The organism is Brevibacterium sp. XM4083 (genome assembly GCF_006489205.2).
Taxonomy (GTDB): Bacteria; Actinomycetota; Actinomycetes; order Actinomycetales; family Brevibacteriaceae; genus Brevibacterium.
Genome location: NZ_VFYR02000004.1, coordinates 456,132 through 513,295, shown reverse-complemented (window position 1 = coordinate 513,295; position 57,164 = coordinate 456,132). Strand labels below are relative to the sequence as shown.

General features: G+C 69.8%; 48 protein-coding genes and 1 tRNA gene (2 of these 49 cut by a window edge). 34 read left to right on the top strand and 15 right to left on the bottom strand.

Features of this window, described 5'->3' with window-relative positions; translation table 11 throughout:
• Positions 1 to 711, bottom strand: the 5' portion of a protein-coding gene (locus FJ887_RS14765) for a GTP pyrophosphokinase (protein WP_140955705.1). The gene continues 27 nt to the left of window position 1, outside the view; only the first 711 of its 738 coding nucleotides appear in the window; it begins with the start codon at positions 709 to 711; its stop codon lies beyond the left edge, outside the window.
• 151 nt (positions 712 to 862) lie between these two features.
• Between FJ887_RS14765 and FJ887_RS14760 the strand changes: the two genes are divergently transcribed.
• Positions 863 to 1,126, top strand: coding sequence for a DUF2277 domain-containing protein (locus FJ887_RS14760; RefSeq protein WP_140955706.1), 264 nt, complete (start codon positions 863 to 865; stop codon positions 1,124 to 1,126).
• Between the two features lies 1 nt (position 1,127).
• On the opposite strand, the gene FJ887_RS14755 is transcribed toward FJ887_RS14760, so the two are convergent.
• On the bottom strand, positions 1,128 to 1,901 hold the full coding sequence (locus tag FJ887_RS14755; protein WP_140955707.1) for an IclR family transcriptional regulator: 774 nt from the start codon (positions 1,899 to 1,901) through the stop codon (positions 1,128 to 1,130).
• Between the two features lie 133 nt (positions 1,902 to 2,034).
• Between FJ887_RS14755 and mdlC the strand changes: the two genes are divergently transcribed.
• Genes mdlC through FJ887_RS14735 form a run of 4 tightly spaced genes read left to right on the top strand, consistent with a single transcriptional unit; the run spans position 2,035 to position 7,541 of the window.
• Positions 2,035 to 3,615, top strand: a complete 1,581-nt coding sequence (gene mdlC, locus FJ887_RS14750; RefSeq protein WP_140955708.1) for a benzoylformate decarboxylase — start codon at positions 2,035 to 2,037, stop codon at positions 3,613 to 3,615.
• A gap of 32 nt (positions 3,616 to 3,647) precedes the next feature.
• Positions 3,648 to 5,111, top strand: coding sequence for an aldehyde dehydrogenase family protein (locus FJ887_RS14745; protein ID WP_140955709.1), 1,464 nt, complete (start codon positions 3,648 to 3,650; stop codon positions 5,109 to 5,111).
• A 31-nt stretch (positions 5,112 to 5,142) separates the two neighbouring features.
• Positions 5,143 to 6,396: an MFS transporter gene (locus FJ887_RS14740; RefSeq protein ID WP_140955710.1), complete on the top strand. Its 1,254-nt coding sequence runs from the start codon at positions 5,143 to 5,145 to the stop codon at positions 6,394 to 6,396.
• On the top strand, positions 6,393 to 7,541 hold the full coding sequence (locus FJ887_RS14735; RefSeq protein WP_140955711.1) for a PrpF domain-containing protein: 1,149 nt from the start codon (positions 6,393 to 6,395) through the stop codon (positions 7,539 to 7,541). Before FJ887_RS14740 ends, FJ887_RS14735 begins: the two co-directional genes overlap by 4 nt.
• A 15-nt stretch (positions 7,542 to 7,556) precedes the next feature.
• On the opposite strand, the gene FJ887_RS14730 is transcribed toward FJ887_RS14735, so the two are convergent.
• The 3 genes from FJ887_RS14730 to FJ887_RS14720 form a co-directional block, all read right to left on the bottom strand.
• The gene (locus FJ887_RS14730; RefSeq protein ID WP_140955712.1) at positions 7,557 to 10,394 is read right to left on the bottom strand and encodes an ExeM/NucH family extracellular endonuclease; all 2,838 of its coding nucleotides are present in this window, start codon (positions 10,392 to 10,394) and stop codon (positions 7,557 to 7,559) included.
• Between the two features lie 167 nt (positions 10,395 to 10,561).
• Entirely contained in the window at positions 10,562 to 11,230 is a 669-nt protein-coding gene (locus FJ887_RS14725; protein ID WP_140955713.1) for an HAD family hydrolase, read from the bottom strand.
• Positions 11,231 to 11,325: 95 nt separating this feature from the next.
• Positions 11,326 to 14,757, bottom strand: a complete 3,432-nt coding sequence (locus tag FJ887_RS14720) for a bifunctional proline dehydrogenase/L-glutamate gamma-semialdehyde dehydrogenase (protein WP_140955714.1) — start codon at positions 14,755 to 14,757, stop codon at positions 11,326 to 11,328.
• A 142-nt stretch (positions 14,758 to 14,899) separates the two neighbouring features.
• Between FJ887_RS14720 and FJ887_RS14715 the strand changes: the two genes are divergently transcribed.
• A complete protein-coding gene (locus FJ887_RS14715) occupies positions 14,900 to 16,480 on the top strand; it encodes a GntR family transcriptional regulator (protein WP_140955715.1) in 1,581 nt (526 codons plus the stop codon).
• 38 nt (positions 16,481 to 16,518) lie between these two features.
• Here the strand turns inward: FJ887_RS14715 and mgtE are convergent, their stop codons facing one another.
• Positions 16,519 to 17,850 (bottom strand): magnesium transporter, encoded by a 1,332-nt coding sequence (gene mgtE, locus FJ887_RS14710; RefSeq protein WP_140955716.1) that lies wholly within the window; start codon positions 17,848 to 17,850, stop codon positions 16,519 to 16,521.
• Positions 17,851 to 18,075: 225 nt separating this feature from the next.
• On the opposite strand from mgtE, the gene udk reads away from it, so the two are divergent.
• The 3 genes from udk to FJ887_RS14695 all read left to right on the top strand — a co-directional run bounded on the left by udk (position 18,076) and on the right by FJ887_RS14695 (position 20,854).
• Positions 18,076 to 18,684 carry a uridine kinase gene (gene udk, locus FJ887_RS14705; protein WP_137825150.1) on the top strand — a complete coding sequence of 203 codons (609 nt, stop codon included), beginning with the start codon at positions 18,076 to 18,078 and terminating at the stop codon, positions 18,682 to 18,684.
• Between the two features lie 74 nt (positions 18,685 to 18,758).
• Positions 18,759 to 20,228, top strand: coding sequence for an HNH endonuclease (locus FJ887_RS14700; RefSeq protein ID WP_250786257.1), 1,470 nt, complete (start codon positions 18,759 to 18,761; stop codon positions 20,226 to 20,228).
• A gap of 71 nt (positions 20,229 to 20,299) precedes the next feature.
• A complete protein-coding gene (locus tag FJ887_RS14695) occupies positions 20,300 to 20,854 on the top strand; it encodes a hypothetical protein (protein ID WP_137825149.1) in 555 nt (184 codons plus the stop codon).
• 27 nt (positions 20,855 to 20,881) lie between these two features.
• Here FJ887_RS14695 and FJ887_RS14690 read toward each other — a convergent pair whose 3' ends face one another.
• Both FJ887_RS14690 and FJ887_RS14685 read right to left on the bottom strand, forming a co-directional pair.
• On the bottom strand, positions 20,882 to 21,352 hold the full coding sequence (locus tag FJ887_RS14690; protein WP_140955717.1) for an SRPBCC family protein: 471 nt from the start codon (positions 21,350 to 21,352) through the stop codon (positions 20,882 to 20,884).
• Between the two features lie 79 nt (positions 21,353 to 21,431).
• Positions 21,432 to 23,354 carry an FAD-dependent monooxygenase gene (locus tag FJ887_RS14685; RefSeq protein WP_140955718.1) on the bottom strand — a complete coding sequence of 641 codons (1,923 nt, stop codon included), beginning with the start codon at positions 23,352 to 23,354 and terminating at the stop codon, positions 21,432 to 21,434.
• 185 nt (positions 23,355 to 23,539) lie between these two features.
• Here FJ887_RS14685 and FJ887_RS14680 point away from each other — a divergent pair, with 185 nt between their 5' ends.
• Genes FJ887_RS14680 through FJ887_RS14655 form a run of 6 tightly spaced genes read left to right on the top strand, consistent with a single transcriptional unit; the run spans position 23,540 to position 29,892 of the window.
• Positions 23,540 to 25,009, top strand: a complete 1,470-nt coding sequence (locus tag FJ887_RS14680) for a fumarylacetoacetate hydrolase family protein (RefSeq protein WP_140955719.1) — start codon at positions 23,540 to 23,542, stop codon at positions 25,007 to 25,009.
• A complete protein-coding gene (locus FJ887_RS14675; RefSeq protein ID WP_249356711.1) occupies positions 24,991 to 25,695 on the top strand; it encodes a GntR family transcriptional regulator in 705 nt (234 codons plus the stop codon). The genes FJ887_RS14680 and FJ887_RS14675 overlap by 19 nt, the downstream gene beginning before the upstream one ends.
• Positions 25,692 to 27,197 carry a 5-carboxymethyl-2-hydroxymuconate semialdehyde dehydrogenase gene (gene hpaE, locus FJ887_RS14670; RefSeq protein ID WP_137825145.1) on the top strand — a complete coding sequence of 502 codons (1,506 nt, stop codon included), beginning with the start codon at positions 25,692 to 25,694 and terminating at the stop codon, positions 27,195 to 27,197. The genes FJ887_RS14675 and hpaE overlap by 4 nt, the downstream gene beginning before the upstream one ends.
• Positions 27,198 to 27,208: 11 nt before the next feature.
• Positions 27,209 to 28,321 (top strand): 3,4-dihydroxyphenylacetate 2,3-dioxygenase, encoded by a 1,113-nt coding sequence (gene hpaD, locus FJ887_RS14665; RefSeq protein ID WP_137825144.1) that lies wholly within the window; start codon positions 27,209 to 27,211, stop codon positions 28,319 to 28,321.
• A gap of 9 nt (positions 28,322 to 28,330) precedes the next feature.
• On the top strand, positions 28,331 to 29,116 hold the full coding sequence (locus tag FJ887_RS14660) for a fumarylacetoacetate hydrolase family protein (protein WP_137825143.1): 786 nt from the start codon (positions 28,331 to 28,333) through the stop codon (positions 29,114 to 29,116).
• Positions 29,101 to 29,892: an HpcH/HpaI aldolase family protein gene (locus FJ887_RS14655; RefSeq protein ID WP_137825142.1), complete on the top strand. Its 792-nt coding sequence runs from the start codon at positions 29,101 to 29,103 to the stop codon at positions 29,890 to 29,892. Before FJ887_RS14660 ends, FJ887_RS14655 begins: the two co-directional genes overlap by 16 nt.
• 1 nt (position 29,893) lies before the next feature.
• Here the strand turns inward: FJ887_RS14655 and FJ887_RS14650 are convergent, their stop codons facing one another.
• Positions 29,894 to 30,334 (bottom strand): DUF6194 family protein, encoded by a 441-nt coding sequence (locus FJ887_RS14650; RefSeq protein WP_137825141.1) that lies wholly within the window; start codon positions 30,332 to 30,334, stop codon positions 29,894 to 29,896.
• A gap of 58 nt (positions 30,335 to 30,392) precedes the next feature.
• Here FJ887_RS14650 and FJ887_RS14645 point away from each other — a divergent pair, with 58 nt between their 5' ends.
• Entirely contained in the window at positions 30,393 to 31,082 is a 690-nt protein-coding gene (locus FJ887_RS14645) for a MerR family transcriptional regulator (RefSeq protein WP_137825140.1), read from the top strand.
• Here FJ887_RS14645 and FJ887_RS14640 read toward each other — a convergent pair.
• The gene (locus tag FJ887_RS14640; RefSeq protein WP_137825139.1) at positions 31,060 to 32,931 is read right to left on the bottom strand and encodes an LPXTG cell wall anchor domain-containing protein; all 1,872 of its coding nucleotides are present in this window, start codon (positions 32,929 to 32,931) and stop codon (positions 31,060 to 31,062) included. The genes FJ887_RS14645 and FJ887_RS14640 overlap by 23 nt on opposite strands.
• A gap of 489 nt (positions 32,932 to 33,420) precedes the next feature.
• Between FJ887_RS14640 and FJ887_RS14635 the strand changes: the two genes are divergently transcribed.
• Complete coding sequence (locus FJ887_RS14635) at positions 33,421 to 34,905, top strand: PrsW family intramembrane metalloprotease (protein WP_249356710.1); 1,485 nt, start codon at positions 33,421 to 33,423, stop codon at positions 34,903 to 34,905.
• Positions 34,902 to 36,092 carry a MarP family serine protease gene (locus FJ887_RS14630; RefSeq protein WP_171007018.1) on the top strand — a complete coding sequence of 397 codons (1,191 nt, stop codon included), beginning with the start codon at positions 34,902 to 34,904 and terminating at the stop codon, positions 36,090 to 36,092. The genes FJ887_RS14635 and FJ887_RS14630 overlap by 4 nt, the downstream gene beginning before the upstream one ends.
• A 30-nt stretch (positions 36,093 to 36,122) precedes the next feature.
• On the opposite strand, the gene FJ887_RS14625 is transcribed toward FJ887_RS14630, so the two are convergent.
• From FJ887_RS14625 to upp, 3 genes are all read right to left on the bottom strand, one after another.
• Positions 36,123 to 37,064: an endonuclease/exonuclease/phosphatase family protein gene (locus FJ887_RS14625; protein WP_140955720.1), complete on the bottom strand. Its 942-nt coding sequence runs from the start codon at positions 37,062 to 37,064 to the stop codon at positions 36,123 to 36,125.
• An 88-nt stretch (positions 37,065 to 37,152) separates the two neighbouring features.
• Positions 37,153 to 37,914, bottom strand: coding sequence for a winged helix-turn-helix domain-containing protein (locus FJ887_RS14620; RefSeq protein WP_137825137.1), 762 nt, complete (start codon positions 37,912 to 37,914; stop codon positions 37,153 to 37,155).
• Positions 37,915 to 38,149: 235 nt separating this feature from the next.
• Complete coding sequence (gene upp / locus FJ887_RS14615; RefSeq protein ID WP_137825136.1) at positions 38,150 to 38,788, bottom strand: uracil phosphoribosyltransferase; 639 nt, start codon at positions 38,786 to 38,788, stop codon at positions 38,150 to 38,152.
• A gap of 60 nt (positions 38,789 to 38,848) precedes the next feature.
• On the opposite strand from upp, the gene FJ887_RS14610 reads away from it, so the two are divergent.
• The 12 genes from FJ887_RS14610 (at position 38,849) to allB (ending at position 53,036) form a co-directional block, all read left to right on the top strand.
• The gene (locus FJ887_RS14610) at positions 38,849 to 39,406 is read left to right on the top strand and encodes a tRNA adenosine deaminase-associated protein (protein WP_137825135.1); all 558 of its coding nucleotides are present in this window, start codon (positions 38,849 to 38,851) and stop codon (positions 39,404 to 39,406) included.
• 59 nt (positions 39,407 to 39,465) lie between these two features.
• Positions 39,466 to 39,903, top strand: coding sequence for a nucleoside deaminase (locus FJ887_RS14605; RefSeq protein ID WP_137825134.1), 438 nt, complete (start codon positions 39,466 to 39,468; stop codon positions 39,901 to 39,903).
• Positions 39,904 to 39,961: 58 nt separating this feature from the next.
• Positions 39,962 to 40,052: transfer RNA gene (locus FJ887_RS14600), tRNA-Ser, on the top strand.
• Positions 40,053 to 40,302: 250 nt separating this feature from the next.
• Positions 40,303 to 41,784, top strand: a complete 1,482-nt coding sequence (locus tag FJ887_RS14595) for an NCS2 family permease (RefSeq protein ID WP_137825133.1) — start codon at positions 40,303 to 40,305, stop codon at positions 41,782 to 41,784.
• Between the two features lie 193 nt (positions 41,785 to 41,977).
• Positions 41,978 to 43,423, top strand: a complete 1,446-nt coding sequence (locus FJ887_RS14590) for a xanthine dehydrogenase small subunit (RefSeq protein ID WP_140955721.1) — start codon at positions 41,978 to 41,980, stop codon at positions 43,421 to 43,423.
• Positions 43,420 to 45,765, top strand: a complete 2,346-nt coding sequence (xdhB, locus tag FJ887_RS14585; RefSeq protein WP_140955722.1) for a xanthine dehydrogenase molybdopterin binding subunit — start codon at positions 43,420 to 43,422, stop codon at positions 45,763 to 45,765. Before FJ887_RS14590 ends, xdhB begins: the two co-directional genes overlap by 4 nt.
• Positions 45,766 to 45,770: 5 nt before the next feature.
• Positions 45,771 to 46,547, top strand: coding sequence for a xanthine dehydrogenase accessory protein XdhC (gene xdhC / locus FJ887_RS14580; RefSeq protein WP_137826670.1), 777 nt, complete (start codon positions 45,771 to 45,773; stop codon positions 46,545 to 46,547).
• Positions 46,548 to 46,581: 34 nt separating this feature from the next.
• Positions 46,582 to 47,868, top strand: a complete 1,287-nt coding sequence (gene guaD / locus FJ887_RS14575; protein ID WP_137826668.1) for a guanine deaminase — start codon at positions 46,582 to 46,584, stop codon at positions 47,866 to 47,868.
• A 113-nt stretch (positions 47,869 to 47,981) separates the two neighbouring features.
• Positions 47,982 to 48,782 (top strand): hydroxypyruvate isomerase family protein, encoded by an 801-nt coding sequence (locus FJ887_RS14570; RefSeq protein ID WP_137826667.1) that lies wholly within the window; start codon positions 47,982 to 47,984, stop codon positions 48,780 to 48,782.
• Entirely contained in the window at positions 48,767 to 49,756 is a 990-nt protein-coding gene (locus FJ887_RS14565) for a 2-hydroxy-3-oxopropionate reductase (RefSeq protein ID WP_249356888.1), read from the top strand. Before FJ887_RS14570 ends, FJ887_RS14565 begins: the two co-directional genes overlap by 16 nt.
• The gene (gene gcl / locus FJ887_RS14560; protein ID WP_137826665.1) at positions 49,756 to 51,552 is read left to right on the top strand and encodes a glyoxylate carboligase; all 1,797 of its coding nucleotides are present in this window, start codon (positions 49,756 to 49,758) and stop codon (positions 51,550 to 51,552) included. The genes FJ887_RS14565 and gcl overlap by 1 nt, the downstream gene beginning before the upstream one ends.
• 98 nt (positions 51,553 to 51,650) lie before the next feature.
• On the top strand, positions 51,651 to 53,036 hold the full coding sequence (gene allB / locus FJ887_RS14555; protein ID WP_137826664.1) for an allantoinase AllB: 1,386 nt from the start codon (positions 51,651 to 51,653) through the stop codon (positions 53,034 to 53,036).
• A gap of 84 nt (positions 53,037 to 53,120) precedes the next feature.
• On the opposite strand, the gene FJ887_RS14550 is transcribed toward allB, so the two are convergent.
• Both FJ887_RS14550 and FJ887_RS14545 read right to left on the bottom strand, forming a co-directional pair.
• The gene (locus tag FJ887_RS14550) at positions 53,121 to 53,588 is read right to left on the bottom strand and encodes a peroxiredoxin (protein WP_137826663.1); all 468 of its coding nucleotides are present in this window, start codon (positions 53,586 to 53,588) and stop codon (positions 53,121 to 53,123) included.
• 2 nt (positions 53,589 to 53,590) lie between these two features.
• A complete protein-coding gene (locus FJ887_RS14545; protein WP_137826662.1) occupies positions 53,591 to 54,730 on the bottom strand; it encodes a glycerate kinase in 1,140 nt (379 codons plus the stop codon).
• A gap of 200 nt (positions 54,731 to 54,930) precedes the next feature.
• Here FJ887_RS14545 and uraD point away from each other — a divergent pair, with 200 nt between their 5' ends.
• The 4 genes from uraD to aceE form a co-directional block, all read left to right on the top strand.
• Positions 54,931 to 55,425, top strand: coding sequence for a 2-oxo-4-hydroxy-4-carboxy-5-ureidoimidazoline decarboxylase (gene uraD / locus FJ887_RS14540; protein ID WP_249356887.1), 495 nt, complete (start codon positions 54,931 to 54,933; stop codon positions 55,423 to 55,425).
• The gene (uraH, locus tag FJ887_RS14535) at positions 55,422 to 55,745 is read left to right on the top strand and encodes a hydroxyisourate hydrolase (protein WP_137826660.1); all 324 of its coding nucleotides are present in this window, start codon (positions 55,422 to 55,424) and stop codon (positions 55,743 to 55,745) included. Before uraD ends, uraH begins: the two co-directional genes overlap by 4 nt.
• A 146-nt stretch (positions 55,746 to 55,891) precedes the next feature.
• The gene (gene pucL / locus FJ887_RS14530; RefSeq protein ID WP_137826659.1) at positions 55,892 to 56,776 is read left to right on the top strand and encodes a factor-independent urate hydroxylase; all 885 of its coding nucleotides are present in this window, start codon (positions 55,892 to 55,894) and stop codon (positions 56,774 to 56,776) included.
• A 112-nt stretch (positions 56,777 to 56,888) separates the two neighbouring features.
• On the top strand, positions 56,889 to 57,164 hold the beginning of the coding sequence (aceE, locus tag FJ887_RS14525) for a pyruvate dehydrogenase (acetyl-transferring), homodimeric type (protein WP_140955723.1). Its footprint extends 2,490 nt past the window's final position; only the first 276 of its 2,766 coding nucleotides appear in the window; its start codon is at positions 56,889 to 56,891; the stop codon falls past the right edge of the window.

Below are 57,164 nucleotides of genomic sequence, written 5' to 3'. Positions count from 1 at the left end.
CAGCAGGCGGAGGAGCTCGGCGTCGAGATCGTTGCCGTGGTCGGTGGCATCGGCGTCGCGGACCTCGTTGTGGAGCTGCTCCATCTTGAGGTCGAGCTCACCGGCGACCGCGGCGGCACGGGTGAGTTCGGCGACGAGGCGGTCGGGCACGTCGCCTGCGTACTTGTAGTGGATCTTATGCTCGAGGCTCGCCCAGAAGTCCATCGCGATCGTCCTCACCTGGACCTCGCAGATGATCGGCACCGGCCCGTCGGAGAGGAAGACGGGGATCTCCAGGATCGCGTGGAGGCTCTTGTAGCCGTTGGGTTTCGGGTGGGCGATGTAGTCCTTGATCTCGATGACCCGGATGTCGTTCTGCGAGGTGAGGGTCTCGAGCACCCGGTAGGTGTCGGCGATGAAGCTGCACGTGATGCGGATGCCGGCGATGTCGGTGATCGCCGTGCGGATGACGTCGATGTCGAGCGGCAGACCGCGCCGCGTGATCTTCTCGAGCAGGCTGCGCGGGGTCTTCACCCGTGAGCTGATGTGCTCGATCGGGTTGTAGCGGTGCAGGGTGAGGAACTCCTCGCGGAGGATCGAGACCTTCGTGAGCACCTCGTCGATCGCGAACCGGTGATGCATGAGCAGGCGCGAGAAGTCCGTGCGCAGCCGCTGGACCTTCTCCGCCTGGGCGGGGGTGAGCGGTTCGGCGGGCTCGCCGGGGACGACCATCGATTCTCCTGGGGTTCGGAACCACCTCGGCGGTGGTCAGGCTCAGTCTACGTCGGGGATTCTGCCGGCGCCGGATGTGTGGTTGACTGAGCACACCAAGCAATTGCATTCTGCAAGCACTCAAGGGGGAGTGACGGCGTACCGTTGAGCCATGTGCCGGAACATCCGAACCCTCCACAATTTCGCGCCCGCGGCCAACTCGGAGGAGGTCCACGCCGCAGCACTGCAGTACGTGCGCAAGATCGCGGGGACGACGAAGCCCTCGAAGGCCAACGCCGACGCCTTCGACGCCGCCGTCGAGGAGATCGCCCACATCACGCAGCACCTCCTCGACTCCCTCGTGACGAGCGCACCGCCGAAGAACCGCGAGGTCGAGGCCGAGAAGCGCCGCGCCCGCTACGCCGCGCGGACGTGAGCTAGTCCGTGACCGTCCGTCCCTGGCTGATGAGGTCCTGAGTGATCCCCGCCGAGGCGGCCCGCAGCGCCTGCATGATCGCCGGCATCCCGACGTTGCGCTCGGAATCGACGACGACGCCGAGGCTCGCGATCGTCAGTCCGCTGCCGTCGAAGACCGGCACCGCGACACCCGTCGTGCCGTCGTCGATGTGACCGACGAGCTCGGCGCAGTGATAGGTCCGGATCGTCTGGAGCATCCGCCGCAGCACCGTCGGATCCGTCGTCGTGCGCTCGGTGAACGCGGCGAGCGCACCCCGCAGATACGCCTCGCGCACGTGCCGGGGCGCGTGCGCGAGGAGGACGAGGCCGCACGAGGAGGCGTGCGCGGGCAGCCGGCCGGCCGTGCGCGACCGGTTGATCACGGCCATCGGCTTCGACATCCGCTCGATGAAGAGGACCTCCCGCTCCCGGAGGATCCCCAGCTGCGTGTTCTCCCCGACGAAGTCGTGGACGGCGATCATGTGCGGCCGCGCCAGGGACGCGAGCTCGACGGCGTCGGAGGCGCGGTTCGACAGCTCCCACATCCCGACCCCGATCCGCACCCGCCCGCTCGGATCCCGCTGCAGGAGGTCGTGGGACATCATGTCGTTGATGAGGCGGTACGCCGTCGACTTCGGCAGCTGGGCGCGGCCGGCGAGCTCCTCGGTGGTCAGGCTCGGGTGGTCGGGGTCGAAGGCCCCGAGGACGCGAACGAGCCGATCGATCATCGAGTCGCCCGAAGGTGAGTTCGCCATACCAGCATCGTAGCGGCGCGAACCTGTGCGTCCCAATGAATGGAATAACCGTAGCCAGGCGTGTCGCTGCTCACTAGCGTGACGAATATCGGCGGGGCGTCCCCACCGTCCGTCTCGAAGGAGAGCATCGTCCATGGCAGCAATCACGGTCCGGCAGGCAGTCCACGACCTCATGGCATTCCACGGAATGACCGTCCTCTTCGGCAACCCCGGATCGAACGAGCTGCCGTTCCTCAAAGACCTCAACGCCCGCTACATCCTCGGGCTCCAGGAGGCCGCCGTCGTCGCCATGGCCGACGGCTACTCCCAGGTCACCGACCGTCCGACGCTCGTCAACCTCCACGCCGCCTCGGGGTCGGGCAACGGACTCGGCGCCCTGACGAACGCTGCGATCTCCCGCTCCAAGCTCGTCGTCACCGCAGGTCAGCAGGTGCGCAGCATGGTCGGTCCCGAGGTCATGCTCGCCAATGTCGATGCCACGATGCTCGCGAAACCCCTCGTCCACCGCTCCCTCGAACCGCTCGCAGCCGCCGATGTGCCCCGCGCGTTCTCCGAATCCGTGCTCGCCTCCCAGCGCGGTCCCGTCTACCTCTCCGTGCCCTACGACGACTGGGACGCCGAGGTGGACGCCTCCGTCGTCGGCCAGCTCTCCCGCACCGTGAGCCCCGGTTCGGCCCCCGACCCGACCGTCATCGCCGACCTCCACGACCGGCTGGGCGCAGCCGAGTCCGCGGTCCTCGTCCTCGGCCCGGACGTCGACACCCCAGAGGCGTGGACGGCCGCGATCGCCCTCGCCGAGGCGCACGACCTGCCCGTGTGGGCCGCCCCGTCCCTGCCGCGCCTGCCCTTCCCCAACCAGCATCCGCTCTTCCGCGGGGTGCTGCCGGCGGCGATCGGCCCGATCGGGGAGATCCTCGGCGCCCACGACCTCGCCCTCGTCATCGGCGCCCCCGTCTTCCGCTACCACCAGTGGCAGCCCGGAGAGTACCTGCCGGAGACGACGCATCTCGTCCAAATCGGCGACGACCCGGACGCCGCCGAGCGCGCCCCCTTCGGCGATGCGCTCGTCACCGATCCCGTCGCCGCCCTCGTCGCACTCGCCGACGCTGCCCCCGCCCCTCGCACCCCGCAGACGTGGGAGCCTGAGATCGAGCCCGCGACCGCCTCGGCGACACCGGGCACCCTCCACCCCGAGGAGGTCTTCGCGACCCTGCGGGAGACGATGCCGGTCGACACCCGCTACGTCGTCGAATCGACATCGACGAACTCCGCCTTCTGGGCCCAGATGGATCTCCGCGAGTCCGGATCGTACTTCTTCCCCGCCTCCGGCGGCCTCGGGTGGGGTCTGCCCGCCTCGATGGGCGTCGCGCTCGCCGACGCTCACCGACCCGTCGTCGCGATCATCGGCGACGGGTCCGCCCACTACTCGATCGCCGCGCTGCGCACCGCCGTCGAGGAGGGCATCCCCGTGACCATCGTCGTCCTCCGCAACTCCACGTACGGGGCGCTCGTGTGGTTCGCGGACATGCTCGACGCGGGCACGGTGCCCGGGCTCGACCTCGGCGATGTCGACTTCGTCTCGATCGCCCGGGGCTACGGCATGACCGCTGTCCACGCCGACTCCACCGTCCATCTCGCCGAACTCCTCACCGACGCCCACGGCGCCGGTCGACCCACCCTCATCGAGATCGACACCGAGAAGACCACCCCTTGACACCCCCACCTCAACCCCAAGGAGACACCGCAATGAGCACTGAGACCTTCCTCGGCACCGACTGGCACGGCCGGATCTTCACCGGCGACTGGGTGGACGGGTCAGCCGACCCGACCCCCGTCGTCGAACCCGCCACCGGTGAGACCCTCGCCCAGATCGGCATGGCCTCGTCCGACGATGCCCTCGACGCGGCACGACGGGCGGCCGCAGCGCAGCGCGACTGGGCGAAGACCAAACCGACGGAACGGGCGGCGGTGATGCGCCGCGCCGGTGACCTGTGGGCCCAGCACGCCGCGGAGATCAACACGTGGATCATGCGCGAATCGGGTGCGATCGCCGCGAAGGCCACCTTCGAGACCGACTATGCGGCAGCCTCCTGCTACGACTCCGCAGCGCTGCCGACCCACCCGAAGGGGCAGGTCCTGCCCTCGGACGAACCCCACTGGTCGTTCTCCCGCCGCGTGCCCGCGGGCGTGGTCACCGTCATCGCCCCGTTCAACTTCCCGCTCATCCTCTCCATCCGCTCCGTCGCTCCCGCGCTCGCCCTCGGCAACGCCGTGATCCTCAAGCCGGATCCGCGCACCGCGGTGTCCGGAGGCGTCACCCTGGCGAAGATCTTCGCCGAGGCGGGGCTGCCCGAAGGCGTCCTCCAGGTCCTTCCCGGCGGCGGTGACGTCGGCGAAGCCCTCGTCGCGGCCCCCGAGGTCTCGGTCATCTCGTTCACCGGGTCGACCGCGGCGGGACGGATCGTCGGCGAGAACGCCGGTCGCCTCCTCAAGCGCTGCCACCTCGAGCTCGGCGGCAACAACGCCCTCATCGTCCTCCCCGGCGCCGATCTCGCAGCCGCCGCCTCGGCGGGCGCCTTCGGATCCTGGTTCCACCAGGGTCAGATCTGCATGACCACGGGTCGGCACCTCGTCCACGACAGCATCTACGACGACTACGTCGCGGCTCTGACCGACCACGCCGCGAAGCTGCCCGTCGGCGACCCGAGCACCGAGGAGGTCGCCCTGGGACCGATCATCGACGAGAAGCAGCAGACGCACGTGCGCGACATCATCGAGAAGGCTCAGGCCGACGGTGCCCGCCTCGTCACCGGCGGCGTCGGCGAGGGTCCGTTCGTCCCGGCGACGGTGCTCGCCGACCTCTCGCCGACGAACCCCGCCTGGACGCAGGAGATCTTCGGCCCCGTCGCCCCCGTGGGACGGTTCTCCACGCTCGAGGAGGCCGCGGACATCGTCAACGACAGCGAATACGGGCTGTCGGTGAGCATCCTCGGCGACCTCGGCACCGCGATCGACCTCGCCGATCACATCGACTCGGGCAAGATCCACATCAACGAGCAGACCATCGCCGATGAAGGGGACGTCCCCTTCGGCGGCACGAAGGACTCGGGCAACGGCTCCCGCATCGGCGGTGCCGAAGCCAACATCGAATCCTTCACCGAGGTCCAGTGGATCACGATGCGCTCCCAGATCGCCCCGTACCCCTTCTGACCACCAACACTTTCACAGACCGGAGACAGCGTTGTCCGCATCGCCTGCCGCACCATCCCGCCCCACCCCCGCCGACACCCGCTGGCCGGCTGTCCTCTGCTGGCTCGCCGTCGCCCTCGAGGGCTTCGACCTCGTCGTCCTCGGGGCGGTCATCCCGCAGCTGCTCGCCACCGGGGCCCTCGGCTTCACCCCCGAGGCGGCGACGCTCGTGGCGACGATGAGCCTCGTCGGCGTCGGCCTCGGCGCCGCGGTCGTCGGGCCGATCGTCGACCGGGTGGGCAGGCGGTCGACGATCATCGCGTGCGTGATCATCTTCTCCGTCTTCACCCTGCTCGTCGCCTTCGCTCCGAACGTCGCGTTGTTCACGGTGTTCCGGTTCATCGCCGGTCTCGCGCTCGGCGCGGTCATGCCCAGCTGTCTCGCCTACATCAGCGAGCACAACCGCTCGGGCAAGACCGGCAAGGCGACGACGCTGACGATGACCGGCTACCACGCCGGCGCCGTGGCGATCTCGCTGCTCGCGGTCTTCTACTCGCACAACTGGCATCTGCTCTTCATCGCCGGTGGCGTCGCGGGGCTGCTCATGGTGCCGCTGCTGTGGTGGAAGCTGCCGGAATCGACGGCGTTCCTCGCCGCCCGATCACGGCAGAGCACGGAGGCTGCGGCGGCGCCGAAGACGGGAATGCGCGGTCTCTTCACCGGCCGGTTCGCGCTCGTGACGATCGGCGTGTGGGCCGCGAGCTTCATGGGACTCCTCCTCGTCTACGGCCTCAACACGTGGCTGCCGCAGCTCATGGCCGATGCGGGATACGAGGTCTCCGACTCCCTCGTCATGCTCTTCGTCCTCAACCTCGGCGCCGTCGTCGGCCTCGTCGTCGCCGGGTGGCTCGCCGACCGGCACGGGACGAAACCGGTCGTGCTCCTGTGGTTCGTCCTCGCCGCGGTCTTCCTCGCGATCCTCAGCATCCCGATGTCGAGCCAGGTGCTGCTCAACCTCGCCGTCTTCATCACCGGCGTCTTCGTCTTCTCCGCCCAGGTCCTCATCTACGCGTTCGTCTCCGCGATCTACCCGGCGACCGCGCGCGGCACGGCACTCGGCATGGCCTCGGCGGTCGGCCGGATCGGCGCGATCGTCGGACCGTTCATCACCGGCACTCTCGTCGCCGCCGGCATCGCCTACCCCTGGGGCTTCTACCTCTTCGCGTTCGTCGCGGTCCTCGGCTTCCTCGCGATGGCGATCGTGCCGTCGGCGGTCGGTGCGAGGAACGCTACTCTGAGGGCATGACACGCTGGATCGACGCCGCCTTCGTCCGCGGAGGCACGAGCAAGGGCCTCTTCTTCCGCGCCGCGGATCTGCCACCGGTCGGCGACGGCGGCGAGCGGACGGCCTGGGACCGGATCTTCACCTCGGCGATGGGCTCGCCCGATGCCTTCGGTCGGCAGCTCGACGGGATGGGCGGGGGAATCTCCTCTCTGTCGAAGGTCATGGTCGTCTCCGCCTCCGACCGTGACGGCGTCGACCTCGACTACACGTTCGGGCAGGTGGAGATCGCCGAGGCGGCCGTCGACTACGCAGGCAACTGCGGCAATCTCTCCTCCGGGGTCGTGCCGTTCGCCCTGCTGGCCGGGCTCATCAGCGCCGGTGACGGGTGGCATGTCTTCCGCCTGTTCAACGTCAACACGGGCAAGCTCGTCGATGTCGGCCTCACCGTCGAGGACGGTCAGGCCGCTGTCGACGGGGACTTCGTCCTCACCGGCGTGAGCGGGAAGGCCGCCCCCATCGAACTCATCTATCCTGACCCGGCCGGCAGCCGCACGGGTGCGCTCCTGCCGACGGGCAACACCTCGGATTCCCTGGTCGCTGGCGGGTTCCTCATCGACGCCACGCTCATCGATGCGACGCTGCCGCTCGTCATCGTTCCCTGCACGGCGGTGGGACTCAACGGCACCGAGCTGCCCGCGCAGATCGACGCCGACTCACGTGCGATGGGGCTCATCGAGGAGCTGCGCCGGGCCGCCGCGGTGCGGATGGGACTGTGTGAGACCCCGGAGACCGCACCGCAGGTCGTGCCCAAGGTCGCCGTCGTCACTGCGCAGGCCGACACGCGTCTCCTCGACGGCACGCGGCTTCTCGCCGCCGACGCCGACCTTCCCGTCCGCGTCGTCTCCATGGGGCAGGCCCACAGGGCGGTGCCGGGCACTGCGGCGATGTGCCTGGCCGCGGCCGCCCTCGTCCCCGACACGATTCCCCACCGGATTCTCACCCGCAGCGCGCACCCGCGCTCCGGGCCGGAGGTGCGCCTCGGCACTCCGTCCGGGGTCGTCACCGCCTCGGCGGTGCGCGACGGAACCACCGGGGAGGTCACCGCCACCTCGCTCTATCGCACCGCACGCGTGCTCATGCGCGGCGCCGTGGCCGTCGCCGACTGAGGCGACGGCCGTTCCTCAGTGCTTGGCGCTGCCCTCGCGGCGGCGTCGGGTGATGATCACCGAGGCGGCCCCGACGAGGACGAGGCCCGCGGCGATCGAGACGGGCAGAGCGAGCTCGGAGCCGGTGCGCGGCAGGTTCCCGCCGGGTCCCGCGGTGTTCTGCGCGTTCTCGTCGCCCTGCGAGCCGCCGTTCTCATCGGCGTCGTTCTGCGACCCGGAGCCGTTCTCGTCGCCGTCGTCCTGGCTTCCGTCGGCGTCATCCTGGCCGTCGTCGGCGCCTGCGTTCCCGCCGTCGGCGCCCTTGCTCCCGCTGTCTGCGCCGCTGTCGGAATCCGCGCCGCCGTCGGCCGCTGCTGCCGCACCCGCACCCGCGTCTGCATCAGCCGATGCTTCCGCGTCCTCTCCGCCGGTGCCGCTCTCGGGGTCGAAGATCCCGACGAGGACGGGGTCGTGGTCGGAGGCGCGGTAGCGGTCGGGGGAGTAGAGGTCGGTGACGTTGTAGTTGTACCGGCTGTACTCCGAGGCGATCGGCTCGACGGAGTTGATGTCCCAGATGTCGGCTCCGGTGACGTTGTCGAACGCCGTCTCGGTGTCGCCCGCATCGAGGGCGAGCACGTGGTCGAGGCTGCCGGTGCGGCCCTGGAAAACGTACGTCGACCCGTCGGTCATCTCCGCGGCGACGTCCTTGTACCCGGCGTCGTAGAAGACCTGCATGGGGTCCTCCTGCGTGTACGAGTTGAAGTCGCCGAGGAGGTAGACGTCGTCGGTGTCGGCCGCTGTCTGCTGCTGGCCGGCGAAGTCGACGAGGGCGTTGGCCTGCTTGACGCGGTCGGCGTTCGAGAAGCCCTGACCGTCGCCGGTGTCCTCGTTGCCCGGGCCTTCGCCCGAGCCCTTCGACTTGAAGTGGTTGGACACGGTGACGAACGTCTTCTCCGTCTCGGCGGTGCCGGCGTCGTCCTTCGGCGCGAACGCCTGGGACAGGGGTTCGCGGGCATTGGAGAACGCGTTCTCATCGTCGAGGATGACCGATTCGCCCTGCGGGGCCACCTCGGCGATCTGATAGATGAGTGCGGTGCGGATGACGTCCTCTTCAGCGGGAAGGTCGGCCGGGGAGGGGACGAACGCCCACTTCTCCGCGCCTGCCGCCTCGTTGAGGCGGGTGACGAGGGTCTGCAGGGCGGAATCGCGGTCCTTGCCGAAGCGCGCCGAGTTCTCGATCTCCATGAGGGAGACGACCGAGGCGTCGAGGTCGTTGATCGCCTCGACGATCTTCGTCTCCTGCCGCTCGAGGCTCTCCGCGTTGGCGGCACCGCGGGCATCGCAGCCGCCGCGGACGGTGATCGGGTTGCCCTCGCGGTCCTCGTAGTAGGTGCACCCGGAGAGCTGGTCGCCGGTCGTCGTGAAGTAGTTGAGGACGTTGAAGCTCGCGAGGGTGACCTGGCCGCCGACCTCCTCGGGGGCGGCGCTGCGGGTGTCGGAGAACGTCGTCGGCTGGACCGCCTCGGCGTTGTCGCCGGTGAGCTGCGTCGTCGGTTGGAACCGCCACTTGTCGAACCCGAAGCCGAGGACGACCGGTGAGGTGAAGGTCGCGGCCGCGCCGACGCGCACGGGTGCGTCCTGACTGAGGTAGGGCAGGGGCACGTCCTGGTCGCTGTCGAGGTAGTTGACGCTCGCGCCGTCGTCGAGGATGACCTCGCGGGCGAGGTTCTCGGCCTCGATCGCCTTCGCCTCGTCGCTGCCGGGTCGGGCGACGTCGGTGGGCTGGCGCAGGACGCCGTCGCCGGTCGCGAGGGCGATCTCGCCGTACGTGTTCGCGTTGTAGTTGTCGGAGACGGTGAGCTCGCCGGAGGGCTGGACGAGCATGCCTTCGAGGGCCTCGCGCTCGGCGGCATCGTCGGGGAAGTCGCCTTCGACGGCCTTGACCGCTTCGGCGGGTTCGTCGAGGCGGGTCATCCCGGAGGCGGAGACGGTCAGCTGTGTCTGCCCGTAGCGCTCCGAGGCGGTGCCGGTGAGTTCGAGGAAGTCGCCGATGCTCACGTCGGCCACGGTGTCGGGGGAGTAGACGAAGATGCCGTCGGAAGCGCCCGGTGTGGCGTCGTCGGCTCCGCCGGAGCCCGCGGTCTGGACGAAGTAGCCGCCGAGTCCGCCGGTCGGATACGCGGCCGTGACGACCCCGCGGGTCCTCACTGTCTCACCCTGCATCGGGCTGTCGTCCTCGGTGCCCTGGATCTCGGCGATCGGGGTGACGTCCTCGGGAGCCGGGTCGCCGCCGTCACCGCCGCCGCCCGGCAGGGCGTCCGGGGTCGGCGGGGCCGCGCTCCAGGACCCGTCGATGAGCTGGATCGACTGACCGCCGCTGGCCGTGGCTCCCGTGGGGGTCGCCTCCTCGTCGACGACGGGGTCGGGGGTGTGGGTGTTCGCCGTGCCCGTCACGCCTCTGCCGCCGGTGACGCCGCCGATCTGGTCGAAGGAGATGAGGGTGCCCGCGTCGTCGATCGCGAACGCCGAGGCCCCGTAGCTGCCGTCGGCGGCCGATCCGGAGTTCACGGAGTTCGTGATCGGCACCTCGACGGCCAGGGCACCGGAGTCGCCGACGGTCGTGCCGTCCGGGACCGTGGTGACGTTCTCCGCCGCTTGGACGCTGCCGCCGCGGGTCACCGAGCCGACGGTCCACCCCGAGAGGTCGGTGCCGGGGTCGGCGGCGATCTCGATGAAGTCGGTGTCGAGGGTGTAGCCGATCTCGCTGATGTGGGGTGCGGTCGCAGCGCTCGCCGAGGCGGTCGGCAGGACGAGTCCGAGGCCGGCGACGAGGCCGAGAGCGGCGGCGGAGGCGAGGGAGGACGAGGCTTTCATGGAGGCCTTTCGGGATCAGTGGGCACACGCGGACGTGACGGACGGATCCCTTGCACCCTATCGGCCCACTGGTCGACGCCGACGGCAACCATGTGAACGCGATGTGAACACTCGGGCAGTCCACTGAACGCGCTGACTGTGACCGAGCCTACACTCCGGCGTGGACATCAGCCGTCCACAGAGATGCGGAGCATTCGGGTCGTCGGATCGACGTGCACGTCGCTCATCTCGGTCAGACGCACGTCGGCGACGAGTGGAATGCCGCGGTCGGCGTTGATGCCCACGACGGTGCATCCGGCCGCGGCAGCGGCCTGCGAACCGACGGGGGAGTCCTCGAAGGCGACCGCGACCCGCGGGTCGAGCCCGAGATCGTGCGCCGCCCGCAGATAGACGTCGGGAGACGGTTTCCCGTCGTCGACGTCATCGATGGTGACGATCGCGTCAAAGCAGTCGAGCAGTCCCGCTCGGTCGAGGAGGCCGCGGACATCGGCGCTGCGGCCATTGCTCGCCACCGCGATCGGCACGACACCCGCGAGCGCCCGCACCAGCTGCCGGGCTCCCGGCATCGGGGCCGACACCTCGGCGAGGGCGGCCGTGTAGGCACTGTCGATCTCCGTTGCGGTCGGCGCCGTCCCGACACCGGTGGCAACGGCGGCCAGTTGCTCGGCCGCCTCGGCGCCACTCAATCCACGAAAGGATTCGGCACGGTCATCATTGACCCCGAGACGGTCGAGATAGGCGGCCATGAGATCGAGCCAGGGTCGTTCGGAGTCGACGAGGATGCCGTCGCAGTCGAAGATCGCCCCGCCCAGTGGAATGGTCTGACGCTGAGTCACAGCGTCACTCTAGCGGCAACGCGAAGGGCGCTCAGGCACCTGGCGAGAGGTGGCTGAGCGCCCTTGGGGCATCCGCGGTGATCAGGTTCGGGCGATCACGCCTTGAGCTCGGCGGCGAGCTCGTGGAAGTCACGGCTCGGGTTGCCGAAGCGGTGCAGCGTCATCGACACGGCCTGCTCCTGGACGTAGTAGCGCAGCTCGACGCGGCCCGAGGAGGTGACGGGCTCGTCGATGACGGCGACCTCGGGGCGCTGCGCGGCGACCGCGAGCAGCTCCGGCTCGTAGTCGCCGAGGACGCGGATGCGCGCGCCCACGGTGTCGTCGTAGCGGCCGTCGGCGACCATCGACGCGAACGCCTCAGCCGATTCGACGCGCGAGGCCACGCCGGCGCGCTCGACGGCGATCTTCACGTCTGCGGAGATGTCCGTGGCCACGCTCAGCTGCACCGTCGAGCCGACGGTCTGCGCCGCCGAGAGCGAGCGCTCGAGATCGAACGCCGTCGCCGCGCCGGTGACGCGCAGTGTGACCGGGCGCGGACGGTAGCGGAAGATGTTCGCCTCCGAGCGCAGACCCGTGTGGTCCTTCGCGGCACCGAACTCGGCGTCGAACCAGCGGCGGTCATCGGCCTGGGCGCGTTCGAGGCTCTGTCCGTCGCCGACCGAACCGGGCAGGGTCGCCGGATCGTCGGTGTAGTGACCGAAGAGCATGAGGTAGTTCGGGCCGCCGGCCTTCGACCCCAGACCCACCGACGACTGCTTCCAGCCGCCGAAGGACTGGCGCTGGACGATCGCGCCGGTGATGCCGCGGTTGACGTAGGCGTTGCCCACCTCGACGCGGTCGAGCCACTGACGGACCTCATCGGGATCGAGCGAGTGGATGCCGCCGGTGAGACCGAAGTCGACGGCGTTCTGGAACTCGATGGCCTCGTCGAGGTCACGGGCGTGCATGAGGCCGAGGACCGGACCGAACACCTCGGTGAGGTGGAAGAACGAACCGGGCTTGACCCCGTCCTTGATGCCCGGGCTCCACAGGCGGCCGGTGTCGTCGAGCTGCTTGGGCTCGAGCAGCCACGACTCGCCGGGCTCGAGGGTCGTCAGCGCGCGACGCAGCTTGTCCGAGGGGTCCTCGGTCAGCGGTCCCATCGTCGCCGAGAGGTTGGCCGGCCAGTCGACGACCATCGAGGACGCGGCGTCGATGAGCTGCTTGCGGTAGCGCTCGGAATCGTACGTCGACCCGACCATGATGCCGAGCGACGCCGCCGAGCACTTCTGTCCCGCGTGGCCGAACGCGGAGTACACGAGGTCAGCGACGGCGAGGTCGCGGTCGGCGGCCGGGGTGATGACAAGGGCGTTCTTGCCCGAAGTCTCGGCGTTGACGTGGAGTTCGGGACGGAAGGACTTGAACAGCGCGGCCGTCTCCGAGGCGCCCGTGAGGATGACGCGGTCGACATCCGGGTGGGAGACGAGGTGCTGACCGAGCTCCCGCTCGATCGGAGCGCTGAGCTGGAGGACGTCGCGCGGCACGCCGGCCTCCCACAGGGCATCGACGATGAGCGCCGAGCAGTACGGGGTCGGACCCGAGGGCTTGTGGATGACCGCGGAGCCGGCGGCGAGAGCCGCGACCGTGCCGCCGGTCGGAATCGCGATCGGGAAGTTCCACGGCGGGGTGACGACGACCATCTCATCGGGCGTGAACGTCGCCCCCTCGAGCTTCTCGAGTTCGAGAGCGTGGAGCGCGTAGTAGCGGATGAAGTCGATCGCCTCGGAGATCTCGGGATCCGACTGGGACGGCATCTTCCCGACCTCGGCGGCCTCGACGGCGATGAACTCGCCGCGACGGGCGGCGAAGATCTCGGCGGCACGGTGGAGGATCTCCCCGCGCGCTGCCGCCCCGAGGGCACGCCAGTCCGCGGCGGCGGCGCGACCGCGGGCGACCATCGCATCGATCTCGTCGGTCGATTCGATCGTCGGCGCGGCCGGACGGGAGTCAAGATAGCCCGGTGCGGTCGCCTCGGCGATGATCGACCGGATCCACTTCTGGTTGGCCGGCAGCGACGGATCGGTGTCGGGTTCGTTGGCGAAGACGACCTGAGCGGGCCCGGCCATGTGGGCGGCGGAGCGGTCCTGGGTGCGGTTGGGCAGCGGTGCGGCCTCACCGTCGACGGCGAGCTCGGCCTCGAGCTGCGCGACCGAGGCGCGGAAGCGGTCGGCTTCGCGGTCGAAGATCGCATTGCCGTTGGCGAGCTCGAAGATCCCGGACATGAAGTTCTCCGTCGCGGAGTTCTCCTCGAGGCGACGCACGAGGTAGGAGATCGCGACGTCGAACTCCTTCGGGTGCACGGCGGGCACGTAGAGGAGGAGGTCCCCGACGTCCTCGGTCACGGCGGCCGCCTGCTCGGTCGCCATGCCCTGGAGCATTTCGAACTCGACGCGGTGGGTGACCTCGCGTTCGACGGAGAGGTGGTGGGCGAAGGCGATGTCGAAGAGGTTGTGGCCGGCCACGCCGATGCGCAGGCCCTCCATGCGCTCAGGGGTGAAGAGCCAGTGGAGGACGCGCTTGTAGTTCGCGTCCGTGCTCTGCTTCGAATCGCACGTCGTCGTCGGCCAGCCGGCCACCTCGGCGTGGACGGTCTCCATCGCGAGGTTCGCGCCCTTGACGAGGCGGACCTTGATGCCGGCGCCGCCGGCGGCCACCCGCTGGCTCGCGAACTCGCTGAGCCGCTGGATCGCCCCGAGGGCGTCGGGCTGGTAGGCCTGGATGACGATGCCGGCCTCGAGGTCCTTGAACTCCGGTTCGGAGAGCAGGCGGGTGAACACGGCGAGCGTGAGCTCGAGGTCCCGGTACTCTTCCATGTCGAGGTTGACGAACTTCGCACCCGTCGGGGCCTTCGCGGCCTGGGCGTAGAGCGGGCGGAGGCGGTCGACGACGTAGTCGACGGTCTCGTCGAAGGCCCACATCGACAGCTGCGAGGCGACCGAGGAGACCTTGACGGAGACGTAGTCGACGTCGTCGCGGGCGAGCAGGCGGTGCGTCTCCTCGAGGTGGTGGTCGGCTTCGGCGTCACCGAGCACGGCCTCGCCGAGGAGGTTGATGTTGAGGCGGTGGCCCTCACCGGTGAGCTTGGCGACGGTCGAGCCGAACGGCTTGTCACGGGCGTCGACGACCATGTGGCCGACCATCTGGCGCAGGCGGGTGCGGGCGGCGGGCACGACGACCTGCGGCATCACCTTCGCCAGGGCGGCACCGGCCTTGATCTGCGCGCGGTCGAGCTTCGACATCGTCTCCGGGGCGAGCTTGCCGACCTCGGCGAGTGCGTCGGCGGCGGCGTGGACGTCATCGGTGCGCACGACGCGGTCGACGAACCCGACGGTGAAGTCGAGCCCATTGGGGTCGGAGAGGACGGCCGAGAGGCGTTCGGCCGCGGGGTTCTTCGCAGCGGTCTTGTTCGTGGCCACTCGCAGCCATTTGCGGACGGTGTCGACCGAGCGCGCGGTGAGCTGTTCGAGGTCGGTGTCTGTGTGCAGCAACGTGGGTCGTCCTTACTGTCGTGACGGTGTTCCGGCGGGATTTCCCTCAGTATGCGCCGCGCCGAATGCGGGGTGAATGGCTGGCGACCGCCCGCAGAATAATTTGAGTCAGAAGTCGTGACCGCACGAGTAGAATCGAGTCATGTACACGCCCGAGTTCCGTCGCGAGACCGTCGTTCGCGCGGCAGTGACCTCGATCGCCGAGGCGGCCGCGGAGGCGGGGGTGTCCGAGTCGAGTCTGCGTCGCTGGGTCCGCCGCGCGGACCTCGGCGACCGTCCCCGCAGCGGGCGGCCGCAGATCCAGAGCACCGCCGCCCAGGTCGTCGAGGCGCTCGTGGGAACCGCGGGCGCCCGCATCTCCGGACCGGACTTCTCGACTCGGGCGCTCGCCGAGGCGACGGGCCTGAGCCAGAGCATCGTGACCCGGGCGATGCAGGACCTCACGGTGTCCTCGGCCCACCTCGCCGAGGTCCGCACGGCCGGAGGCGGGGGCGACGAGGTCGTCGCCGCGGTCGGCGGATTCCCCCTCATCGTCGTCGGCTTCCGCCGGCGGGCGGGAGCCGAGCCCGGCCCGGCGGTCCCGGCGCGGCGGATCCAGCGGCGCATCGCCGGACTCGTCGCCGCGCTGCGCTCGGCGGGCGTCGCCCGGTGGTCCCAGCGCTTCGGCAGCGAGCACCGGCAGACCGATGAGGCGGCGATGACGATCATCCGCGACGGCGTGCCGGGGGTCGCCCCGAGCGCCCTGCGGCTCGTCGTCTTCGACCCCCTCGGCGAGGCCGCCGAGGTCGTCGCCGCATCATTCGAGCACGCCCCGCACCTGAGCCACCTCTCCCTCCACCGCGACATCGACGCCTTCGTCACCGCGCTCAAGGAGGCGTTCGCGCACAGTCAGGACATTCCCGGCTCGCTCCTCGACCTCGTCTCCGGCCGTGTGCGCCACGGCTTCGAAGGGGTGAACTGGCAGGCCGGGCGGCAGACCGAGGCACCGAAAACTTCCACGAGTTCTGACTCAATGGAGATCTCCTCATGGCTGCCGAGCGCGACCCGCTCGATCACCGAGCACCTCGCGATCGCCCTGCGCGAGGAGATCATCGACTCCGGCTACGAACCCGGGGACCGGATCAGCCCGAAGCTGCTCTCCCGCCGCATGGAGGTGCCGCGGTCCTCGGTCGATGCCGCGCTGCGGCGGATGGTCGACGACGGACTGCTCGACGGCACTCGCGGCGGGGCGAGGATCCCGCTCATCACGACCGTCGACGTCCTCGACCTCTACGCGGCGCGGATGGCCGTCGGCGAGGTGCTGCTGCGGTCTCTCGCCCTGCGCCCCCAGCGGTTCCTCGTTCCCGTCCAGCTCGCCCTCCGGCAGGTCGAGGCCTCGGCGGCGACGCGCAGCGGCATCGACGTCGAGGACGCCGACCTCCACTTCCAGCAGGAGCTCGCCCGCGCCTCGGGGCTGCGGCAGAGCGCGCGGGCCTTCGAATCGCTCACCCTGCGTCTGCGCCTCTTCATCTCCGTCCTCAGGCTCGACTACTCCCCGGCCAGCGACCGGATCCTCGCCGACGACCGCGGCATCTTCCGGGCCCTGTCACGCGGGGATGCGCGGGAGGCCATCGAGGTGTGGCGCGGCAAGGTCGACAACGCGGTGCGCCACATGTCCGGACTCCTCGCCCGCCGCCGCTTCGACCACGAGCTGTGGGCGCAGCTGACCCAGCACTTCGGCTGAACCCGGCACTTCGGCTGAAGCCGCCTGTCGCTCAGCGCTCACAGGCCCATGATCGAGATGGCGATCGTGAAGTAGACGAGCAGTCCGCTGGCATCGCAGAACGTCGAGATGAACGGGGTCGACACGACCGCCGGATCGACACGGCAGGCCTTGGCGACGAGCGGGATCGACCCGCCGACGAGGGCGGCGATCGGACAGTTGACGATGAGGGTGAGGCCGATGATCGTCCCGATGTCGAGGCCGTAGAGCGGGGAGGCGATCGCGAACGCCGGGACGGCGAGGAGGACGCCGAGGGCCAGGCCCGTCGTGAACTCCTTGACGGCGACCCGCGCGAAGTCCCGCAGCCCCACCTCGTCCATCGCCAGCGCCCGCGTCACGGTCGTCGCCGCCTGCGAGCCGGTGTTCCCGCCGATGCCCGTGAGCAGGGGGATGAAGAGGGCGAGGGCGACCACCTCGGCGAGCGTCGATTCGAAGATCTCGAGGACGTGAACGGTGAGCACGGCGGACACGGCGAGGACGAGGAGCCAGACGATGCGGGTGCGCGCGATCGTGAGGATCGGGGTCGGCAGGTACCGGCGGTAGAGCGGCTGGGTGCCGCCGGAGAGCGCGAAGTCGGCTTCGTCGGCCTCGGCGATGATCCGCGCCGCGTCGTCGATCGGCACGATCCCGACGAGGCGGTTCTCGCTGTCGCACACGGGCAGGACGGGCACGCCGTCGCGCAGGGCCGCCCGCGCTGCCGTCTCCTGATCCTCACTCGTGTGCGTGACCGTCTCGAGCGGGTCCATCGCCGAGGTGACCGGGCAGTGTGCGTCGCACCGGAGGAGTTCGAGCGCGTCGAGGGTCCCCACGAGAGTGCGGTCGGCGGTGAGGACGGGCAGGAGGCGGACGTCGGCGAGATCGACGTCGGCGGCGCGGACCCGGTCGGCCACCTCGGTGACGGTGTCGTCCTCCCACGCCACGACGGCCGTCGGAGACATCCGGCGGGCGATCGAGTTCCGGTCGTAGCCGGCGACGGCCATGACCGCGTCGAGATCGGCAGGGGAGACTGCGGCGAGCAGCTTCGTCGCGACGTTCGCGGGGAGTTCGTCGACGAGGCGGCTCTGGTCCTCCGGGTCGAGGTCGGCGAAGATCGTCGTCAGCTCCGCGGTGCCGAGCGCGGTGATGAGGTCGGAGCGCGTGCCGCGGTCGAGGCGGTCGAAGACGTCGACGGACACGGTCTTCGGCAGGAGTCGGAAGACCACGGCCGCCTCGGTGGCGGGCAGCTGCGCGATGAGGTCGGTCGTCGCTGATGAGCCGAGGCGGCGCACGGCGGCTGCCAGGCGCGGCAGCTCACGGTCGGCGGTCAGGGTGCGGATGGTGGACGCGTCCATGGTCGTCTCCAGGCAGTCGTCGATCGACGCCTGCGGAAGGAGCGGTCGGACAGCAGGCGTCAGGGCATGGGGGAGGGGCGGCACAATCGAGAGTCGGAATCCATCGACGACCACCTCCTTGACGCGGCTCCGGCAGCTTTCCTCCACCCTATCGGAGGGGTCGGACACGAACCGCATCGGGTAGATTTGGGGAGACATTCGGGCGAGACGAGGGAATATGCGACCGTGGAGATTCTGACTGTGGGCGTGGCCGGGGGCACCGGCAGCGGGAAGACGACGCTGACCCGGGCGCTGCTGGCCGAGTGCGTGGGCGTGTCCTCGGTGCTCTACCACGACAACTACTACCGCCGGCAGGACGACCTCACCTTCGCCGAGCGCGAGCGCGTCAACTACGACGACCTCGACGCCTTCGACAACGACCTCTTCGTCGACCATCTCCTCGCGCTGCGCAGCCAGCGGTCGGTCGAGAGCCCGATCTACGACTTCTCCAACCACAACCGGAGCACGGACACGACCGTCGTCCAGCCCTCTCCGGTCATCATCGTCGAGGGCATCCTCATCCTCGCCGAGCCGCGCATCTGCGAACTCCTCGACATCAAGCTCTTCGTCGACACCGATGCCGACGTCCGCCTGCTGCGCCGGATCAAACGCGACGTCATCGAACGGGGCCGGACGCTCGAATCCGTCGAGGAGCAGTACCTCGGCACCGTCAAGCCGATGCACGAGCTCTACGTCGAGCCCTCGAAGCGCAACGCCGATCTCATCGTCCCCGAGGGCGGCCACAACATCGTCGCGATGGACATGATCATGCGGAGGATCAAAGCCGGGGCGTGACGCCCGGTTGGCGTGTCGTCCCAGGTCACCGAGGCCGGGCATCTCATGTCAGGACCGTGCCCTAGGGTGCGGTCATGGAGATCGGTCCCGCTCCGGAATCGCCGTCGGACTACCTCGCCGAGGTGGCCCGATTGGGCGGCTTCCTGCGCGGTGCCGCGGTGGCGGAGTCCGAGGACGACGCGCTCGCGCGGATCACCGCGCTCGAGGAGCTCACCGCGACGATCGCCGCCGCCCAGTCGGCTGAGGCCGTCGCCTTCGCCGAGCTGCGTCGGGACCGGGACCGCCTGGCCGGTCTGCCCGTCCAGGAGTGGGGTGTGCGCGCCGGCGACGAGGTGGGGCTGGCGAAGCGGGTCTCGCCCGGATCGGGGCGGAAGTTCCTCACCGCCGCCCAATCGCTCGTCACCGAACTGCCCGGCACCTATGCGGCGCTGACGGCCGGGGAGATCTCCGCGGACAAGGCGCGGATCGTGGTCGAGGAGACGGCGACCCTCGAGCCGGGGGATCGGCGGCGCGTGGATACGCGGATGCGTGAGAGCCTCGGCCAGTCGGGACCGCGCAGTCTGCGCACCGAGGTGCGGGCACTGGCGATGCAGGTCGACGCCGCGGATGCTGCGAAGAAGGCGGAGCGTGCCGCCGCTCACCGGCGGGTGTCGATGACGCCGCTGGCCGACGGCATGGGGCGGGTGAGCGCGATCCTTCCGCTGCCGCAGGCCGTGGCCGTCTGGTCGGGGCTCAAGGCCGAGGCAGACGCGGTGATCGCCGGAGGGGACGCGCACGGTCGGCGGCACCCGCAGATCATGGCTGACAGTTTCGTTGAGCGGCTGACCGGGCAGACGACTGCCGCGGCGGTGCCGACGGAGGTCCACGTCGTCATCGACGCCGAGTCGCTCTTCGCTGACGGCATGGTCCCGGCATGGATGCCCGGATTCGGGCCGCTGCCGGCGGCGACCGCGCGGAGCTTCCTCGCCGCGAACGAGGCCGAGGTGTTCATCAGGCGGATGTTCACGAGCGTGACCGACGGTCAGCTCGTCGGCACCGAATCACGCTCACGGGCCTTCACCGGGCGGCTGCGGCAGATGGTGATCTTCCGTGACGATCGGTGCCGGACCCCGTGGTGCGATGCCCCGATCAAGCACGCCGATCATGCTCAGCCCTTCGCCGCCGGCGGTGGCACTTCGTGGGAGAACGGCTCGGGACTGTGCGCCTCCTGCAACTACGCGAAGGAGCACCCCGGATGGTCGCACGAGGCGACCGCGACGGGACTGACGGTGACGACCCCGACCGGGCGGAGATACGCGACGACGACCCCGCCGTTCCTCAAGCGGATGAAGCATCCGCGGCGGTCGAACCGCGGTATGGCCGGCACCGGTCCTTCAGTGAGCACCGGTCCTCCGGCGGACAGCGGTGCTCCGGACAGCGGTGCCGGTGACTGGCGTCGGGTCTTCGCCGGTCTGCTCGAGCCGGACGCCGCACCGGCGTGGCGACGCGCCCGCTCCCACGCCGAGGAGGTTCTCCGCACGCAGATCCGCGCTCGCGCCGGGTGAGACAGCCCGGGTGACAGTTCTGCAACATCCCCGTCACCGGCCGGCGGCAGGTGAAACCAAGGATGGTGGTCATGAACACCGTGGACCGCCCCGCACCCGTCGGCACGCAGCTGCTGCCGCGCGGTCGACGGTCGCGGTGGGTGGCGCGGTGGCTGCCGCTCGTCGCGCTCGCGTCCTGGGTGGCGATGATCTGGGTGCCCGTCCTCGACAGCGGGAACCACGAGGGGCCCCGCCTCGTCATCACCTCGCTCGGCGAGCAGCCGATCGCGCCGGAGACGAGCGACGTCGCGTTCCTGCTGCCGTGGATCGCGATCATCGCGTGCGCGGTCACCGCATGGATCTCACGGTCCCTCGTCATGTGGTCCCCGGCGGCGGTGATCCTCGGGCTCGTGCTCCTCGTGGCGCTCACCCTCATGCTGCTCGACCCGCCGTTCTTCATGTGGGACGGGATGGACGAGCAGGGCCGCTGGGTCGGCGGGATGGAGATCGGCTATCCCGCACCCGGGGCGGTGCTGTGGGCGCTCGGCAGCACGGCCCTCATCGTCGGCGGCATCTTCGGGCTCTATGGCAGCCGACACTGCCGTCACCGCAGGCACGCCGAGAAGTACTCGGGCTCGCGCTTCTGAGCTCGGCTACCGCCGGATAGGGCTGTGTCAGCTCCCGGAGACGGCGGCGGCCAAGCGGTTGAGCGACTCGTCGAGCTGGTCCTCGCTGACGACGGGGAACAGTGAGAGCAGCTTCGGGTCGTCGACCTTCGACCAGTCGTAGGTCAGCGTCACCTCGGTGCTCTCGGGGCCGACCGCATTGAGCTCGTAGACCCATTCCCAGCCGCCGGGCTCCTTCGGGTTGTCCGACTGCGCCGGCTGCCAGCCGACCATCTTGTTCGCGTCGTACGCGGTGACATGGTTGTGCATCTGGTAGTCGCCGCCCATCGCGTCGGCGAACATGTTCATGACGAAGACGTCGCCGACGCCCTGGATGCGCTGGGACTTCTCCGCCGCCCGCACCATCCCCGAGCCGTCGAACTGCTCGTGGTTCTCCGGGAGGGTGAGGACGTCGAAGATCTCCTGCGTGGGGTGGTCGATGACACGGGTGACTGTGATGCTCTTCTCATTCGTGGTCATACGACCACCCTGCCACACGCGAAGTGCCATTCCGAGACCTTCGCCCCGGTCATCAGCCAGCTCCCAGACAGGCCGGCCCTCAGCTCTCGGGGAGGAACACCCCGGCAAAGAACTTTCCGATCTCCTCATGGGCGCTCAGCGGGTAGATGCCGGCGACGTACTGGTCGGGGCGCACGACGACGACGGCACCGTCCCGGCTGATCTCGCGGGTGTCGAAGATGTCGTCATCGGGCAGGGCCGCGTAGATGTTCTCAAGGTACTCGAGGCTGAACTTCCCGACGAAGGGGCGGAAGACCGGAGGCACGTCGGTGAAGTCGAACTCCGTGTGCGGCTGCTGGTAGATGACCTTGAGCTCGACGAGGGCGTCGACGTCCTCACCGGTGCGGCGATAGGCCACGAGCGGGGAGGCGGGATCGGATTCGAGCCAGGCGGAGAGTCCGGGAACCCCGTTGAGCGCCTCGGCGTCGGTCTCCTGCCCTGGGGTCGCACCGTCGGCGAAGACGTAGATCCGCCAGCGGCCGTCGGCCTTCGCCTCGTGCCCGAGGTGGAGGGGGTAGGCGTCGACGACGCGGTTGACGCGCGCGGACTTGAAGCGCTTGCCGACGGGGAAGCCCGCCGCGAGCTCCTGGTTAGCCGTCGAGGCGGTGATCATCGACTCGGTGTACTCGGTCATGAAGCCGGCGGGGAACTCCGCGGTCTTGACGTAGAAGTCCTCGAGGTAGGCCTTGTCCGGCAGCTGATCCTGCGGGGTGGCCATGAGCGTCGACCACTCCTTGTCGAAGTCGATGAGGTTCTTCGCCGTGACCTGGCGCTCGGCCGAGTAGGTCCGCAGCAGCTCCGACGACGAGCGGCCGGTGGCGACCTGCCCGAGCTTCCAGGCGATGTTGAAGCCGTCCTGCATCGAGACGTTCATGCCCTGACCGGCCTTCGCCGAGTGCGTGTGGCAGGCGTCGCCGGTGATGAACACGCGCGGGCACGGCGAGTCCGGAACCGACTCGTCGGTGTCGTCGAAGGCGTCGGTGAGCCGATGGCCGACCTCGTAGACGCTGTGCCACGCGACGTTCTTCACGTCGAGCGAGTAGGGGGCGATGATGGCGTTCGCCTTCGCGATGATGTCCTCGATGCTCGTCTGGCGCACCTTGCGCGCATCGTCGACGGGCACCTCGCCGAGGTCGACGTACATCCTGAAGAGGTGGCCGCCCTCGCGGGGGATGTGGAGGATGTTGCCGTGCTTCGACGAGATCGCGCACTTCGTGCGGATGTCGGGGAAGTCGGTGTTGGCGAGGACGTCCATCACGCCCCACGCGTGGTTGGCCTGGTCGCCGGACATCGTCCGGCCGATCGCCGAGCGCACCCCGGAGCGGGCGCCGTCGCTGCCGATGACGAAGCCGGCGCGGATCGTGCGCTGCTGGCCGGCGCGCTCACCGGCGGTGTAGCGCACGGTCACCGTGACCGGGTGCTGAGGATCGGCGGCGGTGGCGGGATCCTCGACGGAGAGGTCGACGAACTCGATGCCGTAGTCGGGTTCGATGCGGGCCGGGGACTGCTTGGCGAACTGCGCGAAGTAGTCGAGGACGCGGGCCTGGTTGACGATGAGGTGCGGGAACTCGCTGACGCCGGTCTCGTCGTCCTTGGGCCTGCCGGTGCGGATGATGTGATCGGGGTTCTCGGGATCCGGATTCCAGAAGGCCATCTCCGTGATGTGGTAGCCCTCGCGCATGATCTCCTCGGCGAAGCCGAAGGCCTGGAACGTCTCGACCGAGCGCGCCTGGATGCCGTCGGCCTGGCCGATGACGAGACGCCCGTCGCGCTTCTCGATGATCCGGGTGTTGACCTCGGGATACTGGGCGAGCTGTGCGGCGGCGACCATGCCCGCCGGTCCGCTGCCGACGATGAGGACGTCGACCTCGTCGGGCAGGGCTTCGGGTCGGTCGATGCCGTACCCCGCCGCCTCCTCGATCCGCGGATCCGCGGACACGTAGCCGTTCTGATGGAAGTGCATATCAGCCTCCGGTTTCTCACACACCCTCGTGCGTCTCGAGTGATCCATCACGCACACTGTGATTGAGATCGTATCAGTTCATATACGATCAAGCACGCGAATCCAGGAAATCAGGACAACCCCTTGTCCAGTGGCAAAGCATCGTATACGATTCAATCAATCAACGACGAGAGAACGAGGTTTCGATGTCGACTGCAGTGCCCTCCCGCCCCGGCAAGATCATCGCCGTCCATGTGGCGTACGAGTCCCGTTCGGCCCAGCGCGGCACGCGCCCCGCCGCGCCCTCGTACTTCCTCAAGGCCTCGAGCTCGGTCGCCCCGAGCGGAGCGACGATCGAGCGCCCCGCCGACACGAAGCTGCTCGCGTTCGAGGGCGAGATCGCCATCGTCATCGGCAGCCCCGCCCATCGGGTCACCGCGCACGAGGCGTGGGACCACGTCGCCGGCGTCACCGCCTCCAACGACTTCGGCCTCTACGACCTCAAGACCCCCGACAAGGGGTCGAACGTGCGCTCGAAGAGCCGCGACGGCTACACCCCGCTGGGTCCGAACCTCATCCCCGCCGCCGAGGTCGACCCGCAGGAGCTGACGATCCGGACGTGGGTCAACGGCTCCCTCGTCCAGGACGACGGCACCGGCCCCGACCAGCTCATCTTCCCGCTCACGCAGATCATCGCCGACCTCAGCCAGCACTTCACGCTCGAGTCCGGGGACGTCATCCTCACCGGCACCCCGGCCGGGTCGACCGTCGTCGCCCCCGGCGATGTCGTCGAGGTCGAGGTCACCGGCGCCTCCTCGGACTCGGGGGAGCAGCTGAGCTCGGGACGCCTGCGCACCGAGGTCGTCGAGGGTCCCGGCGACTTCGACGCAGCCCTCGGCAGCACCCCGGCCGTCACCGAGGCGCTCGCCGCCGATGCGTGGGGCTCCCGCGAGGAGGCCGGCCTCCCGCCCGCAGACGACGGATCCCTGCCCGACAGGCTGCGCGAGAAGCTGGAGAAGGCGCCGACCGCGGGCCTGTCCGCGCAGCTGCGTGCCCGCGGCCTCAACAACGTCGTCATCGACGGGGTCCGTCCGCTCGCCGCGGGCACGACGCTCGTCGGGGTCGCGAAGACTTTGCGCTTCGTCCCCAACCGGGAGGACCTCTTCACGTCCCACGGGGGAGGCTACAACGCGCAGAAGCGCGCCTTCGACTCCCTCAAGCCCGGCGAGGTCATCGTCATCGAGGCCCGCGGCGAGTCCGGATCGGGCACGCTCGGTGACATCCTCGCTCTCCGCGCGAAGTCCCTCGGCGCCGCCGGGGTCGTCACCGACGGGGGCGTCCGCGACGCTGCGGAGGTGGCCGGCATCCTCCCGGTGTTCGCGACCGCGAAGAACCCCGCGGTGCTCGGCCGCAAGCACGTGCCGTGGGAGTCCGATGTCGCCGTGGCCTGCGGCAACGCCACCGTCCTGCCCGGCGATGTGATCGTCGGCGACGACGACGGGGTCATCGTCATCCCGCGTGACCTCGCCGAGGAGGTCGTCGACGCAGCGCTGGAGAAAGAGACCGAGGACGGCTGGGTCGCCGATCAGGTCGCCGCCGGCAACCCCGTCGACGGTCTCTTCCCGCCGACCGGTGAGTGGAAGGCGAAGTTCGAGGAATGGAAGAGCTCACGATGACCGCCGAGGCCGCCCCGCTCGGCCAGCGTCTGAGCAAGGCCGAGCTCGCGTACAACTGGATCCGCGAGCGCATCGGGGACCACACGTTCGACGCCGGTGACAAGCTCGTGCTCTCGCAGATCGCCGTCGACCTCGACACCTCCGTCGTGCCCGTGCGGGAGGCGATCCGCAGGCTCGAAGCCGACGGTCTCGTCACCTTCGAACGCAACGTCGGGGCGCGGGTGGCGATGGTCGACCACGGGTCGTACGTCCAGTCGATGGAGGCCGTCGCGATCCTCGAGGGCGCGGCGACGGCGCAGGCGCTCACCCACATCACCGACGGTGACCTCGCCGCCGCCGAGGCGCTCAACGAGCAGATGCTCGCCCTGCTCGACGACTTCGACCCGGTCGAGTTCACGCGGCTCAACCACGAGTTCCATGCCGCGCTCTTCGCCCGCTGCCCCAACGATCGCCTCCGCACGCTCGTCGGCGTCGAATGGGACCGGCTCGCGCACCTGCGCAACTCGACGTTCTCCTTCGTTCCCGAACGCGCGCGGGAATCCGTCGACGAGCACTCCCGGATCATCGCGCTCATCCGGGCGGCCGCCTCGGCGGATGAGGTCGAACGCGTCGTCCGCGCCCACCGCACCGCCACCCTGCACAGCTACCAAGAAGCCACCACAGCAACAGAGAGGGACAAGTCATGACTGCGTCCACCAGTGCTCCCGCCAACCTGCCGGAGAAGATTCGCCACTACATCGACGGCGAGTTCGTCGACTCCCTCGACGGCGACGAGTTCGACGTCATCAATCCTGTGACGAACCAGCCCTACATCAAGGCCGCCTCGGGCAAGAAGGCCGACATCGATCGCGCCGTCGCCGCGGCGAAGAAGGCCTTCGAAGAGGGTCCGTGGCCGACGATGCTCCCGCGCGAACGGGCCCGCGTGCTCAACCGCATCGCCGACATCGTCGAGTCCCGCGAGGACGAGCTCGCGGCCATGGAGTCCTACGACTCCGGGCTGCCGATCACCCAGGCCAAGGGCCAGGCCCGCCGGGCAGCGGAGAACTTCCGCTTCTTCGCCGACCTCATCGTCGCCCAGACCGACGATGCCTACAAGGTGCCCGGACGGCAGGCCAACTACGTCAACCGCAAGCCCAAGGGCGTGGCCGGGCTCATCACCCCGTGGAACACCCCGTTCATGCTCGAATCGTGGAAGCTCGGCCCGGCGCTGGCGACCGGCAACACCGTCGTGCTCAAGCCCGCCGAGTTCACCCCGCTCTCGGCGTCTCTGTGGCCGGGCATCTTCGAAGAGGCCGGCCTGCCCACGGGCGTGTTCAACATGGTCAACGGCTTCGGCGAAGAGGGCTTCGCCGGCGATTCCCTCGTCAAGCACCCCGACGTGCCGCTCATCTCCTTCACCGGTGAGTCCTCGACCGGTCAGGCGATCTTCGCCAACGCCGCCCCGTGGCTCAAGGGCCTGTCGATGGAGCTCGGCGGGAAGTCCCCGGCCGTCGTCTTCGCCGACGCGGACCTCGACGCCGCCGTCAACGCGACGATCTTCGGGGTCTTCTCCCTCAACGGGGAGCGCTGCACCGCCGGGTCGCGCATCCTCGTCGAGGACTCGATCTACGACGAGTTCGTCGAGCGCTACGCCGCCCAGGCGAAGCGGGTCAAGGTCGGTCTGCCCTCGGACCCCGACACCGAGGTGGCCGCCCTCGTCCACCCCGAGCACTACGAGAAGGTCATGTCCTACGTCGAGCTCGGCAAGGAGGAGGGCCGCCTCGTCGCCGGCGGCGGACGCCCCGAGGGCTTCGAGGACGGCAACTTCGTCCAGCCCACCGTCTTCGCCGACGTCACCCCCGATGCGCGCATCTACCAGGAGGAGATCTTCGGCCCCGTCGTCGCGATCACGAAGTTCTCCTCCGACGAGGAGGCGCTCGAGCTCGCCAACGACACGAAGTACGGGCTCGCCGCGTACATCTGGACCTCGGACCTCAAGCGCGCCCACAACTTCGCGCAGGCCGTCGAATCCGGCATGGTGTGGCTGAACTCGAACAACGTCCGTGACCTGCGCACCCCCTTCGGCGGCGTCAAGGCCTCGGGCCTCGGCCACGAGGGCGGTTACCGCTCGATCGACTTCTACACCGACCAGCAGGCCGTGCACATCAACCTCGGCGAGGTCCACAATCCCGTCTTCGGGAAGCAGTGAGAGGAAAACCCATGTCCGACCCCATCACCACCCCCACCGTTCCCGCGCCCGACGTCGTGCGCTGCGCGTACATGGAGATCGTCGTCACCGATCTCCAGGCCTCCCGCGACTTCTACGTCGACGTCCTCGACCTGCAGGTCACCTGGGAGGACGAGAACTCCGTCTACCTGCGGTCGATGGAGGAGTTCATCCACCACAACCTCGTCCTCCGCAAGGGACCCGTGCCCGCGGTCGCCGCGTTCTCGTTCCGGGTCCGCAGCCCGGAGGAGGTCGACGCCGCCGAGGCGTTCTACCGTGAGCTCGGCTGCCCCGTCGAGCGGCGCAAGGACGGCTTCGTCCGCGGCATCGGCGACTCCGTGCGCGTGCAGGATCCGCTCGGCTTCCCCTACGAGTTCTTCTACGACGTCGACCACGTCGAGCGCCTGGCCTGGCGCTACGACCTCTACTCGCCCGGTGCGCTCGTCCGCCTCGACCACTTCAACCAGGTCACCCCGGACGTGCCGCGCGCCGTGAACTACATGGAGGACCTCGGCTTCCGCGTCACCGAGGACATCCAGGACGACGAGGGCACCGTCTACGCGGCGTGGATGCGCCGCAAGCCCACCGTCCACGACACCGCGATGACCGGCGGCGACGGACCGCGCATGCACCACGTCGCGTTCGCCACCCACGAGAAGCACAACATCCTCGCGATCTGCGACAAGCTCGGCGCGCTGCGGATGTCCGACTCGATCGAGCGGGGACCCGGCCGGCACGGGGTGTCGAACGCCTTCTACCTCTACCTGCGCGATCCCGACGGGCACCGCATCGAGATCTACACCCAGGACTACTACACCGGCGACCCCGACAACCCGCGGGTGACGTGGGACGTCCACGACAACCAGCGTCGTGACTGGTGGGGCAACCCGGTCGTGCCCTCGTGGTACACCGACGCCTCGACGGTCCTCGACCTCGAGGGCAACCCCGTCCCGCTCACCGCCCGCACCGACGACTCCGAGCTGGAGGTGACGATCGGCGCCGACGGGTTCTCCTACACGCGCCGGGAGGACGCCGAATCCGACTTCGGAGCCCGCTCGGGCGCCGAGGACGGCGAAGAGGAATTCAAGCTCGGCCACCAGCTCTGAGGAGGGGACATGCTCGAAGACGCCGTCATCGAGGGCATCGCCGATGAGCTCGCGGAAGCGGAGAGGACGCGGTCGAAGATCGGTCTGCTCACCGCCGCCCACCCGGACATGACCGTCGAGGACTCGTACGCGGTCCAGCGGGAGTGGCGCCGGCGCGGCGAGGCCGCGGGACGGCGGATGGTCGGGCACAAGATCGGTCTGACGTCGAAGCCGATGCAGCAGGCCACCGGCATCACCGAACCCGACTACGGGACGATCTTCGCCGACCAGGTCTACGAGACCGGTGCGGTCATCGACCACGCGCAGTACTCGGGAGTCCGCATCGAGGTCGAGCTCGCGTTCGTCCTCGGTGCCGACCTCACCGGTCCCGACGTCACGCTCATCGACGTGCTCCGGGCGACCGAGTACGTCGTCCCGGCGCTCGAGGTCCTCTCCTCGCGCATCGAGATGGAGGGGCGCACGATCGTCGACACGATCTCCGACAATGCGGCCCTCGGCGCGATGGTCCTCGGCGGTCGGCCGGTGGCCGTCGACGCCGTCGACCTGCGCTGGGTGTCCGCCCTGCTCTACCGCAACGAGACGATCGAGGATTCCGGTGTCGCCGCAGCCGTCCTCGACCATCCGGGCCGCGGCATCGCGTGGCTGGCGAACAAGCTCGCCGACCACGGGGAGAGCCTGCGGGCGGGCGAGACCGTGCTCGCCGGCTCGTTCACGCGACCGATGTGGGTCCACCCCGGCGACACCGTCCACGCCGACTACGGAGAACTGGGAGTCATCACATGCCGTTTCGCCTAGACCTGCCGCCGACGTTCGCCGACCGGCTCCGCGGGCGCACCGACGGTGACCACCTCGCGGGGATGTGGGTGAGCTCGGGGTCGCCCGTGGCCGCTGAGATCGCCGCGTCCTCCGGGCTCGACTGGGTGCTCATCGACGGTGAGCACTCGCCGATCGGGCTCGAGACGACGACCCGCCTGCTCCAGGCGATGAACGGCTATCCGGCCACCCCCGTCGTCCGCGTTCCCGTGTGCGATCGGGTGCTCATCAAGCAGCACCTCGACCTCGGCGCCCAGAACCTCCTCGTGCCGATGGTCGACACCGTCGCCGACGCCGAGGAGGCGGCCCGGGCCGTGCGCTACCCGCCTGCCGGGGTCCGCGGGGTCGGCTCCGCCCTGGCGCGGGCGTCGCGCTGGAACACCGTGCCCGACTATCTCACCCGGGCGGCCGAGCTCGTGTCCCTGACCGTGCAGATCGAGTCGGCCACGGCCGTGGAGAACGCCGCGGCGATCGCCGCCGTCGACGGCGTCGACGCCGTCTTCGTCGGGCCCTCCGACCTCGCCGCCTCGATGGGGCTGCTCGGTCAGCAGACGCACCCCGATGTCACCGCGGCGGTGCGCGCGACCTTCGAGGCGGTGCGCGCGGCGGGCAAACCCGTCGGCGTCAACGCCTTCGACCCGGTGCAGGCGCGGGCCTACCTCGATGCGGGGGCGTCCTTCGTCCTCGTCGGCGCCGATGTCAGCCTGCTCGTCGCCGGTGCCCGCCGCTGGGCTGAGGAGTGGTCCGGCCGGGACTGAGTCAGCGGCGATCCCACCGGTGCTTCGCCTCTCGGTGAGCGGCGTCGAGGAGTTCGACGACCGCTGCCGTCGTGCGCTGACCGGGAGTCACGACGGCGATCCATCCCTGCCTGCCGTAGAGCGGGTGGGGGAGGAGCGTGTCGGTCGCTGCGAAGTCCCAGTCGCCGCCGTCGCCGAGGAGGCGCCTGGCGCGGTCCCGACCGATGTGGATGTTGACCCTCCACCGGTCGGGACCTTGCAGCTGTGACGCCGTGTCGTCGGGATAGTCCTTCGTCACGACCGTGGCGTAGGGCTGGACTCGGTGGGGGATCACGCCGTCCGGGGCGTAGTAGAAGTAGTGATCGCCCCACGAGATCTCGGGGTACGGGCCGCCGGCAGAGGGGGCCACTTCGAGCACTCCGTCGAACGTGCGAATCGTCTCAAGCAGATCGTGCATACTCATGGGTGAAGTGTGTCCTTGAAGTGCTTATGTCGGGTTTGCGAGGTCGAATGGGGTGACCATGGACAGACCGCTCTCCACCGCCGAGGTGGCCGAGATCTCGGGGTGCTCCGTCCAGCAGGTGCGTCGCCTCGAGACGATCGGGGTGATCCCAGCGGCTGAGCGCCGGCCCAACGGCTACCGGACCTTCACCGAGGTTCACCTGCGCGCGCTCGGTGCCTACCGGCTTCTTGCGGCAGCGATCGGACCGGTCGACGCCGCCGCGCTGATGATGCGGCGCGACCGGACATCTGAGGTGGACATCGCCGCGGCACTGGGCGAGCACGCCGCGTCACTCGACGCCGAGCGGAAGCAGGTGCTCGCAGCTCGAGACGCCCTCCTCACAGTGGCAGCGGACACGGGCGGCGAGGATCCGATGACCATCACCGAGCTCTCTCAGGCACTGGGGGTGCCGGCGTCGACGCTGCGGTTCTGGGAGTCCGAGGGCCTCATCGACCCCGAGCGGGTCGTTTCCGGCGGTGTCCGGGCCCGTCTCTATCGGAGTCTCGCGATCCGTGATGCGAGGATCACCGCCGCCCTTCGCGCCGGGGGCTACCGGATCCCCGAGGTGCGTCAGGCACTGGGCGCCCTCCGCGACCTCGGCGATGCCGGGGCATCCCTGACCGCGCTGGACGAGCGCACCGCCTCGATCGAGGCTCGCCTCCGCGACCTCTTCCGCGCCGGTGGCCTCATCGTCTCCGCCGACCGGTGACGAGCAGCGTCGCCGCTCCCACCCCGATGAGGACGATGCCGGCGCCGATGAGCATGCCGTGGCCGGCCGCTCCCGTGCGCGGCAGCTCTGAGGCTGGCCCTGGGGCCTGAGGCCGGTCTGCGACCGGAGTCGGAGGCGCGGGTTCCTCCGGAGGCGCGGGTTCCTCCGGCGGCGCCGGCTGCTCCGGCGGCGAGGGCGCGGTCGGGGGAGGACTCGCGGTGCCCTCCGCCACCCGTTCCACGGTCTCGGCGGGGATGCCCCATTCGCTCGTCCAGCCCCGGTGGACGTCGTCCTCGGCGATCGTCGTCACGAACGTCACCCAGCCGACGGGCATGTCGATCGGCTCCGTGCTCACCGTCGCGCTGCCCTCCTGATCGGCGACGACGGTGATGTCCTGGGCGGCGATCTCGGTGCCCGACGGCGTCGCCGACTGCTCCGGTTCGTCGTCGGTGCGATAGGCCGTGACCGTCAGCCTCGCCTCGGCGCCAGGCCGCAGCCCGCTCACCGCGACCTCGTCGCTGACGGTGTCGCCGTCGAGCCGGGCCTGCGTCTGCGCCGTCGGGGTCCACGGGGTGAAGCCCGTCTCCTTCGGCTGGCCGTGGATGCCCGTCCACTCCCTCGTCGAGTCGTCGGCGGCGATCGTCTCGGTGAAGTACACCCACCCGCGGAAGTCCGCGGGGATCCGGATGCCGGGGGACTCGTGGGTGCCGTTGCCGACATCCTTCGAGGTCACGGATCCGACCACCTCGGCGTCGTCGTTCCGCTTCCCCACCTCCGGCTTCGACGTCGTCGCCCACAGCTCATGGACGACGTCGACGGTGTGGTCGCCGATGAGACCGGACACGGTGAACGTGTCGGTGACCGTGTCCCCGGGGGAGGGGTTGACCTCCGAGATCTCCGTGACCACCCGCGGCTGCGAGGTGAGGTCGACCTCGGCGGAGTCGGTGAGCGTGACGGGTTCGCCCGGCGTGATGACCCGCTGCACCCGGGTGCCCGACGTCGGCTCCCAGAGGGCGACGGTGTCCGGGGCGACGCTCGCCGAGGCGCTCACCCTCACCGTGCCCGGACCCTCGGCGGTCAGCGTCGTCGTCGCCGGAGCCGTCCCGCTCGTCAGACTCGCCGGGCCATCGGCGCCGGTGACCTCGAGCGTGATCGGCACATCGGGCACCGCGGTCCCCGACGCCGTCGTCAGGGCGGCGGTGAGCGTGACCCGGTTCGTCGTCGGGAACGACGGCGTCGGGTCTGCGGGGGCGCGAGCGAAGTCGCCCTCGTTCGCGGCATAGGGTTCGAGGACGGGGATGTCGAGGACCGGCTCGAGCGCGACGGTCAGCGTGTAGGGTCCCGCCAGCCTCGTCGCCTCGGCCGTGATCGCCTCGTACTGCTCGGCGGCCCCCTCGAACGCCGCACCGAGTTCGCCCGGCTCCTGCGGCGGGACCGTGTGATCGTGGTCGATGCGCTCATCGGCCCGGGCGATCGCGCTCAGCGCCGCCTGCACATCGGGATCCGGCGAATCCGCGTACGTTGCCAGGGCCCACGCCGTGACCGGTGCCGTGACCTCCTGCGCCGTCGCGTCGGCGAAGTACTCCGGCAGCGGCGACTGCTTTCCCGCGTCGATGCAGTACGCGAACGTGTCGGGGAACGTCCGATACGCCCCGTACCAGGTCTTCCCCTCGGGCGCTTCGTGCCAGATTCCGGGACCGTAGGCGTCGGCGCTGCTGAGCATCGGCACCTCGCCGAGCTCGGCCGTCGCCCCGTGCGCGGGCCCGGGGGAGAGCCCGGCGCACGAGAGGACGGCGACGATGAGGAGGACGAGGGCGGATCGGGGCGTGAGTCGTCTGCGAGTTTTCATGCCCCGATTGGACGCCGCACGACAGAGTCCTGACCAGACCCCGGCAAGCCCCTGTGGAAACCGGTGCCGGCGTCCACAGGAGAACGAGCGCGAGCGGACAAGTCACGTTCACAGTTGGGGACACGAGTCGGCGGCGCGGCAGGATGCGGCCCGCGGGCTCCTCGCCCCGCGGAACCGGGCGGCGACCACGGCCCGGCCGCCCCGCCTCGGCGCCGGGAATCCACAGTCAGATGCACGCAAGTGGCCGGTGTCGGCTGTTGCTGAACGGACACGTCGCTTTAGGGTGCGTGTCAGTGTTCGACCGTAGACTGATGGGGCAGTCAACGCTCTGAACAGCGGCTTCGAGCGCCCCATGGAGAAGGACGGACTATGTCGGAACAGGTCGGCCCAAGACAGGCGGGCCCGAACCAGGGCCCCGGCCCGCACGGGAACCCGCAGCCCGGACCGCGGCAGGCGATGGGCCCGCAGCAGTTCCCGGGACGGCCGCCCATGGCAGGGCCACCCGGGTTCGTCCGGCCTCCCCAGGTCGATCCGCGGCGCAGCGATGAGCGCTTCCGCCCGCGTCCGCAGGAGGAGCAGACCCGACGACCGCAGCAGCGCCGCGGCGATCCTGCCGGTCGACCCGTCTATCCCGGCCCCCCGGTCCACCACGGACGGCCGGTCGACTCGCAGCCGGGGATCCCGCACCCGGGGCAGGGGCCCCGCCGAGTCTACGAACAGCCGCGCTTCGCCCCGACCGTGACACAGGAGATGCGGGTGCGCGCGTCCATGCAGACCCCCGATCACCGGGTGTCGGAGACCCCGTGGACGGGAGCGGTCCGCCGCACTCAGCCGCCCGAGGAACCCGGATCGACGACGAACGTCATCCGCCTCGCGATCGCGATCTTCGCGGTGTGCGCCCTCGTCTTCGGCCTCCTCGTCATGGCCGTCGCCGGCGGCTTCCAGTTCGGGGCCAGGCTCTTCGCCCTCATCGGGCTCTCGGCGATCCCGCTCGTCGCGATCATCGCCTACGTCCTGTGGCTCGACCGATGGAAGCCGCAGCCGAAGATCCTCCTCGGCCTCTGCCTCCTCTGGGGTGCGGTCGCCTCGGTCATCCTCACCCTCTTCGTCTCCCTCGTCAGCGAGGTCGCCCTCTTCCTCGTCGGGGTCGGCGGGATGCCCGACGTCTTCGCCACCGTCGTGCAGGCCCCGATCGTCGAGGAGACGATGAAGACCTCGCTCCTCGTCGTCCTCGTCCTCGCCGCCCGCCGGCACTTCGAAGGCCCCCTCGACGGCCTCGTCTACGGTGCCCTCATCGGCGCGGGCTTCGCCTTCACCGAGAACGTCCTCTACCTCGGCACCGCGTGGCAGGAGAGCACCTCGGGGCTGTGGATCACCTTCGTCCTCCGCTGCCTGTGCTCGCCGCTGCTCCACACCGCGTTCTCGAGCTGGGCGGGGGTGACGATCGGCTTCGCCGCCCGCAAATGGCCGTGGTGGGCCGTCGTCCTCATGTGGCTGCCCGGACTCTTCATCGGCATGTGCCTCCACGCGATCTGGAACGGGTCGATGACCGGTCTCCAGCTCATCAGCCCGATCGCCCAGATCGTCGGACTCATCGTCCTGAGCTTCATCCTCACGACCTGCTGGGTCGTCCTCGGGCTGCTGCTGCGCCGCAGCGAGCGCCTCCACACGCTCAACATGCTCGGCGACTACGCGAACTCCGGGTGGCTCTCCCACGCCGAGGCGGACATGCTCGGCACGTGGAAGGGCCGGAAGTACGGCCGCCGGTGGGCTGGTTCGTTCCCCGGCGGCAAGGCGGAGATGGCGACGATGATCCGGCTCGCCGGGAAGCTGTCGACGACGCGCATGCGCCTGCTCGCCGGCATCGGCGGCAGCCGTGAGAAGGAGATCGAGAACTTCGAGCTCCGCGAATTCGCCGGTGCCCGCGACCGGCTGCTGTCCGCCTCCCGCGCCGAGGCGAAGGCCGTGTCGTGATCATCGTCGACATCATCATCGTCCTCCTCGGCATCGGCGCCCTCTTCGCCGGGTTCCGGCAGGGCTTCGTCGTCGGGCTGTGCACGGTCGTCGGCTTCGTCGTCGGATGGATCGCCGGACGACTGCTCTCCCCGCTCGTCGAGAACCTCTCCGCCGGCACCTCGGCGATGGGCAATCCCGGCGTCGTCGCGCTGCTCGCGGCGATGCCGCTCGTGCTCAGCGTCCTCTTCGCCTTCGCCGGCAACGGGATCGGCACGTGGATCAAACGCGCCATGGACTCCGAGCTCGGACGGGGCATCGACGCGATCGGGGGCACCGTGACCGCCGGCGTCGTCTACGTCCTCGTCGTCTGGCTCGCCGCCGGCTTCATCCGCGCCACCCCGCTGGTGGGGCCCAACCAGTGGGTCGCCGATTCCGGGGTCATCGCCGCGATCGACCGGACGATCCCGTACTCCTCGCAGAGCGCGCTCGGCGATCTCGCCTCGACCCTGCGCGCCACGGGCTTCCCGCAGGTCTTCTCCGGGCAGACCGAGGAGATCCGCGGGGTCGGCGAACCCGACGCCGACATGGTCGAGGTCGGTCGCAGCGTTGAGGAGTCGGTCGTGAAGATCACGACCACGACGACGACGTGTCGGGCCGGCTCCGAGGGCTCCGGCTTCGTCTACGACGACGGCCTCGTGGCGACGAACGCCCACGTCATCGCCGGATCGACGAGTCTCGCCGTCCAGGTCGGCGGGACCGGGCGCCCCTATTCCGCCGAGGTCGTCGAATTCGATCCGGAAGCCGACGTCGCCGTCCTCCGGGTCCCCGAACTCGATGCTCCCGCCCTCGAGTTCGGCAGTCCGCTCGGACCCGGGGACGACTCCGTCGTCGTCGGATTCCCCGCCAACGGGCCCTACACGATCTCCCCGACCCGCGTGCGCGAGCAGATCAACGCCCGCGGCCTCGACATCTACGACCAGAGCAGCGTCGTGCGTGACGTCTACTCGCTGCGCGGCATCGTCCGCGAGGGCAATTCCGGGGGACCGCTCATCGACTCCGGCGGCAACGTCGTCGGCATGGTCTTCGCCCGCTCGGCCACGGATGAGGAGACCGGCTACGCGCTCACCCGCGCCGAGATCCGCGACGAACTCCAGGCCGGCGTGGCGAACACGACCCCGGTGCCGACGGGACAGTGCACGAGCTGAGCCCGCGCGCCGGTGAGGCGAGATCGAGTCTCAGGCGAGATCGAGTCCGGCGATGACCGCGCGGTGGTCGCTCGTGCCCTCGCCGAGGACCCTGTCCGAGGTCGCGGTGAACCCGCGGTAGAGGATGTGGTCGAGGCGGGTGACGGGGAACCGCGCCGGCCACGTGAAGCCGAAGCCCCCGCGCGCCTCGACGCGGGTGTCCTTGAGCGGCGGGACGAGCTCGTCGAAGTTCCGGTCCGTCGAGGCGGTGTTGAAGTCGCCGGCGACGATGATCTGCTCCGCGTCATCGCCCTCGATGACGGTCGAGAGACGGCGCAGGGCTGCGTTGCGCATCCCCTCCTGGCCAGGCCTCACCGAGGGCATGTGGACGGCGTAGAACCTGATGTCGCCGTGATCGGTGGCGATCGTCGTCGCGAAGGCCCGCGGCCACTGCAGCCCGAGGTCGATCTCCTCCGGCGTCGACATCGGCCACTTCGACCACACCCCGAGGGTGTCGACGACCTCCGAGTGGGCGAACGAGGCGTTGAGCTCGTCCTGGATGATCTGCCCGGACAAAGACGCGAGCTCCTGCATCGTGACGATGTCGGGATCGGCGGCGACGATGTTCTGCGCCGTGGCCGTCGGCTCCGGCAGCCTGGCCCCGACGTTCTGCGTGGCGACGGTGAGGTCCGGGGTGCCGGCATCGCGGCCCGGCAGGAGCGGTCCGCCGAACATCACGCCCCACACGAGCGCGGGGACGAGCACGCCGATGACCGAGAGCACGGAGAACCGGAAGAGCATCATGAGCAGGACGAGCCCGATGATCAGCCCCGTCCACGGCAGGACGCTCTCGACGAGCAGGGCGATGCCGCCGCGGGCGGGCACCAGCTCGTGGAGGACGAGGAACGCGGCGTAGAGAAGGCCGACGACGAGTGCGGTGATGCCCTTCGCGGACTTCCGTGCGCGCCCGGGCCTGGGATATGCCTGATTCATCGATTAGGAATCTTAACCGCGAACCCTGGCCTCCTGCTGGGCGGGTCGTGCGACGTGCGTCTCAGTGCTCGTTCACCGATGGGCCGGCTCACCGATGGGCGGTGGCCGACCACACGGTGACGTCGGGATGTGTGTCGTAGCGGTATCCGGCGCCGCGCATCGTGCGGATGACCGAGGAGTGCTCGCCGAGGCGGCGGCGCAGACGGCGGATGTGGACGTCGACGGTGCGCTCGTCCGGTTCCTCGGCCCCCGACCACACGGCGGCGATGAGGGCCTCGCGCGGCAGCGTCTCATCGGCATGGGAGACGAGGGTGGCGAGGAGGTCGAACTCCTTCGTCGTGACATCGACGAGATCGCCGTCGATGCGGACCTCGCGGCGCGGGATGTCGATGCGCAGACGCTCGGCGGGACCGGCCTCGGTCTCGCGCAGGGCCGGCGGATGGATGCGGTTGGGAATGCGCGAGCGCACCGGGCCATGGGTGCCGGCCGGGGTTCCCGACGCGGCGGGGGAGCCGTTGGCGACGGCGCGCACGGCGTCGATGTCGCTGCCGCGGCCCTCCGGGGCCAGGGCGATGACGGCCTGGGTCTCGGCCTGGGAGGCGAGCTCCTTCGCGTACGCCTGGAGCTCACCGGCGATCGCGGAGAGATTCGTGCCGTCCGCGGCGGCCTTCGACTCGTCGAGGCCGATGTAGACGATGATGCCGCGCGCCGCCTTCGGCGAGGGCACGACCCCGGAGGGCCCAAAGGTGTGCGGCGGGTTCTGCGGGTCCACGGCGCTCAGCCTGGCTCCGGCGCGGCGCACGGCGACGGCGCTGCGGGGGTGGACGTAGTTCGGTTCGGGATTCGGCATGTCTGTCCTCTGGGTGATGCGATGGAGTCCGCTGCGCGACGTGTCTGCACTCGTTCGCAGCCGGACAGCGGAAGGGCGATCACCGACGACGAACGCAGGGCATACACATCGATGCCGTGCGCATTCGCGCTTCGTGATTCGCAGAGGTCATGCCTTCATTATTCGTCACACGCGTCCGCCCGGGCAAAGGATCGCCGGGTTCTGAGACGAATGTGACGGTTTGTGACGAATCCGCTCAGTCGACGATGCCGTACATCCGGTCGCCGGCGTCGCCGAGGCCGGGCACGATGTAGCCGAGCTCGTTGAGGCGCTCGTCGAGGGCCGCGGTGTAGATCTCGACGTTCGCCGAGGCCCCGTAGTCGCGTTCGATGCGCTCGACGCCCTCCGGTGCGGAGACGAGGCAGACGGCGGTGACGTCGCGGGCACCGCGGGCCAGGAGGAAGTCGATGGCCATCGCCAGCGTCCCCCCGGTGGCGAGCATCGGGTCGACGACGAAGATCTGCCGCCCGCTGAGGTCATCGGGAAGGCGATCGGCGTACGCGGTCGGCTCGAAGGTCTCCTCGTCGCGGACCATCCCGAGGAAGCCCACCTCGGCGGTGGGGAGGATGCGCAGCATCCCGTCGAGCATGCCGAGGCCCGCCCGCAGGATCGGGACGACGACGGGACGGGGTTCGGCCATCCGGGTCCCGGTGAACGTCGCCACCGGGGTCGTGACCGCGCGGTCCTCGACGGCCAGGGACCTGGTCGCCTCGTAGGCGAGCAGCATGACGAGCTCCTCGGTGAGCTGCCGGAAGCGCGCGGAGTCGGTGTTCTCATCTCGGAGAACGCTGAGCTTGTGGGCGATGAGGGGGTGGTCGGCTACGTGAAGGCGCATACTCAGATGGTACGGGAATCGGCTGTGGTGAAAGCCGGGGGAAGAGGCCACAATGGAGTCATGTCCTACTTCACTGAGATCCTTGCCGAGTCGAGCGACGGATTCCGCGCTCTCGATGTCGACGTCCGCGACGCCACGGACCTCGACAGCCTTGTCGACATGATGCGGAGTGCGGGAACCGACGACGGAGAGGCCGTGGCCGTCATCGAACACGAGGACGAATGGTTCGGACTCGTCCGCCTCGCCGCGGACAACGAGGTCAAGGTCTTCATCTCGGATCTCGGCGCCGTCGAGCTCAGCCCGTTCGCCGAGATCTTCGCCGACTACCTCGACTCCCCGGACGACGCGTACGAAGCCGAACCGGAGGAGGAGTTCGGGCTCGACGAGGAGGAGCCGGACGCCGATGACGAGGACGACGACGTCGAGGACGAGGTCGAGATGCTCGACTTCGACGGCGACGGCGAATGGGGCGGCGACGCCGACATCTTCGCCGACCGCGGACTCGCCCCTGCCGACCTCATCGAGCAGGTCGAGAAGTACCCCTCGGATCCGGCGCGCGTCGTCGCCCACGTCGGGGAGACCGTCGGCTTCGCCGATCAGCTCGAGGCCGCCCGCTGAGCCACGTCACCCGTGCCGATGAGCTCGGCTTCGGCGGGCATGCCCACTTCTCCGCGTGGATGGCCCTCGCCCTCGCCGAGGCCGCCCGGGCGCCCGCGCACGACGACGTTCCCGTCGGGGCCGTCGTCCTCGACCCCGACGGGCGGGTCATCGGGACCGGCCACAACCGGCGGGAGGTCGATGAGGATCCGCTCGGCCATGCCGAGCTCCTGGCCCTGCGGCAGGCCGCCGCGACGACCGGGCGGTGGCGCCTCGACGGGTGCACTCTCGTCGTCACCCTCGAGCCGTGCGCGATGTGCGCCGGGGCGCTCATCGGCGCCCGGGTCGCGCGCCTCGTCTTCGGCGCCTTCGACGAGAAGGCCGGAGCTGTCGGATCGGTGTGGGACCTGCCGCGCGATCGGGCGGCCCTCCACCACCCCGAGGTCTACTCCGGAGTGCAGGAGAGCGCAGCGGCGGCCCTGCTCACCGACTTCTTCACCGCCAGGCGGGGGACGTGACCGCACTCACCCCGATCCGATTTGGCCCGCTCCCGGCACCGACTGTATTGTTGTCGGCGGTGGCGTGTCCGAGCGGCCGAAGGTGCAACACTCGAAATGTTGTGTACGGTAACCCCGTACCGTGGGTTCAAATCCCACCGCCACCGCCAATGAAAACCCCTGGTCAGCCGGGGGTTTTCGTGTGTCCGGGCCGGTCACGGCCGGGGTCTCGAATGGGTTGCACTTCGCCTGTGACGATTGACACACCGACCGTGAGACGCGAGACTGTCGGGATGAAATAGAAATACTTTTCCGCATCATGGAAGGGTGTTTCTCTTTCATTGCGCACGTTCAAGGCGCAGGACTGCGACGACGATGTCGCAGTCGACCAAATCGAACATTGTGAGGTGGTCCATGACAATGGCAGACAAAGAAGTGTCGGACGATGACCAGCGGCAGGACACGGACGCCGCCGCCCGCAGTTCAGGCGCACTGGACAGATTCTTCGAGATAACCAAGCGCGGTTCCTCGGTCAAGCAGGAGATCCGCGGAGGCATCGTCGCCTTCGTCGCGATGGCCTACATCGTCGTGCTCAACCCGCTCATCCTCGGCGGCTCCGCCGACGTCGCCGGCGGCACGCTCGACTTCGCCCAGCTCACGGCCGTCACCGGGCTCGTCGCGGGACTCATCACGATCCTCTTCGGCGTCGTCGCCCGGCTGCCGTTCGCGCTCGCCGCCGGCCTGGGGATGAACAGCTTCCTCGCCGTCTCCGTCGTCCAGGAGGTGACCTGGGCCGAGGCGATGGGGCTCGTCATCATCAACGGCATCATCATCGTCCTCCTCGGCGCCACCGGCATCCGCACGGCGATCTTCAACGCGGTTCCCCACGCGCTCAAGATCGCCATCACCGTCGGCATCGGCCTCTTCATCGCGTTCATCGGGTTCGTCAACTCCGGATTCGTCACCCGCACCCCGGCCGGTCCGCCCGTCCAGCTGGGACAGGACGGGTCGATCACCTCGCTGCCGACGCTCGTGTTCATCGGCGCCCTCATCCTCATCGGCGTCCTCGTCGCGAGGAAGGTGCCCGGCGGCATCCTCATCGGCATGATCGTCGCGACGATCGCCGCGATCATCATCCAGGCGTTCGCGAAGCTCGGCACCGTCGGCGACCCGGTCAACCCCGACCCGGCCGGCTGGAACCTCAGTGCCCCGCAGCTGCCCGACCAGATCGTCGCGCTGCCCGACTTCGGGCTCATCGGCGCGTTCGACCTCTTCGGGGCCTTCGAGCGCATCGGCGTGCTCGCTGCGACGATGCTCGTCTTCACCCTCGTGTTCACGAACTTCTTCGATGCGATGGGCACGATGACGGGTCTGGCCCGCAGCGCGGGACTCCAGACGAAGGACGGCATGTTCCCCCGCATCCGCAGCGCGTTCGTCATCGAGGGCCTCGGCGCCGTCGCCGGCGGTGGCGCGTCCGCCTCGTCGAACACGGTGTTCGTCGACTCCGCCGCCGGCATCGCCGAAGGCGCGAGAACCGGACTGGCAGCGATCGTCACCGGCGTGCTCTTCCTCCTCTCGATGTTCTTCGCCCCGCTCATCGGCGTCATCCCGATGGAGGCCGGAGCCGCCGCCCTCGTCGTCGTCGGCGCCATGATGGTCACGCAGATCCGGGAGATCGACCTCAGCGACTTCCGCACCTCGCTGCCGGTCTTCCTCACCATGGTGACGATGCCGCTGACCTACTCGATCGCCAACGGCATCGGCGTCGGCTTCATCTCGTGGGCCCTCATCCACGCGTTCAGCCGTCGCGGACAGCACGTCCACTGGCTGCTGTGGATCGTCTCGGCCGGATTCGTCCTCTACTTCGTTCGCGGTCCCATTTCGGCTATCTTGGGAGGATGAGCACTGTGACGGAGCACACCGCGTGGGGGAAAGGGCAGATCGCCCACGGCGACTGACGCCCGCGGGGCGATGATGCCCCGCCGACCGCTCTCCGCTGCTGTTCGCATGGATAACCAGAAGTCTCGGAGAGCCAGCGCAACTGTTCCAACCATGCACTGTGCGCCTCCTCGCTGAGGCGCAGGAGGTGAGTGCGATGTCAGCGTCGACCACGGAACGCCCGGCCTGTCGGATCTCGGTCAACGGCACCGATCACGATTTCGACGGCCCCACCCATACCAATGCCCTCGACTTCCTCCGCGGCGAGGGCCTGACCGCAGCCAAGGAAGGCTGCGCGGAAGGCGAATGCGGAGCCTGCGCGATCCTCATCGCGCGACCCGACGGCGACGGCACGACCCGCTGGACGTCGGTGAATTCCTGTCTCCTGCCGGCCGCGGCCCTCGACGGCCAGGAGGTCATCACGGCCGAGGGACTCTCGGCCGGTGACCACATCCACCCCGTCGCCGAGGAGATGGCCGTGCGCGGGGGATCCCAGTGCGGCTACTGCACACCCGGCTTCATCTGCTCGATGGCCGCCGAATACTACCGCCCCGGACGGGAGGAGTTCGATCTCCACGCGCTCTCGGGCAACCTCTGCCGCTGCACCGGATACCGTCCGATCAAGGACGCCGCACAGGCCCTCGGCACGCCAGAGGCCACCGACGCCCTGGCCGCCCGGATGACCGACCCCGCCCCCGCCTCGGCGCCCACCGATCTCCACCGACCCGACACCCCGACCGGGGACCTGGGCCGCTATCGCCGGCCAGCCGACCTCGCCGAGGCGCTCGGCATCCTCGCCGACGATCCCGACGTCCTCCTCGTCGCCGGCGCCACCGACTGGGGCGTCGAGGTCAACATCAAGGGCGTGCGCGCGAAGTCGCTGCTCGCCATCGACCGTCTGCCCGAGCTGCGCGGCATCCGACGCACCGCCGACCACATCGAGATCGGCGCCGCTCTGACCCTCAGCGAGGTCGAACGCGGGCTCGCCGGCAGCGTGCCGCTGCTCGGCAAGCTCTTCCCGCAGTTCGCCTCCCGCCTCATCCGCAACGGGGCGACGATCGGCGGCAACCTCGGCACCGGGTCGCCGATCGGGGACACCCCGCCGGCCCTCCTCGCCCTCGAAGCCGAGCTCGTGCTGGCCTCGCGCGACGGTGAGCGCACCGTGCCCCTGGCCGACTACTTCACCGGCTACCGGCAGACCGTGCGGCAGCCCGGCGAACTCATCTCGGCGGTGCGGATCCCCCTGCCGCTGGCACCCCTGACGTCGTTCCAGAAGATCGCGAAGCGGCGCTTCGACGACATCTCCTCCGTCGCGATCGGCTACGCCGTCGACGTCGTCGACGGGGTGGTGGCGAAGGCCCGGATCGGCCTCGGCGGAGTGGCCGCGACACCGCTGCGGGCCCGGGCGACGGAAGCCGAGCTCGAAGGCCGGCCCTGGACGCTCGAGACCGTCCACGCGGCGGCAGAGACGCTCGCCGCGGAGGGCACGCCGATGGACGACCACCGGGCGAGCGCGCAGTACCGCACGGCGATGCTCCGCTCCTCCCTCGAGCGCTTCTATGCCGAACAGCTTAACGCGATGACCGAGGAGGCCGGACGATGAGCCAGCTGTCCCAGCGCCCCGCCGACCCCGTCGTCGGCGAGAGCCACCACCACGAAAGCGCGTTCGGCCACGTCACCGGCGCCGCCCTCTACACCGACGACCTCGTCGGGCGCCTCACCGGCGTCCTCCACGCATTCCCGGTGAGGTCCGAGCACGCGCACGCCCGCCTCGACTCCCTCGACACCGCACCCGCCCTCGCGGTGCCCGGGGTCGTGCGGGTCATCACCGCCGCGGACATCCCCGGCGTCAACGACCAGGGTGTCAAACACGACGAGCCGATGCTGCCCGTCGACGAGATCATGTACTTCGGCCAGCCCCTGGCCTGGGTCCTCGGCGAGGATCTCGAAGCCGCGAAGGCCGGAGCGCAGGCGGTCACCGCCGAGGTCACCCCGCTGCCCTCGCTCGTCACCGTCCCCGAGGCGATCGCCGCCGGCAGCTTCCACGGCATCCAGCCGACGATCGACAAGGGCGACGTCGACGGGGCCTTCGCCGACGCCGCGCACGTCTTCGCAGGGGAGTTCGAGTTCGCCGGCCAGGAGCACTTCTACCTCGAGACCCAGGCTTCGCTCGCCCACGTCGACGAGAACGGCCAGGTCTTCATCCAATGCTCGACCCAGCATCCGACGGAGACCCAGGACATCGTCTCCCACGTCCTCGGGATCCCCGCCAACGAGGTGACCGTCCAGTGCCTGCGGATGGGCGGAGGGTTCGGCGGCAAGGAGATGCAGCCCCACGGCTATGCCGCCCTCGCCGCCCTCGGTGCGAAACTCACCGGCCGACCCGTGCGGCTGCGGCTCAATCGGACCCTCGACATCACGATGACCGGCAAGCGCCACGGCTTCCACTCGACGTGGCGGATCGGGTTCGACGACGACGGGCGGATCCTCGCCCTCGAGGCGACGCTCACCGCCGACGGCGGATGGAGCCTCGACCTCTCCGAACCCGTGCTCACCCGCGCGATGTGCCACATCGACAACGCGTACTGGGTGCCCAACATCCGCGTCCACGGGCGCATCGCGAAATGCCACAAGACCTCGCAGACGGCGTTCCGCGGGTTCGGCGGACCGCAGGGGATGCTCGTCATGGAGGACATCCTCGGCCGCGTCGCCCCGCAGCTGGGCATCGACGCCGCCGAGCTGCGCCGGCGCAACTTCTACCAGGCCGGACAGGACACCCCGTACTACCAGCCGGTCCGCCATCCCGACCGGATGGAGGCGTGCTGGGATCAGGTGCTCGCCGCCGGCGACGTCGCGACCCGGCGGGCGGAGATCGAGGCGTTCAACGCCACCCGCGACGACGTCAAGCGGGGGCTGGCGATCACGCCGGTGAAGTTCGGGATCTCCTTCAACCTCACCGCCTTCAACCAGGGCGGGGCCCTCGTCCTCGTCTACAAGGACGGCTCCGTCCTCGTCACCCACGGCGGCACGGAGATGGGGCAGGGCCTGCACATGAAGATGCTCCAGGTCGCCGCGACGAGCCTCGGGGTGCCGCTGTCGACGGTGCGGCTCGCGCCCACGCGCACGGACAAGGTCCCCAACACCTCGGCGACGGCGGCGAGCTCCGGCTCCGACCTCAACGGGGGAGCGGTCAAGGACGCGTGCGAGCAGATCCTCGGTCGGCTCAGGCACGTCGCCGCGGGCCTCCTCGGGGCGCCCGCCCACGAGGTCGAGATCAGCCGCGGCATCGTCAGCGCACTCTCGTCGGCGAAGACGATCACGTGGGAGGAGCTTGTCAACACCGCGTACTTCCAGCGGATCCAGCTCTCGGCCTCCGGCTTCTACCGCACCGAGGGACTTCACTGGAACCTCTCGGAGATGCGCGGGGAGCCGTTCAAGTACTTCGCGTACGGGGCGGCCGTCAGCGAGGTCGAGGTCAGCCGCTTCGACGGCTCGTACACGCTGCGCCGCGTCGACATCGTCCACGACGTCGGGGATTCGCTCTCCCCGCTCATCGACCTCGGCCAGATCGAGGGCGGCTTCGTCCAGGGCGCCGGGTGGCTCACGCTCGAGGACCTGCGCTGGGACGACAGCGACAAGCCCAGCCGCGGACGGCTGGCGACGCAGGCGACGAGCACGTACAAGATCCCGAGCTTCTCCGAGATGCCCGAGGTCTTCAACGTCGCGCTGCTGGAGAAGGCCCATGAGGAGGGCGCGGTCTACGGTTCGAAGGCCGTCGGCGAACCCCCGCTCATGCTCGCCTTCTCCGTCCGCGAGGCCCTGCGGGAGGCCGTCGGCGCCTTCGGGGCACCGGGCACCGTCGTCGAACTCGCATCCCCGGCGACCCCGGAGGCCGTGTTCTGGGCACTCGAGGCCGTCCGCTCCCGGGAGCCCGTGCCGTCATGACCTGGATGGACACCGCAGCCGAGCTTCGCAGCGCTCGGGTGCCGGCCGTCCTCATCACCCTCGCCTCGGTCCGGGGGCACGCTCCCCGGGAAGCCGGCGCGAAGATGATCGTCTCCGCCGAAGACCTCTTCGGGACCATCGGTGGGGGCAATCTCGAGATGACGGCCGTCACCCGTGCCCGCGAACTCCTCGACGGCGGGGAGAGCGAACCCGAGATGCTCAGCCTGCGGCTCAACGACAAGGCCCCGGCGCAGTACGGGCGGCAGTGCTGCGGGGGAGAGGTCACCCTCCTCCTCGAACCGCTGCCCGTGCCCGCCGTCGTCGCGATCTTCGGGATCGGCAACATCGGGCTCGAACTCACCCGCATCCTCGCCCGCCACGACATCGACCTCCATGTGTCCGATTCGCGGCCCGAGCAGCTGAGCGAACTCGACCATCTCGAAGCCCCGGTGGCCGCCGTGACCCGCCACTTCGCCGTCGTCGGCGAAGAGGTGCTCATGAGTCTGCCCGCCGGCGCGCACGTGCTCATCATGACCCACGACCACGCCGAGGACCTCCACCTCTGCGCCGCCGCGCTCACGCGGGGGGACCTCGGCTCCATCGGCCTCATCGGCTCGAGCGCGAAATGGCAGCGCTTCCGCCGGGCCCTCCAGACCGAAGGGCATGCGCCCGAGGCCGTCGACACGATCATGTGCCCGATCGGCCTGCCCGCAGTCAGCGGCAAGCGCCCGGCGACGATCGCCGTGAGCGTCGCCGGCGACCTGCTCAGCCGCCTGCCCTGACCATTCCACCTTCCACACTTCAGGAGTCCACCCCATGCAGATCTTCCGTGCCCGCATCCTCGACACCCCGACCGATCCGTTCACCGGCGGCACCCTGCGCAGCGACGCCGATGTCGCGCTCGTCGTCGACGCCGGCCGCATCGTCGCCCGCACCGACTTCGCAACCGCCAGGGAGCGCCACCCCTACGCCGAGGTCGTCGACCTCCGCTCAGGGGTCCTCCTGCCCGGGTTCGTCGACACCCACGTCCACTACCCGCAGGTCCGGGCGATCGGCCACCTCGGCAAGCCGCTCCTCGACTGGCTCGACGAGGCGGCCCTGCCCGAGGAGTCGAAGCTCGGCGACGACGCCTACGCCCGTGCCGTGGCCCACGAGTTCCTCACCGGCCTGACCTCGGCGGGGACCACCTCGGCGATGGTCTTCGGATCGCACTTCGCCTCCGCCGTCGACATCCTCTTCGCCTCCGCCGCCGAGGTGGGGCTGCGGATGACGACGGGACTGGTCACCAGCGACCGCAACCTCCCCGAGGTCCTCCTCACCGACGTCGACCGCTCGGTGGCCGAGAGCCAGGAGCTCATCGACCGCTGGCACGGGAGAGGGCGGCTGCGCTTCGCGGTGACCCCGCGGTTCTCCTTCTCCGCCGGACCCGAGCTGCTCGCCGCCGGCGGCGGACTCGTCAGGGACAACCCGGGCATCTGGGTGACCTCCCACCTCAACGAGAACCGCGACGAGATCACCGGGGTCGCGCAGATCCATCCCGAGTCCCGCGACTACCTCGACACCTACGATCGGGCCGGGCTGCTGGGCGCGCAGACGATCCTCGCCCACAACGTCCACCCCACCGACCGGGAGCTGACGCGGATGGCCGAAGTCGGGGCGGCGGCCGCGCACTGCCCGACGTCGAACTCCGCGCTCGCGAGCGGCTTCTTCCCGCTGCGCCGCCACCTCGACGCCGGGGTGAGGGTCGCGCTCGGCTCCGACGTCGGCGCCGGCATCGGGTTCTCCCTGCTCAAAGAGGGCGTGCAGGCGTACTTCATGCAGCAGCTCGACCCGGCCGGGGGAGTCCCGCTGACGTCGACACACCTCCTTCACCTCGCGACGACGGCCGGGGCCGCAGCGCTCGGATTGGACGCCGAGGTCGGGGACCTGTCGGTGGGCAAGCGCTTCGACGCCGTGTGGATCGACCCCGCGGCCGGGCAGCCGCTCGACGTCGGCATCGCGCATGCGGGCTCCGAGGAGGACGCGCTGGCGACAATCTTCGCCCTCGGCACCCCCGCCGACGTCTCCCGCGTGTGGATCGACGGCGAGCTCGTCAAGGGCTGAGCGTCCGGCGTCAGGGTCTTGACTCTCCGCGCCGACGATGCGTATGCTGATTTCATCCAACGGAAACTAACTTCCGTAATACGGAAACTCGCAGAGTCGCGAAGGAGACCCCGATGTCGTTCGACTTCACTCAGGCAGACAGCTACATCCTCAACTGCTCCACCCTGCTCACCGAACTCCCGGTGCTCGAGCGCGCCCAGGCGGCGAAGGACGCAGGCTTCGACAAGGTCGAGTTCTGGTGGCCCTTCGACGGCAATCCGACCCCGAGCCAGGACGAGGTCGACGCCTTCGTCGCCTCGCTCGAGGACGCCGGGGTCGAGCTCAAGGGGCTGAACTTCTGGGCCGGCGACATGGCCGGCGGGGACCGCGGGATGATCTCGATCCCCGGCGCGCAGGCCGACGTCGCCGCGAACGCGGCCATCGTCGCCGAGATCGGCCGCCGCACCGGCTGCCGGGCGTTCAACGCCCTCTACGGCCTCCGACTCGACGACTCGACCCCGGAGGAGCAGGACGCCGTGGCGCTGGAGAACCTCGCCGTCGTCGCCGCCGCGGTCGAGGGCACCGTCCTCGTCGAGCCGATCTCCGGGGCAGAGGCCTACCCGCTCAAGACCGCGGCGGAGGCCGCCGCCGTCGTCGAGCAGGTGCGGGCCGCAGGCACGGAGAACATCGCCGTCCTCGCCGACTTCTACCACCTCGCCGTCAACGGCGACGACGTCGCCGCGGCCATCGAGACCGGGGCCGCGAGCTTCGGACACATCCAGATCGCCGACGCCGAGGGCCGCGGGGCACCGGGCACCGGGCAGCTTCCGCTCGAGGCCTGGATCGCCCGCTCGCTCGAGCTCGGCTACTCCGGCGGCATCGCGCTCGAGTACAAGCAGGACCGCGACACCGCCTTCGCGTGGCTCGCCCGCTGACCAACCGACTACGACCAGTAAGGACTTCCATCATGAGCACTACAATCGGATTCATCGGACTCGGCATCATGGGACTGCCGATGGCGAAGAACCTTGTCAAGGCCGGTTTCACCGTCCGCGGCTACAACCGGACCCCGGCGAAGGCGCAGGAGCTCGCCGCCGCCGGCGGTGAGGCCGCGGACTCGATCGCCGAGGCGGTCGCCGGCGCCCAGTTCATCATCACCATGGTCCCCGACTCACCCGATGTCGAGGCCGTGCTCACCGGCGACGACGGCATCCTCGCCGCAGCCGACGCCGGTGCGACGTGGATCGACTTCTCGACGATCCGCCCCGATGTCGCCAAGGCGCTCGCCGCCCAGGCGAGGGAGGCCGGCCTCAAACCGCTCGACGCTCCCGTCTCCGGCGGCGAGCCCGGCGCGATCGACGGCGTGCTCTCGATCATGGTCGGCGGGGAGGAGGCCGACTTCGACGCCGCCGCGGACGTCTTCGACGCCGTCGGCAGGACGATCGTCCGCGTCGGACCCTCCGGCTCCGGGCAGACCGTCAAGGCCGCCAACCAGCTCATCGTCGCCGGCAACATCGGGCTCCTCGCCGAGGCGGTCGTCTTCCTCGAGGCCTACGGCGTCGAGACCGCCTCAGCGCTCCAGGTCCTCGGCGGCGGTCTCGCCGGATCGAAGGTGCTCGAGCAGAAGGGGCAGAAGATGCTCGACCGCGAGTTCGCCCCCGGCTTCCGCCTCGCGCTCCACCACAAGGACATGGGCATCGTCACCGCCGCCGCCCGCGAGGCCGGCGTGACGATCCCGCTCGGCGCCGCCGTCGCCCAGCTCGTCGCCGCCACCGTCGCCCAGGGCAACGGCGGCCTCGACCACTCGGGTCTCCTCACCGTCGTCGAACAGCTCTCCGGTTCGGGCGACACTGCCGCCGGCGACACCGCCTCGGCGCGGGAGACCACGGCAGAGGAAGGGGCGGCGTGATGACGAGAATGCGCGCAGTCGACGCGATCGTCCTCATCCTCGAGAAGGAGGGCGCGACCGAGACCTTCGGCCTGCCCGGTGCCGCGATCAACCCGCTCTACTCGGCGATGCGGGCCCATGGCGGCATCCGCCACACGCTCGCCCGCCACGTCGAGGGCGCCTCGCACATGGCCGACGGCTACACCCGGGCTGCGGCCGGCAACATCGGCGTGTGCCTGGGCACCTCGGGCCCGGCCGGCACGGACATGATCACCGGACTCTACGCCGCCGCCGCTGACTCCCAGCCGATCCTCTGCATCACCGGGCAGGCGCCGGTGGCCGTGCTCGACAAGGAGGACTTCCAGGCCGTCGACATCGCCGCGATCGCCGCACCCGTGACGAAGATGGCGAAGACCGTCCTCGAAGCCGGTCAGGTGCCCGGCGCGTTCCAGAAGGCGTTCCAGCTCATGCGCTCGGCCCGCCCCGGACCCGTCCTCATCGACCTGCCGATCGACGTCCAGCAGACGGAGATCGACTTCGACATCGACACCTACGAACCGCTCGGGGTCGACAAGCCGGCAGCCACCTCGGCGCAGGCGGAGAAGATCCTCGATCTCATCGCCGCGGCCGAGCACCCGCTCATCATCGCCGGCGGCGGGATCATCAATGCCGACGCCGCGGATCGTCTCGTCGAATTCGCCGAACTCACCTCGATCCCCGTCTCGCCGACGCTCATGGGGTGGGGGACGATCCCCGACAGCCACCCGCTGGCCGCCGGCATGGTCGGCATCCAGACGCATGTGCGCTACGGCAACGCCTCGTTCCTCGACTCCGACCTCGTCATCGGGATCGGCAACCGGTGGGCCAACCGCCACACCGGCGACCTGGCCGTCTACCGCAAGGGCCGGACGTTCGTCCACATCGACATCGAGCCGACGCAGATCGGGCGCGTCTTCGCCCCGGACTACGGCGTCGTCTCCGATGCCGGTGCCGCCCTCGACGCCCTGCTCACGGCCGCGCGGGCACGGAAGGCCTCCGCAGCGCTGCCGGACTTCACGGAGTGGGCGAACGCGTGCACGGCGCGGAAGGCGACGGAGCACCGGAAGACGAACTACACGGAGAAGCCGATCAAGCCGCAGCGTGTCTACCAGGAGATGAACGCGGCCTTCGGCGAGGACGTCACGTACGTCTCGACGATCGGGCTCAGCCAGATCGCCGGCGCGCAGATGCTCCACGTCTACCGGCCCCGGCACTGGATCAACGCCGGCCAGGCGGGTCCGCTCGGCTGGACGGGCCCGGCGGCGCTCGGTGTCGCGAAGGGCAAACCGGGGGAGACGGTCGTCGCGCTCTCCGGCGACTACGACTTCCAGTTCATGATCGAGGAGCTCGCCGTCGGGGCGCAGCACCGGATCCCCTACGTCCACGTCGTCGTCAACAACTCCTACCTCGGTCTCATCCGGCAGTCGCAGCGCGGGTTCGAAATGGACTATCAGGTCTCGCTCGCCTTCGACAACATCAACGCCTCGGGAGAGTCCGCAGGCTACGGCGTCGACCATGTCGCCGTCGCACAGGGGCTCGGCTGCAAGGCGCTGCGAGTCGAGGATCCCGAGCTCATCGGCGAGGGGCTGCGGGTGGCCAAGGAGCTCATGGAGGAGCACCAGGTGCCCGTCGTCGTCGAGATCATCCTCGAGCGCGTCACGAACATCTCGATGGGTCTCGCGCTCGACGCGATCAACGAGTTCGACGTCCTCGCGCAGACCCCGGCCGACGCCCCGACGGCGCTCACCCCGCTGGGCGGTCTCGTCGGCGCGAAGTGAGGAGCACCGCACCGGTGCTTCGGTATACCATGGCCCCGTGAGCGGGGCAGCCGACGGTCGGCGGGACACTGAGTCGTCGGGACACTGAGGAGGAATCCATGAGCACACCCACCACTGCGACCGATGCCGGGACCGGCACCGAAGCGGTCGATCTCATCATCCGCGCCCGCCGGGCGATCCTGCCCGGCGGCGTCGGACCCGCCGAGGTGGCGGTCAGGGACGGCGTCATCGTCGCCGTCGCCGCCGACGGCAATGACCTTGAAGCGACCGCCTCGGCGGACACGCGGATCGTCGAGGTCGACGACACCCGCGTGCTCCTGCCTGGGCTCGTCGACACCCACGTCCACGTCAACGACCCCGGCCGCAGCGAGTGGGAGGGATTCGCCTCGGCGACCCGGGCCGCGGCCGCCGGCGGGGTGACGACGATCGTCGACATGCCACTCAACTCCCTGCCGCCGACCGTCGACGTCGCGGCGCTGGAGACGAAGCGGGCCGTCGCCGGGCCCAAGGCCTTCGTCGACGTCGGCTTCTGGGGTGGGGCGATCCCCGGCAACCGCGAGGATCTGCGCCCCCTCCACGACGCCGGGGTCTACGGGTTCAAGTGCTTCCTCGAGGACTCCGGAGTCGAGGAGTTCCCGCCGCTGACGCCTGCGGAGATGACGGAGGATCTGACCGAGATCGCGAGTTTCGACGGTCTCCTCATCGTCCATGCCGAGGACCACGGCGTCATGGCCACCGCGCCGACGGCGCACGGGCAGAAGTTCGCCGACTTCCTCGCCTCGCGGCCGCGCGAGGCCGAGAACGTCGCGATCGCCCACGTCATCGAGGCGGCGCGGGAGACCGGCGGGCGGGCCCACATCCTCCACCTGTCCTCGGCCGATGCCCTGCCGCAGATCGCCGCGGCGAAGGCCGAGGGGGTCAGGCTCACCGTCGAGACGTGCCCGCACTACCTCGTCCTCACCGCCGAGGAGATCCCCGACGGGGCGACGACCCACAAGTGCTGCCCGCCGATCCGGGAGGAGTCCAACCGCGAGGCGCTGTGGCAGGGACTCATCGACGGGACCATCGACTGCATCGTCTCCGACCACTCGCCGTCGACGGCCGAGCTCAAACTCCTCGACTCCGGTGACTTCGGTGCCGCGTGGGGTGGGATCTCGTCTCTGCAGCTCGGTCTCTCGCTCGTGTGGACGGAGGCGGCACGGCGCGGCATCGATCTCGCCGAGGTGGTCCGCTGGATGTCCGCGGCCCCCGCCGCCGTCGCCCGCGTCGCCGGCAAGGGCGCGATCGCCGTGGGCGGCGACGCCGACTTCGCCGTCTTCGCCCCCGACGAGGAGTGGACGGTGTCGGCGACCGAGCTCTACCACCGCAACCAGATCACCGCATACGATCAGCGCGTCGTCCGCGGCCGGGTCACTGACACGCTGCTCGGCGGCGCTCCCGTTGACTTCACGGTCCCCCACGGCCGGCTCCTCACCGCCCGCTGACCGCGGAGCGGCCCCAACAGCCCTCCGGGCACCCAGCGACATCGCTGAGCGCCCGGAGGGCTGTCCTGCGTCAGACGTGTCGGGTCAGACGTCGAGGGTCTCGCGGAGGCGCCGGACGTGGCCGTCGGCGGAGACGTTGTACTCGGCGAGGCTGAGGGCACCCGACTCGTCGACGACGAAGGTCGAGCGCAGCGTGCCCTCGACGGTCCGATCGCCGATCGTCTTCTCCCCGTAGCTGCCGTAGGCCTTCGCGACGGCCGCATCCGGGTCGGAGAGCAGCGGGAAGGTCAGCGATTCGTCCGCGGCGAAGGCCTGGAGCGCCTCGGGGCCGTCGGGGGAGACCCCGAGCACCTCGAAGCCCGCCGCGGTCAGCGACGCGAGGTTGTCGCGGAAGTCGCACGCCTCGGTCGTGCAGCCGGGCGTCGCCGCCTTCGGGTAGAAGTAGAGGATGAAGCGCTTGCCTGCCAGGTCCGCCTTCGAGTGGGTCTGTCCGTTCGCGTCCTGCAGGGAGAAGTCCGGTGCCTGCTGTCCGACCGTGAGTGTGTTCGCCATGATCAGTGCCCTTTCTGTTGGTGTCCGGCCGCCACGAGTGCACACGCGTGCGCGGCGGTCGCTTCGATGAGCTCCTCGGCGCGGGCCGAGAGTTCGGGGAGGTCCGCCGGCCCGGGCGCGATCGAGAGCGCGGCGGTGATGCCGGCCTCCCGGCACTCGGCGGGGGTGAGTCCGACGCGTCCGGCGACGACGATGATGCGCGCCGAGGCGGGGCTGTGGTCCCGCACGGCCGCGACGACCTTGCCCCCGAGCGACTGGGAGTCGAACGACCCCTCGCCGGTGAGGACGAGGTCGGCGCCGGCGAGGGCCGCGGTGAGCCCGACGGCCTCGGCGACCATGCGCGAGCCCGGGACGACCTCGGCGCCGAGGAGGGCGGTGAGCGCCAGCGGGATCCCGCCGGCGGCCCCGAACCCGGGGGTCGCGGCATGCTCGCTGCCGAGCACCTCGGCGAAATGGGCGAGGTTGTCATCGAGGCGCGTCACGGTCACGGCATCGGCGCCCTTCTGCGGGCCGAAGACGGCCGCTGCCCCGCGCGGGCCGGTGAGCGGATTGTCGACGTCGACGGCGATGCGCCAGGTCACGGTGCGGGCGCGCGGGTCGAGACCGGAGGCGTCGACGGCGGCGAGGGCGGAGAGTCCGCCGCCGCCGGGGGCGATCGGCTCCCCGGCGGAGTCGGTGAGGGCGGCGCCGAGGGCCGCGACGATCCCGGCCCCGCCGTCGGTGCTCGCCGAACCGCCGATGCACAGGAGGATCTCGTCGACGCCGTCGTTAAGGACCTGGGCGGCGATGAGGCCGACGCCGTACGTCCCGGCGCGTTCGGGGTCGAGGGGGACGTCGGAGACCTGGGGGAGGCCGTTGGCCTGGGCGGCTTCGATGACCGCTGTCCTGCCATCGGCGGAGAGTCCGTAGCGGGCGGTCGCCGGACGGCCGAGGGCGTCGACGACGTCGACGGTGCGCGCCGGCGTGCCCCACACCGCGAGGAGGGCCTCGAGGGTGCCCTCGCCGCCGTCGGCGAAGGGCAGCTCGGTGATCGTCGCGGCCGGGAAGGCCTGCCGGGCCCCGCGCGCGAGCGCCGCCGCGGCCGCGGGTGCGCCGGCGGAGCCCTTGAAGGAATCGGGGGCGCAGACGATCGTCGGAGTCATAGCCACATTCAACCTCACCGATTCTCTCGACACCACTGTCGCCGGCACCGAAGTCGGCGCCGTCAATATCCATGATACGGAAGAAATTTTCCGAAATCGACCACTGGAGGCGGAAAACGGATTTGACATCCCGGCGAGACGCAGGCCACACTCGTGGAAACGAATGGAAGAGAACTTCCGAGATGCGAAACGAGGTCGATGTGGACCTGATCGAATTCGATCGGCTGCCGGCGGGCGAGGCCCGCGACGTGCTGCGCCCGTGCCTCGACGTCGACCGCTGGATCGACACCGTCGTCGCCGGTCGCCCCTTCGAGTCGGTCGCGACGGCCGCCGAATTCGCCCGCACCGCCGCCTCACCCCTGCAGCCGCAGGAGATCGAAGCCGCGCTGACCCATCATCCCAGGATCGGGGAGAAAGCGGAAGGCGATTCCGCCGAGGCGGCCCATTCCTCCCGTGAGCAGGCGGGCCTGGGTGCGCTCGAGACCGACGTCGAAGAGCGTCTGCGCGCCGGCAACGCCGCGTACGAGGAGCGCTTCGACCGGGTCTTCCTCATCCGCGCCGCAGGCCGCACGCCTGCGGAGATCCTCTCCGAACTCGACCGCCGGATGGCCAATTCCGATGACGAGGAGATCGCCGAGGTGGGCGCTCAGCTCATCGAGATCGCCGTCATCCGCCTGGAAGGAATCCTCTCGTGAGCTTCATCTCCGCCCATGCCCTCGACTCGACCGCCGGCACCCCCGCCGCCGACCTCGCCGTGACGCTGCTCAGCGGTGAGGAGACGCTCGCGCAGGCGCGCACGGATACCGGCGGGCGGGTCTCCCAGCTCGGCCCCGAGACGCTCGAGCCCGGCACGTACCGGATCGTCTTCGGCACCGGCGAGTACTTCACCGCCCGTGGCCAGGACCACTTCCACCCGCAGGTGACGATCGACTTCACCGTCGCCCCGGGTGAGACCCACTACCACATCCCGCTTCTGCTCAGCCCCTTCGCCTACAGCACGTATCGGGGCAGCTGAGGCCCGCACATCGTCATCAGGGGAAGCAGGCCCCCTGCAGGATCTCCATCCTCAACAAACCGCCGAAGCCGACCGGGAGACAACCGCCGGCCTCGTGAGATATCCGGGCTGCCGCGCGTGCGCGGCGGCACTACGAGGAGTACGCAATGAGCACTGTGAAACTGACGACGAACCAGTACGGCAAGGCGGAGAACCGTCTCATGCGGGTCTACCGCGATTCGGACCGCCATGAGATCCGCGACCTCAATGTCACCTCCCAGCTGTGGGGCGACTTCGAGACCGCGCACACCGAGGGCGACAACGCACACGTCGTCGCCACCGACACCCAGAAGAACACGATCTTCGCGAAGGCCAAGGAGCTCGGCGTGTCCTCGCCCGAGCAGTTCCTCCTCGGGCTCGCCGACCACTTCACCGGCAGCTTCGACTGGGTGAGCGGCGGACGCTGGGAGGCCGAGGAGTTCGGCTGGGACCGCATCAACGACCACGACCACTCGTTCTACCGGGCGGCCCCGGAGATCCGCACGGTCGTGCTCACCCGCGACGGTGAGACGGACACGCTGATCTCCGGCTTCCGCGACCTCACGGTGCTCAAGACGACGGAGTCGGGCTTCGTCGGCTACCCGAAGGACAAATACACGTCCCTGCCGGAGACCGAGGACCGGATCCTCGCGACCGACATCGCCACCCGGTGGATCTACAACACCACGGACCTCGACTTCGACCAGACGTATGAGAAGGTCAAGGGCATCATCCTCGAGGCGTTCACCGACCACTACTCGAAGGCCCTCCAGCAGACCCTCTACATGATGGGCGAGAAGGTCATCAGCGAGGTCCCGGAGATCGACGAGATCCGCTTCTCGTGCCCGAACAAGCACCACTTCCTCTACGACATCGAGCGCTTCGGCCTCGAGAACCCCAACGAGGTCTTCATCGTCGCCGACCGTCCCTACGGCCTCATCGAGGCGACCTTCACCCGTGACGGGGTGGAGGAGTCGACGAGCGCCTGGACGAACATCGCCGGGTTCTGCTGACCCGTTCCAATCACCACCGAGGCGGGACGGCCGTTCCTGCGCCGTCCCGCCTCGGTGCCGCACCCTTCGGACCCGCCCCTGACCGCGGTGGGCCACTGAGAGGCAAACCCCTATGACCGCACTGTCATCACGCCCTGATGCCGCCCTGTCCACGAGTCCCGCCGACGAGGAGGTCGACGAATGGCTCGAGTCCTGGGAGGGACTCGTCGCCGCCCGCGGCACCGCGCGGGCGGGAGAGATCATGGACGCGCTGCGCCGCCGCGCGGCGACGAACTCCGTAGCCGCACCCAAGGTCACGACGACCGACTACGTCAACACGATTCCCGCCGACCAGGAGCCGACCTACCCCGGTGACGAGCGGCTCGAGCGCCGCTACCGGAAGTGGCTG

What these genes read in the sequence shown, in the direction of transcription:
- xdhC (WP_137826670.1), top strand. Translation starts at nt 45,771, where the DNA reads ATGGACACCGCAGCCGAGCTTCGCAGCGCTCGGGTGCCGGCCGTCCTC.
- hpaE (WP_137825145.1), top strand. Translation starts at nt 25,692, where the DNA reads ATGACTGCGTCCACCAGTGCTCCCGCCAACCTGCCGGAGAAGATTCGC.
- FJ887_RS14715 (WP_140955715.1), top strand. Translation starts at nt 14,900, where the DNA reads ATGTACACGCCCGAGTTCCGTCGCGAGACCGTCGTTCGCGCGGCAGTG.
- guaD (WP_137826668.1), top strand. Translation starts at nt 46,582, where the DNA reads ATGCAGATCTTCCGTGCCCGCATCCTCGACACCCCGACCGATCCGTTC.
- FJ887_RS14685 (WP_140955718.1), bottom strand. Translation starts at nt 23,354, where the DNA reads ATGCACTTCCATCAGAACGGCTACGTGTCCGCGGATCCGCGGATCGAG.
- FJ887_RS14610 (WP_137825135.1), top strand. Translation starts at nt 38,849, where the DNA reads ATGTCCTACTTCACTGAGATCCTTGCCGAGTCGAGCGACGGATTCCGC.
- FJ887_RS14640 (WP_137825139.1), bottom strand. Translation starts at nt 32,931, where the DNA reads ATGAAAACTCGCAGACGACTCACGCCCCGATCCGCCCTCGTCCTCCTC.
- upp (WP_137825136.1), bottom strand. Translation starts at nt 38,788, where the DNA reads ATGCGCCTTCACGTAGCCGACCACCCCCTCATCGCCCACAAGCTCAGC.
- FJ887_RS14695 (WP_137825149.1), top strand. Translation starts at nt 20,300, where the DNA reads ATGAACACCGTGGACCGCCCCGCACCCGTCGGCACGCAGCTGCTGCCG.
- FJ887_RS14655 (WP_137825142.1), top strand. Translation starts at nt 29,101, where the DNA reads ATGCCGTTTCGCCTAGACCTGCCGCCGACGTTCGCCGACCGGCTCCGC.
- FJ887_RS14605 (WP_137825134.1), top strand. Translation starts at nt 39,466, where the DNA reads ATGGCCCTCGCCCTCGCCGAGGCCGCCCGGGCGCCCGCGCACGACGAC.
- FJ887_RS14645 (WP_137825140.1), top strand. Translation starts at nt 30,393, where the DNA reads ATGGACAGACCGCTCTCCACCGCCGAGGTGGCCGAGATCTCGGGGTGC.
- FJ887_RS14730 (WP_140955712.1), bottom strand. Translation starts at nt 10,394, where the DNA reads ATGAAAGCCTCGTCCTCCCTCGCCTCCGCCGCCGCTCTCGGCCTCGTC.
- FJ887_RS14570 (WP_137826667.1), top strand. Translation starts at nt 47,982, where the DNA reads ATGTCGTTCGACTTCACTCAGGCAGACAGCTACATCCTCAACTGCTCC.
- FJ887_RS14620 (WP_137825137.1), bottom strand. Translation starts at nt 37,914, where the DNA reads ATGCCGAATCCCGAACCGAACTACGTCCACCCCCGCAGCGCCGTCGCC.
- FJ887_RS14590 (WP_140955721.1), top strand. Translation starts at nt 41,978, where the DNA reads ATGTCAGCGTCGACCACGGAACGCCCGGCCTGTCGGATCTCGGTCAAC.
- FJ887_RS14760 (WP_140955706.1), top strand. Translation starts at nt 863, where the DNA reads ATGTGCCGGAACATCCGAACCCTCCACAATTTCGCGCCCGCGGCCAAC.
- FJ887_RS14635 (WP_249356710.1), top strand. Translation starts at nt 33,421, where the DNA reads ATGGCAGGGCCACCCGGGTTCGTCCGGCCTCCCCAGGTCGATCCGCGG.
- FJ887_RS14745 (WP_140955709.1), top strand. Translation starts at nt 3,648, where the DNA reads ATGAGCACTGAGACCTTCCTCGGCACCGACTGGCACGGCCGGATCTTC.
- FJ887_RS14545 (WP_137826662.1), bottom strand. Translation starts at nt 54,730, where the DNA reads ATGACTCCGACGATCGTCTGCGCCCCCGATTCCTTCAAGGGCTCCGCC.
- pucL (WP_137826659.1), top strand. Translation starts at nt 55,892, where the DNA reads ATGAGCACTGTGAAACTGACGACGAACCAGTACGGCAAGGCGGAGAAC.
- allB (WP_137826664.1), top strand. Translation starts at nt 51,651, where the DNA reads ATGAGCACACCCACCACTGCGACCGATGCCGGGACCGGCACCGAAGCG.
- FJ887_RS14690 (WP_140955717.1), bottom strand. Translation starts at nt 21,352, where the DNA reads ATGACCACGAATGAGAAGAGCATCACAGTCACCCGTGTCATCGACCAC.
- xdhB (WP_140955722.1), top strand. Translation starts at nt 43,420, where the DNA reads ATGAGCCAGCTGTCCCAGCGCCCCGCCGACCCCGTCGTCGGCGAGAGC.
- FJ887_RS14755 (WP_140955707.1), bottom strand. Translation starts at nt 1,901, where the DNA reads ATGGCGAACTCACCTTCGGGCGACTCGATGATCGATCGGCTCGTTCGC.
- mdlC (WP_140955708.1), top strand. Translation starts at nt 2,035, where the DNA reads ATGGCAGCAATCACGGTCCGGCAGGCAGTCCACGACCTCATGGCATTC.
- FJ887_RS14550 (WP_137826663.1), bottom strand. Translation starts at nt 53,588, where the DNA reads ATGGCGAACACACTCACGGTCGGACAGCAGGCACCGGACTTCTCCCTG.
- mgtE (WP_140955716.1), bottom strand. Translation starts at nt 17,850, where the DNA reads ATGGACGCGTCCACCATCCGCACCCTGACCGCCGACCGTGAGCTGCCG.
- gcl (WP_137826665.1), top strand. Translation starts at nt 49,756, where the DNA reads ATGACGAGAATGCGCGCAGTCGACGCGATCGTCCTCATCCTCGAGAAG.
- FJ887_RS14680 (WP_140955719.1), top strand. Translation starts at nt 23,540, where the DNA reads ATGTCGACTGCAGTGCCCTCCCGCCCCGGCAAGATCATCGCCGTCCAT.
- FJ887_RS14625 (WP_140955720.1), bottom strand. Translation starts at nt 37,064, where the DNA reads ATGAATCAGGCATATCCCAGGCCCGGGCGCGCACGGAAGTCCGCGAAG.
- FJ887_RS14660 (WP_137825143.1), top strand. Translation starts at nt 28,331, where the DNA reads ATGCTCGAAGACGCCGTCATCGAGGGCATCGCCGATGAGCTCGCGGAA.
- FJ887_RS14675 (WP_249356711.1), top strand. Translation starts at nt 24,991, where the DNA reads ATGGAAGAGCTCACGATGACCGCCGAGGCCGCCCCGCTCGGCCAGCGT.
- FJ887_RS14700 (WP_250786257.1), top strand. Translation starts at nt 18,759, where the DNA reads ATGGAGATCGGTCCCGCTCCGGAATCGCCGTCGGACTACCTCGCCGAG.
- hpaD (WP_137825144.1), top strand. Translation starts at nt 27,209, where the DNA reads ATGTCCGACCCCATCACCACCCCCACCGTTCCCGCGCCCGACGTCGTG.
- FJ887_RS14650 (WP_137825141.1), bottom strand. Translation starts at nt 30,334, where the DNA reads ATGAGTATGCACGATCTGCTTGAGACGATTCGCACGTTCGACGGAGTG.
- FJ887_RS14595 (WP_137825133.1), top strand. Translation starts at nt 40,303, where the DNA reads ATGGCAGACAAAGAAGTGTCGGACGATGACCAGCGGCAGGACACGGAC.
- FJ887_RS14735 (WP_140955711.1), top strand. Translation starts at nt 6,393, where the DNA reads ATGACACGCTGGATCGACGCCGCCTTCGTCCGCGGAGGCACGAGCAAG.